The 44,994-nt window shown below is 70.1% G+C and carries 36 protein-coding genes; 20 read left to right on the top strand and 16 right to left on the bottom strand.

What is annotated here, in order from left to right:
- Nucleotides 1-146: 146 nt before the first annotated feature.
- The 3 genes from ACFVYF_RS07660 to ACFVYF_RS07650 form a co-directional block, all read right to left on the bottom strand.
- On the bottom strand, nt 147-1,028 hold the full coding sequence (locus ACFVYF_RS07660; protein WP_389452358.1) for a phospholipid scramblase-related protein: 882 nt from the start codon (nt 1,026-1,028) through the stop codon (nt 147-149).
- Between the two features lie 52 nt (nt 1,029-1,080).
- Nucleotides 1,081-3,132 (bottom strand): phosphocholine-specific phospholipase C, encoded by a 2,052-nt coding sequence (locus tag ACFVYF_RS07655; protein WP_389452355.1) that lies wholly within the window; start codon nt 3,130-3,132, stop codon nt 1,081-1,083.
- Nucleotides 3,133-3,315: 183 nt separating this feature from the next.
- Entirely contained in the window at nt 3,316-4,131 is an 816-nt protein-coding gene (locus tag ACFVYF_RS07650) for an IclR family transcriptional regulator C-terminal domain-containing protein (protein WP_389452352.1), read from the bottom strand.
- 189 nt (nt 4,132-4,320) lie between these two features.
- Between ACFVYF_RS07650 and ACFVYF_RS07645 the strand changes: the two genes are divergently transcribed.
- The 4 genes from ACFVYF_RS07645 to ACFVYF_RS07630 all read left to right on the top strand — a co-directional run bounded on the left by ACFVYF_RS07645 (nt 4,321) and on the right by ACFVYF_RS07630 (nt 7,797).
- The gene (locus tag ACFVYF_RS07645; RefSeq protein ID WP_389452349.1) at nt 4,321-5,283 is read left to right on the top strand and encodes an ABC transporter substrate-binding protein; all 963 of its coding nucleotides are present in this window, start codon (nt 4,321-4,323) and stop codon (nt 5,281-5,283) included.
- Nucleotides 5,280-6,062: an ABC transporter permease gene (locus ACFVYF_RS07640; RefSeq protein WP_389452347.1), complete on the top strand. Its 783-nt coding sequence runs from the start codon at nt 5,280-5,282 to the stop codon at nt 6,060-6,062. Before ACFVYF_RS07645 ends, ACFVYF_RS07640 begins: the two co-directional genes overlap by 4 nt.
- A gap of 104 nt (nt 6,063-6,166) precedes the next feature.
- Complete coding sequence (locus ACFVYF_RS07635) at nt 6,167-6,970, top strand: ABC transporter permease (RefSeq protein ID WP_389453567.1); 804 nt, start codon at nt 6,167-6,169, stop codon at nt 6,968-6,970.
- A gap of 20 nt (nt 6,971-6,990) precedes the next feature.
- Entirely contained in the window at nt 6,991-7,797 is an 807-nt protein-coding gene (locus ACFVYF_RS07630) for an ABC transporter ATP-binding protein (RefSeq protein ID WP_389452344.1), read from the top strand.
- On the opposite strand, the gene ACFVYF_RS07625 is transcribed toward ACFVYF_RS07630, so the two are convergent.
- The 7 genes from ACFVYF_RS07625 to ACFVYF_RS07595 all read right to left on the bottom strand — a co-directional run bounded on the left by ACFVYF_RS07625 (nt 7,769) and on the right by ACFVYF_RS07595 (nt 17,373).
- Nucleotides 7,769-9,934 (bottom strand): discoidin domain-containing protein, encoded by a 2,166-nt coding sequence (locus tag ACFVYF_RS07625; RefSeq protein WP_389452341.1) that lies wholly within the window; start codon nt 9,932-9,934, stop codon nt 7,769-7,771. The two genes, ACFVYF_RS07630 and ACFVYF_RS07625, sit on opposite strands and share 29 nt — an antisense overlap.
- 68 nt (nt 9,935-10,002) lie before the next feature.
- Nucleotides 10,003-11,613, bottom strand: coding sequence for a glycoside hydrolase family 13 protein (locus tag ACFVYF_RS07620; protein WP_389452338.1), 1,611 nt, complete (start codon nt 11,611-11,613; stop codon nt 10,003-10,005).
- 54 nt (nt 11,614-11,667) lie between these two features.
- Nucleotides 11,668-12,543 carry a carbohydrate ABC transporter permease gene (locus tag ACFVYF_RS07615; RefSeq protein WP_389452336.1) on the bottom strand — a complete coding sequence of 292 codons (876 nt, stop codon included), beginning with the start codon at nt 12,541-12,543 and terminating at the stop codon, nt 11,668-11,670.
- Entirely contained in the window at nt 12,540-13,508 is a 969-nt protein-coding gene (locus tag ACFVYF_RS07610) for a carbohydrate ABC transporter permease (protein ID WP_389452333.1), read from the bottom strand. Before ACFVYF_RS07610 ends, ACFVYF_RS07615 begins: the two co-directional genes overlap by 4 nt.
- An 8-nt stretch (nt 13,509-13,516) precedes the next feature.
- Nucleotides 13,517-14,869, bottom strand: coding sequence for an ABC transporter substrate-binding protein (locus tag ACFVYF_RS07605; RefSeq protein ID WP_389452330.1), 1,353 nt, complete (start codon nt 14,867-14,869; stop codon nt 13,517-13,519).
- Nucleotides 14,870-15,431: 562 nt separating this feature from the next.
- On the bottom strand, nt 15,432-16,430 hold the full coding sequence (locus tag ACFVYF_RS07600; protein ID WP_389452327.1) for a LacI family DNA-binding transcriptional regulator: 999 nt from the start codon (nt 16,428-16,430) through the stop codon (nt 15,432-15,434).
- Between the two features lie 286 nt (nt 16,431-16,716).
- Entirely contained in the window at nt 16,717-17,373 is a 657-nt protein-coding gene (locus ACFVYF_RS07595; protein ID WP_389452324.1) for a hypothetical protein, read from the bottom strand.
- A gap of 221 nt (nt 17,374-17,594) precedes the next feature.
- On the opposite strand from ACFVYF_RS07595, the gene ACFVYF_RS07590 reads away from it, so the two are divergent.
- Genes ACFVYF_RS07590 through ACFVYF_RS07580 form a run of 3 tightly spaced genes read left to right on the top strand, consistent with a single transcriptional unit; the run spans nt 17,595 to nt 20,043 of the window.
- Complete coding sequence (locus tag ACFVYF_RS07590; RefSeq protein ID WP_389452321.1) at nt 17,595-18,251, top strand: helix-turn-helix domain-containing protein; 657 nt, start codon at nt 17,595-17,597, stop codon at nt 18,249-18,251.
- A 32-nt stretch (nt 18,252-18,283) separates the two neighbouring features.
- Nucleotides 18,284-18,814 (top strand): toxin-antitoxin system, toxin component, encoded by a 531-nt coding sequence (locus ACFVYF_RS07585; protein WP_389453564.1) that lies wholly within the window; start codon nt 18,284-18,286, stop codon nt 18,812-18,814.
- 23 nt (nt 18,815-18,837) lie between these two features.
- Nucleotides 18,838-20,043: an MAB_1171c family putative transporter gene (locus tag ACFVYF_RS07580; RefSeq protein WP_389452318.1), complete on the top strand. Its 1,206-nt coding sequence runs from the start codon at nt 18,838-18,840 to the stop codon at nt 20,041-20,043.
- A 32-nt stretch (nt 20,044-20,075) separates the two neighbouring features.
- Here the strand turns inward: ACFVYF_RS07580 and ACFVYF_RS07575 are convergent, their stop codons facing one another.
- Nucleotides 20,076-21,119, bottom strand: coding sequence for an alpha/beta fold hydrolase (locus ACFVYF_RS07575; protein ID WP_389452315.1), 1,044 nt, complete (start codon nt 21,117-21,119; stop codon nt 20,076-20,078).
- Between the two features lie 319 nt (nt 21,120-21,438).
- On the opposite strand from ACFVYF_RS07575, the gene ACFVYF_RS07570 reads away from it, so the two are divergent.
- Nucleotides 21,439-21,669, top strand: coding sequence for a hypothetical protein (locus ACFVYF_RS07570; protein WP_389452308.1), 231 nt, complete (start codon nt 21,439-21,441; stop codon nt 21,667-21,669).
- Between the two features lie 80 nt (nt 21,670-21,749).
- Here the strand turns inward: ACFVYF_RS07570 and ACFVYF_RS07565 are convergent, their stop codons facing one another.
- Together ACFVYF_RS07565 and ACFVYF_RS07560 are read right to left on the bottom strand one after the other, a co-directional pair.
- Complete coding sequence (locus tag ACFVYF_RS07565) at nt 21,750-22,439, bottom strand: 4'-phosphopantetheinyl transferase (RefSeq protein ID WP_389452304.1); 690 nt, start codon at nt 22,437-22,439, stop codon at nt 21,750-21,752.
- Complete coding sequence (locus tag ACFVYF_RS07560) at nt 22,387-23,295, bottom strand: metallophosphoesterase family protein (RefSeq protein ID WP_389452301.1); 909 nt, start codon at nt 23,293-23,295, stop codon at nt 22,387-22,389. The genes ACFVYF_RS07565 and ACFVYF_RS07560 overlap by 53 nt, the downstream gene beginning before the upstream one ends.
- A gap of 286 nt (nt 23,296-23,581) precedes the next feature.
- Between ACFVYF_RS07560 and ACFVYF_RS07555 the strand changes: the two genes are divergently transcribed.
- Entirely contained in the window at nt 23,582-24,784 is a 1,203-nt protein-coding gene (locus tag ACFVYF_RS07555; protein ID WP_389452298.1) for an ATP-grasp domain-containing protein, read from the top strand.
- 136 nt (nt 24,785-24,920) lie between these two features.
- Complete coding sequence (locus tag ACFVYF_RS07550) at nt 24,921-26,606, top strand: carbohydrate binding domain-containing protein (protein WP_389452295.1); 1,686 nt, start codon at nt 24,921-24,923, stop codon at nt 26,604-26,606.
- A 61-nt stretch (nt 26,607-26,667) separates the two neighbouring features.
- Here ACFVYF_RS07550 and ACFVYF_RS07545 read toward each other — a convergent pair whose 3' ends face one another.
- On the bottom strand, nt 26,668-28,035 hold the full coding sequence (locus ACFVYF_RS07545) for a 6-phospho-beta-glucosidase (protein WP_389452292.1): 1,368 nt from the start codon (nt 28,033-28,035) through the stop codon (nt 26,668-26,670).
- A complete protein-coding gene (locus ACFVYF_RS07540; protein ID WP_389452289.1) occupies nt 28,032-28,673 on the bottom strand; it encodes a DeoR/GlpR family DNA-binding transcription regulator in 642 nt (213 codons plus the stop codon). The genes ACFVYF_RS07545 and ACFVYF_RS07540 overlap by 4 nt, the downstream gene beginning before the upstream one ends.
- Before the next feature lie 184 nt (nt 28,674-28,857).
- Here ACFVYF_RS07540 and ACFVYF_RS07535 point away from each other — a divergent pair, with 184 nt between their 5' ends.
- Both ACFVYF_RS07535 and ACFVYF_RS07530 read left to right on the top strand, forming a co-directional pair.
- Nucleotides 28,858-30,108: an Ig-like domain-containing protein gene (locus ACFVYF_RS07535; protein WP_389453561.1), complete on the top strand. Its 1,251-nt coding sequence runs from the start codon at nt 28,858-28,860 to the stop codon at nt 30,106-30,108.
- 217 nt (nt 30,109-30,325) lie between these two features.
- Nucleotides 30,326-31,735: a glycoside hydrolase family 16 protein gene (locus tag ACFVYF_RS07530; RefSeq protein WP_389452286.1), complete on the top strand. Its 1,410-nt coding sequence runs from the start codon at nt 30,326-30,328 to the stop codon at nt 31,733-31,735.
- 61 nt (nt 31,736-31,796) lie between these two features.
- Here ACFVYF_RS07530 and ACFVYF_RS07525 read toward each other — a convergent pair whose 3' ends face one another.
- Complete coding sequence (locus ACFVYF_RS07525; protein ID WP_389452283.1) at nt 31,797-32,696, bottom strand: AraC family transcriptional regulator; 900 nt, start codon at nt 32,694-32,696, stop codon at nt 31,797-31,799.
- 146 nt (nt 32,697-32,842) lie between these two features.
- Here ACFVYF_RS07525 and tkt point away from each other — a divergent pair, with 146 nt between their 5' ends.
- From tkt to ACFVYF_RS07485, 8 genes are all read left to right on the top strand, one after another.
- Complete coding sequence (tkt, locus tag ACFVYF_RS07520; RefSeq protein ID WP_389452281.1) at nt 32,843-34,918, top strand: transketolase; 2,076 nt, start codon at nt 32,843-32,845, stop codon at nt 34,916-34,918.
- A gap of 19 nt (nt 34,919-34,937) precedes the next feature.
- Nucleotides 34,938-36,083, top strand: coding sequence for a transaldolase (gene tal, locus ACFVYF_RS07515; RefSeq protein ID WP_389452278.1), 1,146 nt, complete (start codon nt 34,938-34,940; stop codon nt 36,081-36,083).
- Nucleotides 36,080-37,855 (top strand): glucose-6-phosphate dehydrogenase, encoded by a 1,776-nt coding sequence (gene zwf / locus ACFVYF_RS07510; RefSeq protein ID WP_389452275.1) that lies wholly within the window; start codon nt 36,080-36,082, stop codon nt 37,853-37,855. The genes tal and zwf overlap by 4 nt, the downstream gene beginning before the upstream one ends.
- Complete coding sequence (gene opcA / locus ACFVYF_RS07505; RefSeq protein WP_389452273.1) at nt 37,852-38,787, top strand: glucose-6-phosphate dehydrogenase assembly protein OpcA; 936 nt, start codon at nt 37,852-37,854, stop codon at nt 38,785-38,787. Before zwf ends, opcA begins: the two co-directional genes overlap by 4 nt.
- The gene (gene pgi / locus ACFVYF_RS07500) at nt 38,780-40,429 is read left to right on the top strand and encodes a glucose-6-phosphate isomerase (RefSeq protein ID WP_389452270.1); all 1,650 of its coding nucleotides are present in this window, start codon (nt 38,780-38,782) and stop codon (nt 40,427-40,429) included. The genes opcA and pgi overlap by 8 nt, the downstream gene beginning before the upstream one ends.
- 6 nt (nt 40,430-40,435) lie before the next feature.
- The gene (gnd, locus tag ACFVYF_RS07495; protein ID WP_389452267.1) at nt 40,436-41,314 is read left to right on the top strand and encodes a phosphogluconate dehydrogenase (NAD(+)-dependent, decarboxylating); all 879 of its coding nucleotides are present in this window, start codon (nt 40,436-40,438) and stop codon (nt 41,312-41,314) included.
- 7 nt (nt 41,315-41,321) lie between these two features.
- Nucleotides 41,322-41,930, top strand: coding sequence for a histidine phosphatase family protein (locus tag ACFVYF_RS07490; RefSeq protein ID WP_389452264.1), 609 nt, complete (start codon nt 41,322-41,324; stop codon nt 41,928-41,930).
- Nucleotides 41,931-42,264: 334 nt separating this feature from the next.
- A complete protein-coding gene (locus tag ACFVYF_RS07485; RefSeq protein WP_389452261.1) occupies nt 42,265-44,883 on the top strand; it encodes a TIM-barrel domain-containing protein in 2,619 nt (872 codons plus the stop codon).
- Nucleotides 44,884-44,994: the final 111 nt, after the last annotated feature.

The raw sequence follows: 44,994 nt of genomic DNA, 5'->3' as shown, positions 1-44,994 counted from the left end.
GGGGGCCCCCCGCTAGTACAACACACCCCGCCCTCCCCGCCCCCCGGGCGCGCCCCCCCGGGCGGGCGCCCCCCACGCCCACACCGGACCGGGGGGGGGGGCCCCCCCCCCCCCCCCCCCCCTTCCGTACGCCGGTGTGCTCCGCGTCAGCCCAGCCCGCGGGAGTCCTGCTTCAGCGCCGTGTCGACCGTCAGGGCGGTCGCCACGACCAGGCTCAGCAGGGGCTCGGGGAGCTGGTAGTGGATCTGCAGGACGTAGTTGTCCGCCGTCGTGAACATCGTCTTCGCGAGGCCTTCCCAGGTCTTGGTGATCCGGGCGACCTCGTTGTCGGCGTGGTCGACGATCGCGAAGTTCCAGGCGCGCCAGTTCTCCGCCTTGATCGCACCGATCTGCTGACCGTTGGCGTTGATCGCGAAGTTGATCTTCCCGATCATGTTCTGCTGCACGATCTCGCCGACGGGCTGTCCGTCCGGACGCGCCACGAGCACCCGCGACTTCATGAACTTGCGGGGGCGCGTCAGCAGCAGCTGCGGCTGGCCGTACGCGTCCCGGATCTCCAGCTTGTGGGTCATGAACTGGTCGATGCTGGAGACGAACCGGAGGATCTTCTTCAGCGCGTTCTGGCCGACCTGGACGACCGAACCGAGCTGGTTGCCCTGCTGGTCCATGACCTTGTACTCGTTGGTCACCTCGATCAGCTTGGCCTTCTGGTTCACCACCAGCACCGGCTCGGTGAACAGCGTGCCGCCACCGGCAGCGCCGCCCGCGACCCCGGCCTCCTGCTGCACCTGACGCTGCACGCGCGGGTCGGGGCCCGCGGCGGGCTGCTGCCCGTAGGCCTGCTGCGGCTGCTGGGCGGGCTGCTGCGGGATCGGCGGGGCCTGCTGCGGTACCTGTTGCGCGGCCTGGGCCTGCTGGTCCGCATTCGTGTGGTCGGTCCACTGCGAGCCGTCCCAGTAACGCAGCGTCTGGGCCGCCCCGTGCGGATCCGGGTACCAACCTGCAGGAGTGTTCGAATGCGTGGTCACCGGGGCACACTACCTCGGGCCGACCCGAAAGCAACCAGCGTCCGGGTAACCATCAGACCGTCATGATGGCCGGATCGCTCACGCCCGTCCGGCCGTTCTCGACATGTCCGGCGAACCGGCGCAGGAACGTGCGGTCGGCGTCGGAGACGACGCTCAGGTCGTACCAGCGCTTGCTCGCCTTCAGGTCGACCGTGTGCTTCACGGTCGCGCCGGCCCGCACCTTGAACGACCGCGATGTGCCGCCATAGGCGTTGCTGAGCCTGAGACTCACCGTGCCCGGGCCCTTGTTGGTGAAGGTGAGCTCCACGTTGTCGCCCACGTACCGGGCGGTGACCTCGGGTCCCGCCGCCTTGCCGGGGCCCTTGAAGGTGCGCAGGAAGCCGTTCGGGCCGTGCACCGTCAGGTCGTAGGAGCCGCCGGAGTAGGCCGGGTTCCAGGTGTCCGAGACGGTCTTGCCGGCCTCGGTGGTGTAGGTCCAGGGGCCGTCGGTGCGGTTGCCGGACGTGACGAGGAAGGCCGCGCCCGCGGAGGCGCCCGAAGCGAAGGCCAGCGTGAACTTGCCGGCCGCCGCGTCCGCCGAACCGTCCACCACGGGCGCGTACTTGAGCGGACGGGCCGGGCGCGAGCCGCGCTCCTGCTTGGGCAGGGCCGGGTTCGCGGGCGGGGTGGGCACGTAGTCGGGGTGCCGGTCGTGGTCCGGCGGCCGGTAGCCGTCGGTGTCGGGCAGCGCGACCGGCTGGGTGTCCTTGCGGGCGAAGTCGAACGCGGAGCTCAGGTCGCCGGTGATCGCGCGCCGCCAGGGCGAGATGTTGGGCTCGTGCACCCCGAAGCGGCGCTCCATGAAGCGGATGACCGAGGTGTGGTCGAGCGTCTCGGAGCAGACGTAACCGCCCTTGCTCCAGGGCGAGACGACGAGCATCGGCACGCGCTGGCCGAGACCGTAGGGCCCGGCGGCATGGCTCGCGTCGCCCTGGTAGAGGTCCGGGCCGACATCGACCGTGGACTTGCCCTGGGCGGCGGACTGCGGCGGGTACGGCGGCACGAGGTGGTCGAAGAAGCCGTCGTTCTCGTCGTACGTGATGAACAGGGCCGTCTTCCCCCAGACCGCCGGGTCCGAGGTGAGCGCGTCCAGCACCTGGGAGATGTACCAGGCGCCGTAGTTGGCGGGCCAGTTCGGGTGCTCCGTGAACGCCTCGGGCGCCACGATCCAGGAGATCTTCGGCAGCTTCCCGCCCTGCACATCGGCCTTCAGCTGGTCGAAGAAGCCCTCGCCCTTGCGGGCGTCCGTGCCGGTGCGGGCCTTGTCGTACAGCGGGTCGCCGGGCTTGGCGTTGCGGTACTTGTCGAAGTAGAGCAGGGAGTTGTCGCCGTAGTTGCCGCGGTACGCGTCGGGGATCCAGCCCCAGGAGCCGTTCGCGTCCAGGCCGTCACCGACGTCCTGGTAGATCTTCCAGGAGACGCCGGCCGCTTCGAGGCGCTCGGGGTACGTCGTCCAGTCGTAGCCGGCCTCCTCGTTGCCGAGGACCGGGCCGCCGCCCTTGCCGTCGTTGCCGGTGTAGCCCGTCCACATGTAGTAGCGGTTCGGGTCCGTGGAGCCGATGAACGAACAGTGGTACGCGTCGCAGATGGTGAAGGAGTCGGCGAGGGCGTAGTGGAACGGGATGTCCTCGCGCGTCAGGTAGGCCATCGTGGTCGACGACTTGGCGGGCACCCATTTGTCGTACTTGCCCTTGTTGAAAGCGGTGTGTCCGTCGCTCCAGCCGTGCGGGAGGTCCTGGATGAACTGCAGCCCCAGGTCGTCGGCCTCCGGGCGGAAGGGCAGCACGTCCTTGGTGCCGTCGGACTGGTACCAGACCGACTTGCCGCCCGATGTGGTGGCCGGACGCGGGTCACCGAAGCCGCGGACTCCCCGCAGGGAGCCGAAGTAGTGATCGAAGGAACGGTTCTCCTGCATCAGGACGACGATGTGCTCGACGTCGTCGATCGTGCCGCTGCGATGGCCCGCCGGTATCGAGGCGGCCTTGGCGATGCTGTCGGACAGCGCGGTGAACGCCGCGGTGCCGCCGGCGAGTTGAAGGAATCGGCGCCGATTCACTTGGGGCATGGGTGAGTGACCTCTTGTCGTGACGGGCCTCGGGTGGCCGGATACTGATGGAACGTGCGCGAAAGGAGTGTTCCAAGAGCACCAAACGTCAGGGAAGGGTCTTGTGGCATCCACGTGAAAGTCGGTGGTACATGAGGCCAACGTTTTCGGGCGGAATGTCGGCGGACCTCGCCCGCGGGACGCTCACCTCTGTTTCGCGCTGCCGTGGGACGCGGCGCGTGCCGGACCCGTGACCCGCAGGTCGGCCTCGATACGGGCGACGGTCGCCAGCAGATGGGGCAGCAGATCACGGCGTACGGACTCGACCGAGTTGCGGCTCGCGTGCACCGGGATGTTCACGGCGGCGACCACCTCGCCGTCCCGGTCGCGCACCGGGGCGGCGACCGAGCGCAGCCCCTCCTCCAGCTCCTGGTCGACGATGGCGTAGCCCTGACGCCGTACCCGGCGCAGCTCGGCCCTGAGCTGGTCGGGCGAGACGATCGTGCGGGCCGTCAGACGGCGCGGTTCGGCGCGGGCGAGCCGCGCGTCGATCTCCTCGTCGCCCAGATGCGCGAGGATCACCCGGCCCACGGAGGTCACCTGGGCCGGGAAGCGGGTGCCGACCGTGATGGTCGCGGTCATGATCCGCCGGGTCGGGACCCGCGCCACGTACACGATGTCGTCGCCGTCCAGGACGCAGAGCGAGGACGACTCCCGCACCTGGGCGACGAGTTGCTCCAGATGCGGCTCGGCGATGTCGGGCAGCGTGAAGCTGGAGAGGTAGGAGAAGCCGAGTTCGAGGACTCGGGGAGTGAGCCGGAACAGCCGGCCGTCGGTGTGCACATAGCCGAGGTCCACCAGCGTCAGCAGGAACCGGCGGGCCGCCGCCCGGGTCAGCTCGCAGGACCGGGCCACATCGCTGAGGGTGAGCGAGGGGTGTTCACCGTCGAAGGCGCGAATGACGGCGAGGCCGCGCTCGAAGGACCGGACGAAGTACGGATCGCGGAGTTCAGCAGGCATCGTCGCCTCCACCAGGACGCACGGGGGTGCGCTCTGCGCACGCTAAGAGCACACTTCGACAACTGTCAACGACCTTGCGGGCCAAGGGCATTGACCCCCAAGGGCCATGCGCTCTACGTTCCCGCTGAGCACACCTGTGCGGTCTGCGCACAACCAGTCGGAGTACCAGAGGTCTCAACAGGGGGAACCATGCGTCGTCTGCTCATCGGCCTCGCGGCCGGAGCCGTCTTAGCCGCCGCGACGGCCTGCGGTTCGTCGGACTCCGGGGGATCGGGCACGGCGTCCGGCGGTACCACGACCGTGAAGGTCGGGGTCATTCCCATCGTCGATGTCGCGCCCGTCTATCTCGGCCAGAAGAAGGGCTTCTACAGCAAACGAGGTCTCAAGCTGTCGCTGACGACCGCGCAGGGCGGCGCGGCAATCGTGCCGGGCGTGGTCAGCGGCCAGTTCCAGTTCGGCTTCTCCAACGTGACCTCGCTGATGGTGGCGCAGTCCAAGAACGTGCCCGTCAAGGCGGTGGCCAACGGAGTCGCGTCGACCGGCAAGGACGGCGCCGACTTCGGCGGGATCGTGGTGAAGAAGGGCAGCGCGATCAAGTCGCCCAAGGATCTGGTCGGCAAGAAGGTCGCGGTCAACACCGTCAAGAACATCGGTGACACCTCGGTGCGCGAGTCGGTCCGCAGAGACGGCGGGGACGGCACCAAGGTGAAGTTCGTCGAGCTCGCCTTCGACCAGATGCCCGCCGCGCTCGACGGCGGCCAGGTCGACGCGGCCTGGGTGGTCGAGCCCTCGCTGGCCACGGTCAAGGCAGCGGGCGGCAAGGTCATCGCCTCCAACTACGTCGATGTGGCACCGGACTTGACCGTAGCCATGTACTTCGCGTCCACGCAGTACACGCAGAAGAACCCGGACGTGGTGAAGAAGTTCCGGGAGGCGACCGAGGAGTCGCTGGCCTACGCCGACAGCCACCCGGACGAGGTGCGCGACATCCTCAGCACGTACACGAAGATCCCCGAGGCCACCCTGCAGCAGATGATCCTGCCCAAGTGGCCCGCCAAGCCGAACCGTGTGTCGATCGCGACGCTGGCCAAGCTCGGCGAGCGGGACGGCCTCTTCAAGGAGATGCCGGATCTGGACAAGCTGCTGCCGTGAGCGGGCCGGTCCTCACGAACGCCGCGCTCGGGACGGCCGGGCTCGCGGGCTTCCTCGCACTGGGCGAGGTGGTCCCGCGGCTCGGCCTCGTCTCCGAGGACTACTTCCCGCCGACCAGCCGCATCGTTCGCGCGCTGGTCACCGAGCTGGGCGACGGGGCGTTCTGGACCGCGCTCGGCGACACCCTGACCGGCTGGGCGCTGGGCCTGGCGATCGCCGTCGGCGCGGGTCTCGTCGTCGGCGTGCTCGTCTCGGTCGTGCCGTATCTGCGGGAGGTGACCGCCTCGACGATCGAGTTCCTGCGCCCCATCCCCTCGGTCGCCCTGATCCCCCTCGCCGTCCTGCTCTACGGCAGCGGACTGCGCTCCGTGCTCCTGCTCGTCGTGTACGCCTCCTTCTGGCAGATCCTCATCCAGGTCCTGTACGGCGTCCAGGACGTGGACCCGGTCGCCGAGGAGACCGCCCGCTCGTACGGGCTCGGCACCGGGGCGCGGATCCGCCATGTGCTGTGGCCCAGCGCCCTGCCGTACGTCATGACGGGCGTGCGGTTGGCCGCCGCGGTGGCCCTGGTCCTCGCGGTGACCGCCGAACTCGTCATCGGCGCACCGGGGTTGGGCGCGCGTATCGCGGTCGCGCAGTCCTCGCAGGCGGTCCCGGACATGTACGCGCTGGTGGTGGTCACCGGTCTGCTCGGGCTGCTGATCAACGTGGGCGCCCGCACGGTGGAGCGCCGGGCGCTGGCCTGGCACCAGTCGGTGCGCGGGGAGGTGGTGGCGTGAAGAGCGACCGCCCGCCCGGGGCGCTGCGGCGGGACCGACCGCCTCCGGAGGCCGCGGACGGAGTGAAGCAGCTCCCGCCGTCCCGACGCACCGCCGGTGAGGCCGTGCGGCGCGCCCTCCTCGGGACTGCCTTCGTGACCGGACTGCCCGCGCTGCTCGTCCTGGTCTGGTGGCTGGCGTCCGACGACAGCGTCAACCCCTACTGGCCGCCGCTGCGGACGATCCTGACCACGTTCCCGGACGTGTGGACGGGCGACCGGCTGCGCGCCGACGTGCTGCCCAGCCTGCTGCGGCTGCTGGCCGGCTTTGCGTCGGCGGCCGTGGTGGGCGTGGCCCTCGGTACGGTCATCGGCTCGTACCGGCGGGTGCGGGCCGTCTGCGAACCGGTCCTCGAATTCCTGCGGGCGGTGCCGCCCCCCGTCCTCGTCCCGGTCGTCATGCTCTTCGCCGGGATCGGCGACACGATGAAGATCGCCGTGATCGCGAGCGGTTGTGTCTGGCCGGTCCTGCTCAACACGGTCGAGGGCGTGCGGGCACTCGACTCCGTGATGTCCGAGACGGCGCGCTCCTACGGCATCACGGGCGCGGCCCGGCTGCGGAGCGTGGTGCTGCCCGCGGCGAGCCCGCAGATCTTCGCCGGCCTGCGCCAGGCGCTGTCCCTCGGCCTCATCCTGATGGTCATCAGCGAGATGTTCGCGGCCAGCAACGGCATCGGCTTCACCATCGTGCAGTTCCAGCGGGGGTTCGCGATCCCGGACATGTGGACCGGGATCCTCGTCCTCGGGCTGCTCGGCTTTGTGCTGTCGGTCGTCTTCCAGCTGGTCGAGCGCCGGGTACTGGGCTGGTACCACGGCGTCCGCGCGGCACCCCTCTCACGGCCCGGCGCACGCCGCCGGCGGTCCCCGTGAAGCTCACGAAAGGGCGGTCCATGCTCGACGTACGTGGTCTGCGGAAGGTGTACGAGGGGTCCGGGCGCCGTGTCGAGGCGGTGCGGGACCTCACCTTCACCCTCGACGCGGGCGAACTCGTCTGTCTGGTCGGCCCGTCGGGCTGCGGCAAGACCACCCTGCTGAAGTGCCTGGGCGGCCTGCTCACCCCCACGTCCGGGGAGGTCCTGCTCGGGGGCCGGCCGGTCACCGGGCCGCCGCCGGGCATGGCGTTCGTGTTCCAGGAGTACGGGCGCAGCCTGTTCCCCTGGATGCGGGTCGGCGAGAACGTGGAACTGCCGCTCAAGCAGAAGCAGTTGACCAGGGCGCGGCGCCGGGAGCTGGTCGCCGACGCGCTGGAGTCGGTCGGCCTCGCGGACGCGGCCGGGGCGTATCCCTGGCAGCTGTCCGGCGGCATGCAGCAGCGGGTCGCGATCGCCCGCGCGCTGGCGTACGAGCCGGACGTACTGCTGATGGACGAACCGTTCGCCGCGGTCGACGCGCAGACGCGGGCCGATCTGGAGGACCTGGTGCGCGGGCTGTGGCGGGAGCGCGGGATCACGATCCTGTTCGTCACGCACGACATCGACGAGGCCGTCTATCTCGGCCAGCGGGTGCTGATCCTCTCCTCCTCCCCCACCGTCGTACAGGAGCAGCTGAAGATCGATCTGCCCGACGAGCGGGACCAGTTGCACACGCGGGTCGCCCCGCGCTTCGCCGAGCTGCGGACCCGTGTGTACGAGCAGATCCAGGCGGCGAAGCGCGGGGCGGCAACCGAGCTCAGGAAAGGTACGCCTCCACCTCACTGAGCTGGGCCGCGGGCCAGCCGGTGTTGGCGGTGACGTTGAGCCTCAGATACCGCACGTTCGTACCGCTGGGCAGGTTCACGGTGACCGAGTTCCCGGTGGCCGGGTCGAAGCGGTAGCCCTGCGAGGCGACGACCGTCGAGTACGCGGAGCCGTCCGTGCTGCCGAGGACGGACAGGGTCTGCGTACGGGCCTGCCAGGCCGCGGCGGGCGGCAGCTTCAGCACGACCCGGCGGGCCGCCCGGGCCGACCCGAGGTCGACCGTCCAGGTCTGCGGGAAGGCGTTGTTGGACGACTCCCAGTAGGTGTTGACGTCCCCGTCGACCGCCTTGCCGGGCGTGTAGGCGTCGACGGATCCACTGGCGGTGGCGCTGTGGCCCTTGGCGAGATTGGTGGACGGGTCGGGCGCCGGGTTGCCGGAGCCGGGCTGCGGCCAGGCCGAGCAGTTCGACCAGGTGCTGTCCCAGCCCGTGTTGCCGCCGCCGTTCGTGAGCGTGAACGTGCCGCTCGGGTAGGGGCAGTTGTAGACGCCGGCCGCGCCCACGCCGGTGGCCCGGACGTTGCTGAACTTGACCATGCCCTGCGTCTCGGCCTGGACGACGACCGTGCCGACCTTGTCGACGGTGGCGCCGTTCACGTTCACATTGCTCGTGGCGTAGCCGTGCCCGCCGCCCGACACGAACTCGAAGGCGCTGTACGGGCTGTCCGTGACGGTGGTGTTGGTGATGTTCACCGTGGCGTTGATCGCGCTGTCGTAGGAGTCGACGCGCAACGCCCCCATCGGATGGTTCCAGTTGGGGTTGACCGCACCGGCCCGCACGACGGTGTTGCCGTCGACGGTGATGGTGCCGGCCAGCGGTGAGAAGGGGTCCATGAACTTCTGGTTGGAGATCGCGATACCGCTGCCGAGGGCGTTGGTGTCGGAGACCAGGTTGTTCTTCACCCCGATGTCGGTGCCGCCGTAGATCGCGATGCCGTTGGCGAGGTTCGGCTGCGAGATCGTGTTGTTCTCGAAGCTGCTGTTGGTGTCGGGCGAGTTGAGCGACCACATGGCGAGCGAGTCGTCGCCCTGGTTGCGCAGGAAGTTGTTGCGCACGCGGACACCGTGCGCGTTCCCGTTCAGGTTGAGGCCGTCGGCTGTGGTGTCGAGGATTCGGTTGTTCTCGACGACAAGGTTGTCATTGTTCCCGGTCAGCCACAGGCCGACCTTGAGGTGCTGGATCCACATGCCGGAGACGGTCGAGTTCGGGCCCAGCGAGCCGTTGACGAAGTTGTCCGGGTTGGAGTCCACGCGCTCGGTGACCTCGCCGATGACCGCGAAGTCCTTGAGGTGGACGCTGCCGGATGAGCTGGTCTGGTCGATGAAGCGCGAGGTGCGCACGACGGAGTACCAGCTGCCGGCGCCCTGGAGGGTGACGTTCTGGACGCCGTTGAGGGAGGACGTGATCCGGTAGTCGCCCGGTGGGATCCAGACGACGCCTCCTTGTGCGGCGGAGATCGCGGACCGGAACGCCTGCGTCGAGTCGCCCTGGCCGGTGGGGTCGGCCCCCTTGTCGGTGACCGAGACGGCCCCCGCGGGCTTGGCGGCGGCCGCGGCCACCTGCTCGAAGTCGGCCACGTCCACGGTGACTTGGGTGGACGTCGCCTGGAAGGCGACCTTGTCACCCGCCTGCACGTTCTGGCCAAGGAGCAGCCGCGCGTTGTCGAAGAGGTGGTGGGTCTTGGCTCCCGCGATCCAGGAGGTGTCGACGTAGGAGTACTTGGAAGTGACGGCCAGCGTCTTGGACAGCTTGGTCCCGTTGACGTACACGTCGAGCGAACCGGACTGGCCGTCGGGGACGCTGTACGCGACGTTCACCGCGTTGGCCGCGCGCGGCACGGTGAACTCGACGCGCTGGCCCGCGCTCAGCCGTACGGCCTGACGTCCGGAGGCCTCGGAGGCGAGGGTGCCCTGGGTGTAGTCGGGGCCGATCTTCGTGCCCGTGGTGGTGGCGCCCTCGGCCTCGACCGAGGTGAAGGGCAGGGTCGCGCCCGCGGCCGTCGCCGCGGAGTGGGCCGGGGTGACGCTGAGCATGCCCGCCGAGAGCGCGACGGCCACCGCGGCCGCCGCACCTGGCATGCGCCTGACAGTTCTGGACATGTGCTGATCCCTTTCATCGTGGGGGGGTTGCCGGGATAGCGGGGTGGTTCGACGGCCTGGCTGCGGGGTCAGGCACGCAGCCAGGCCGCCGTGTCCTGGGGAAGGCGCCCCTGGTCGTCCAGGGGGCCGCTGGTGAGCAGCAGCGCACGGTGCGCGGGGAGCTCGGCCGGGGTGCCGGACAGGTTGACCACACAGCGCAGGCCGTCGGTGCGCTGGAAGGCGAGCACGCCCTCGGGTGCGGGCAGCCAGCCGAGCGGGCCGTCGCCGAATCCGGGCTCGGTGCGGCGGATGCGCAGGGCCTCCCGGTACAGGCGCAGCATCGAGCGGGGGTCCGCGCTCTGGCGGTCGGCCGCGTACGCGGGCCAGCCGGCGGGCTGCGGAAGCCAGGGCTCGCCGCCGAAGCCGGCGTAGGGCGCGTCGCCCGTCCACGGCAGCGGGACACGGCAGCCGTCCCGTCCGGGATCGGTGCCACCGGAGCGGAAGTGCATCGGGTCCTGGATCCGGTCGCGCGGGATCTCCGCCTCGGGCAGGCCGAGTTCCTCGCCCTGGTAGACGTAGACGGCTCCGGGCAGGGCCAGCGACAGCAGGGCGGCGGCACGGGCGCGGCGGGTGCCGAGGGCGAGGTCCTCCGGGGTGCCGAACGCCTTGGTCGCGAAGTCGAAGCCGGTGTCCTCGCGGCCGTAGCGGGTGACCGTGCGGGTCACGTCGTGGTTGCACAGCACCCAGGTGGCGGGCGCGCCGACCGGGGCGTGCTCGGCGAGCGTCTCGTCGATCGACGTCCGCAGCCGGGTGGCGTCCCAGGGGCAGGACAGGAAGGAGAAGTTGAAGGCGGTGTGCAGTTCGTCGGGGCGCAGATAGCGGGCGAAGCGCTCCGTGTCGGGGAGCCAGACCTCGCCCACGAAGATGCCGTCGTACTCGTCGGCGACCGCGCGCCAGGAGCGGTAGATGTCGTGGAGCTCGTCGCGGTCGACGTACGGATGCGGGTCGCGGCCCTCGACGAAGTCGGGCAGGTCCGGGTCCTTGACGGGCAGCGCGGCCGAGTCGATACGGACGCCGGCCACACCCCGTTCGAACCAGAACCGCAGGACGTCCTCGTGCTCCTGACGGACCGCCGGGTGCGCCCAGTTGAGGTCGGGCTGCTCGGGGGTGAAGAGATGGAGGTACCACTCCCCGTCGGGCAGCCGGGTCCAGACCGGCTCGGGCGAGCCCGCGAACTGCGACCGCCAGTCGTTGGGCGGGAGTTCGCCGTGCTCGCCACGGCCGGGGCGGAAGTGGAACAGCTCCCGCTCGGGACTGCCGGGTCCGGCCACCAGCGCCGCGCGGAACCAGGCGTGCTGGTCGGACACGTGGTTGGGCACGATGTCGACGAGGGTGCGGATGCCCAGTTCCCGTGCCTCGACGATGAGCTTCTCCGCCTCGGCGAGCGTCCCGAAGGCCGGGTCGATGGTCCGGTAGTCGGCCACGTCGTAGCCGCCGTCGGCCAGCGGGGAGAGGTACCAGGGGTTGAACCACAGGGCGTCCACGCCCAGTTCGGCGAGGTACGGAAGCTTGGCGCGGACGCCCGCGAGATCGCCGGTGCCGTCGCCGTCACCGTCCGCGAAACTGCGGACGTACACCTGGTAGATGACGGCGGAGCGCCACCACTCGGACTGATTCCGGGCAGGGAGGGGCTGGCCCACGGTGCGTTGCCTTTCGTTCGAGGGGGGTCAAGGGGCGCCGGAGGGGGCTGCGGCTCAGCCCTTCGTGCTGCCCGCGCTGATCCCCGCGATGATGTGCCGCTGGAACACCAGGAACATCAGGACCATCGGGATGCTGGCGATCACCATCGAGGCGATGAGCACGGTCAGCGGGATGTTCTGCGACAGCTGGACGAGCGCCACGCTGATGGGCTGCTTGTCGGTGTCGGAGAAGACCATCAGCGGCCAGAGGAAGTCCTGCCAGACGGCGACCAGGGCGAAGATCGAGACGACTCCCAGGACCGGCCGGGACATCGGCAGCACGATCGACCAGAGGGTGCGCAGCCGGCCGGCGCCGTCGATCTCGGCGGCCTCCAGGACATCGCGCGGGATCTGGTCGAAGAACCGCTTGAGCAGATAGAGGTTGAAGGCGTTGGCCACCGCGGGCAGCCAGATGCCGAGCGGGTCGTTCAGCAGGCTGGTGTGGATCAGCGGCAGATCGGCGACGGTCAGGTACTTCGGTACGACCAGGGCCTGGGCCGGCACCATCAGTGTGGCGAGGATGCCACCGAGGATCACCTTGCCGAAGGCGGGCCTCAGTTTGGACAGGGCGTAGGCCGCGGCCGTGCAGAAGACCAGCTGGAGGATCCACGCGCCCGCGGCCTGCACCACCGTGTTCCACAGGTGGGTGGGCAGGTCCATCAGGTCCCAGGCGTCGGTGTAGCCGCTGAGACTCCAGTGCTCGGGAACGAGGGTCGGAGGTGTGCGCGTGACCTCGTCCGGCGACTTCATCGCGCCGGTCACCATCCAGTAGACCGGGAAGAGGAAGGCGAGTGCGAAGAGCAGGACGACGCCGGTGAAGACGGTCCAGTAGAGGGCCTTGCCGCGGGGGCGGGCGAGAGTGAGGGGCGAAACCAGCGTGCGGGTACTCACGAGTCCTCTCCTCCGGAACGGGTCAGCCGCAGATAGAGCGCGGAGAAGGCGCTGAGCAGGACGAGCAGCATCACGCTGAGCGCGCAGGCGCCGCCGAAGTCGTTGTAGAGGAAGGCGTACTTGTAGATCAGGTAGAGCACGGTGACGGTCGCGTTCTCGGGACCGCCGCCGGTGATCACGAAGGGCTCCGTGAAGACCTGCATCGTGGCGATGATCTGCAGCAGCATCAGCATGAGGATGATGAAGCGGGTCTGCGGGATCGTCACATGGCGGATGCGCTGCCAGATGCTCGCGCCGTCCAGCTCGGCCGCCTCGTACAGCTCACCGGGGATGCCCTGCAGCGCGGCGAGGTAGATGAGGACGGTGCCGCCGAGGTTGGCCCAGGTGGCGACGATGACGAGCGAGACGAGCGCGGTGTCGGCGCCGTTGGACCAGTTCGAGGTCGGCAGGTGCGCGAAGCGCAGCGCCTCGTTGGCGAGGCCCGCCCCGGGATCGTAGAACCACTTCCACAGCAGGGCGCTGACCACCGGCGGGATCATCACCGGCAGGTACACCACGACCCTGAAGAAGGCCTTCGCGTGCCGCAGTTCGTTGAGCACCAGCGCCATCAGGAACGGCACGGCGAAGCCGATGAGCAGGGCGATGAGCGTGAAGGTCAGGGTGTTGCGCCAGGCCGCGGTGAACTCCGGGTCGTGGAAGACGCGGGTGAAGTTGGCCGTACCGACCCACTCCCCGCCGGACCCGGGCGTGTACTTCTGGAAGGCGATCACGACCGCGCGGATAGCCGGATACCAGGAGAACAGCGCGAAGCAGAGCAGGCCGCCGGTCAGGAAGGCGTACGCACGCAGCTGGTCGGCCAGGCGCCGGCGCAACGGACTCCCCGTCCGGCGCCCGGCCGACCGCGGCCCCTCCGGCACGCCGACGGCGGCCGGAGGGAGTGCTGCGGGCTTCGATGCGGTCTTCATGAACGGTGTCAGCCCCGGGCCAGAATGGAGTCGATCTTGCCGGACGCGTCCTTCAGCAGCTTGTCGATGTCGGCGTCCTTCTTGGTGAGCACGGCGGAGACGGCGCCGTCGAGGACCGAGTAGATCTGCTGGGCCTGCGGCGGCTCGATCTTCATGTCCAGGTTCTGGTTGCCGTCCAGGAAGGCCTGGTAGTTCTCCACCGGCACGTTGGCGTTGGCCTTCTTGACCTGCTGGTCCTTGGCGTCGGCCGCGCCGGTGAAGAGCCGGGGCTCGGGCAGGCCCACGGGCGCGTCGTTCTTCTTGGCGCGGGCGTAGTCGCCGAGGAAGCCGTCACCGGGCGTCAGGAACATGCTGTCGAGCCACATGAGGCCGGCCTTGATCTGCGCCGGGGTGGCCTTCTTGTTGAACATGTAGCCGTCGCCGCCGATGAGCGTGCCCTTGCCGCCGGGCATCGGGGCCAGCGCCAGGTCCTTGTAGTTGCCGCCCTTCTCCTTGACGAGGATCGGGATGTTGTCGGGCGCGGAGAGGTACATGCCGAGCTTCCCGGAGCCCATCATCTGCTGGACGTCGTTCAGGATGAGGAGCTGCTTGCTGCCCATGGAGTTGTCGGTCCAGCGCATGTCCTTGAGGTTCTGCAGGACCGCCTTGCCCTCGGCGGTGTCGACGGTGGCCTTCTTCCCGTCCTCGCTGACCACGTTGCCGCCCTGCGAGTACAGCTCGGCGGTGAAGTGCCAGCCGCCCTGGTTCTGCGCGCTGTAGTCGGCGTAGCCGACGGTGCCGTTGCCGAGCGCGGCTATCTTCTTGGCCGCGGCGCGGAGTTCCTCCCAGGTGGCCGGGGGCTTCTCGGGGTCGAGGCCGGCCTTCTCGAAGAGCTTCTTGTTGTAGATCAGCCCCATCGAGTAGCCGGTGCGCGGGATCCCGTAGATCTTGCCGTCGACGGTGTAGATGTCGCGCAGCTGCTGCTGGATGGTGCTGTAGCTCTTCAGGTCCTTCACGTACGGCGTGAGGTCGGCGGCCTGGTTGATGTCGACGACGTGCTTGGCATCCGTGAAGTACGTGTAGAAGACGTCCTCCATCTGACCGCCGGCGAGCTTCGCGTCGAACGTCTTGGGGTCCTGACAGGGGAACCCGTCATGCGGGACGACGTCGATGTCCGGGTTCTGCTTCTCGAAGGCCTTGACGTCGGCCTCGAAGAACGAACGGTCGACCTTGGCGCTCTTGGGCGGTTCGCAGTTGACCGTGATGCGGGTCTTGCCACCCGCCTTGCCGTCGTCGCCCGACCCGCACGCGGAGACGGCGGTGAGCGCAAGGGCGGATGCCATGAGCGTGGTGCAGGTACGGCGGAACCCGGGACTTCTCATCGGTGGACCCCTCTTGGGCAGGCGCAGGGAAGGCCCACGGCGGCACACCGGGTGGTGCGACGACCGTGTCTGGCGCCGCACACTCAAGCACCGGGGACAGCTGTCCGCAAGATGTCGCGCAGAATCCGTAATTATTTGACAGCGGATTGGATCTCAGCGGTGCGCACTTGCGCGATGGAGCCCGAAGCGGCGAGACGTTTGCGCTGGTGACCGGATCCCGTTGCAGTGCGCTTTCGCGCGGGGCCGGAGCCGGGGGCGCGGCGCGCGGACGGGCGGCGTCCGCCCGGCAGCGACGGGCCCTCGGGCAGCCACGTCCGAGAAGGGCCTCGCGCGATGCGCAGGGACCCGGGAGCGATTCGACCGGGCCGTGCGACCGGGCTCGCCCACGGCTGCGCACCGGCCCGGTGCGCGGGCCGGCCACCGGGGTCGACAGCGGGGCGCCCGGGGCGGGACGCGGGCTCGACGGCGGGGCACCCGGGCGGGGCGCGGGGCAGGGCTCAGGGGCGGCGCGCTCGCGCGGGCCGCGGGGGCTCGACGACCGAGCCCGGGGGGACGTGGCGGCTCAGGCGCGGGGCGCCTGCGCGGTCGAGCCCCGGACCACCAGCTCCGGCTCGAACAACAGCTCTTCGGCCGGTACGGCGCTGCCGCCGATCTGGGCGTTCAGCAGCTCGACGGCCGCTCGCCCCATCGCCTCGATGGGCTGGCGGACGGTGGTCAGCGGGGGCTCGGTGCAGTTCATGAACGCGGAGTCGTCGTAACCGACGACCGACACGTCGGACGGGACGGCGAGTCCCTTGCGGCGGGCGGCGCGCACGGCCCCGAGGGCGAGTGGGTCGCTGGCGCAGATGATGCCGGTCACCCCGCGGTCCAGCAGCCGGGTGGTGGCCGCCTGGCCGCCCTCCAGGGAGAACATGGCCCGGGCGACGTGCTCCTCGGGCAGATCGGCGCCGAAGGCCCGGGCCGCGGCGAGTTTGCGCTGGGAGGGCATGTGGTCGGCGGGGCCGAGCACCAGCCCGATCCGTTCGTGCCCCAGGGAGGCCAGGTGCCGCCACGCCTGCTCGACGGCGACGGCGTCGTCGCACGAGACGCCCGGGAAGCCCAGGTGCTCGATGGACGCGTTGACCAGGACTACCGGAATCTTGCGGTCCGCGAGCTGCCGGTAGTGGTCGTGCGGAGCGTCGGCCTGGGCGTACAGACCGCCCGCGAAGACCACTCCGGAGACCTGCTGCTGGAGCAGCAGCTCCACGTAGTCCGCCTCGGAGACGCCGCCCTTGGTCTGGGTGCACAGCACCGGAGTCAGCCCGAGCTGCGCGAGCGCGCCGCCGATCACTTCGGCGAACGCGGGGAAGATCGGATTCTGCAGTTCCGGCAGTACCAGGCCGACGAGACGGGCACGTTCGCCGCGCAGCTGTGTGGGCCGCTCGTAGCCGAGGACGTCGAGGGCGGAGAGCACCGACTGCCGGGTGGCATCGGAGACTCCCGGCTTGCCGTTGAGCACCCGGCTGACCGTGGCCTCGCTGACCCCGACCTTCTTCGCCACCTGAGCAAGTCGTCGCGTCATGACCGCAAGAATAGCGCAAGCGATGCAAACCGCTTGCGCAATCGTCGGACTACTTGTCGTGCGATCCGGCGGGCCTGTCAGGGAAGCCTCCCGCACGTGTCCCTACCGGGGCGAGGGCGGACGCAGCCGCCGTCACGGGACCACTCGGCCCAGCGGTGGGCCTCGGCGGGCCTCGGCGGCGGACCGTAGGTGGTGGCACCCGGGCATCACCCGGGAGCCGCCGACGGCGGGAGCACAGCACCGACGAACGACGAGAGGGGACGAACAGGGGCTCCGGGGACGGGAGTTACACGACCCTGAGATGCGCGGTGCCGTGTCGGGGGACACGGGTCCTGCGCGGCGCGGGTGTCGCCTTGCGCGGCTCGCGCAGCACCAGCGTCATCCGCGTATAACCCATGTTCTGCAGGGTGTTGGGGGTCTCCCCGACGATCCGGCAGTCCGTGCGGCCCCAGCGCGGGTCGGGGTGCACGAGAGGGCGGACGGCGCCGTCGTGCTCCACGGCGTCCGCTCCGACGGCGCGGATCCAGTGCGGCAGCCCGTGCCGGTAGGCGGCTTCCATGATCGGATCCTGGGCGATGTCCCGGCGGATCGACTGCAGACCGCGGTCCTGCCCGTGCCGCTCCAGTGAGGCCGCGAAGTGGGCGAGCATCGGCAGGCACCAACTCGACTCGTGATCACCGAGGATCATGCCCGCGTCCGGATGGAACAGGACGAACCGGAGGAAGTTGTCGCCCGGCATGGCGGTCGGATGGGGGCCGACTCCGCGGAAAAGTGTCTCGAACGCGGGGTTGGACAGGACGACGTCCCAGCGATGGTCGAACACGACCGAAGGGAAAGGGAGGGCCTCGAGAAGTGCGGCGTAGTCCTGGAGATACGCCTGCGCTTCGAGACTCTCGGGAACGGGCCGCGGCTGAGACCGCTGCCCTCCTGCCTGGTACGCCATCGGGAGGTCACCCCTCTTGCCTATGCGGCCTTCACGCGGCGCCTTGATCCTGCTGCCCGTTGAGGAGGCGTGTCAACTATCGTGGCATTCGCCGCCTGTTGACGGCTGAATCTCGCCACAGTTGTGGCGAGACCTGGATGTGGGTTCGAACAAGCGGATAGTCTCCGGATGGTTCCTGAGCATCTTGTGAATTACCTGAGAGAGACGTAGGAGATCTGTCAGTGACGGATGGCTTCGAGGTTCCGGGCGCCACGGCGACGGTTCTGCTGCCGGCCGTCGTGGCCCGGGTCACCGCTCTCGCAGACCGGCTCGGTGTGCAGCAGGGCGAGGTCTTCGACGTCCACCGGCTCTCGGCCGAGTCCGGCGTCCCCGATCCGGTGGTCAGGGCCCTGTTGAGCGGCCGGCCCGCCGGCGAGCCCGATCTGCAGACGCGCTTTCTGCAGCGCTTCGACCTCCTGCGCCGCACCCGGCTCAAGCCCAACGGACGCAGATACACGCAGCAGGAGATAGCCGACGGCGCGGGAATGTCGCGTCAACAGGCGGGCGCCCTCATCAACGGCGACCGGCGCCCCACCATGGAGCACTGCGACGCGATCCAGCGGTTCTTCCGCGTCCATGCCGGCTTCCTCACGGCCGAGGACCCCGAGGCGCTCGCGGGCGCTCTCCAGCGCTGCGAGCAGGAACTCCTCCAACAGCTCGCCGACCGCGAGCGCGCGGCCGCCCTGGCCGCCGACGACCCGCTGGAGCGGCTGCTGCAGGACCACGGCGTCCGCGGGATCGCCTGGCGGGCCGCCCAGCTGCCCACCGACCAGCACCGGGACAAGGTCGCGGAATGGCTGGACATGCTCCTGGAAAGCGTCAAGCGGCCCGAGTCGTGATCCGGGGGAGAACTGTGGGCATCGGCAAGGACATGCGCCGCCTGTGCGGTGAACTGGTCGCGGAACTCTCGCTCCCGGCGCCGGCGGAACCCGCCGATCTGTACACCGCTCTGTGCGGCGCCATGAGCAGGCGCCGCGGACGCCCTGTGCAGTACCGTACGGCCGCGTTCCCGCCCGGCACCGCCAGCGGGCTGTGGCTCGACATGGCCGACCAGGACCTCGTCGTCATCGAGCAACGCACCGCCCCCGACCACCAGTTGGTCATCCTCGGACACGAGCTGTGGCACATGAAGGCAGGGCACTGCAGCCATCACGTCGAGGGCGCGGCCGTCGCGGCCCGGCTCCTCAGCGACGACGCGGACCTTCAGGCGACGGTACTGAAGGTGGCGGCGCGCACCCGGTTCGACCTCCGCGACGAGAAGGAGGCCGAAAGCTTCGGCCTGCTGCTCGCCAGCAAGTGCCGTACGTGGCTGGCCGGTTCGGCGCTGCGCGGGCCCGTTCGGCGGGACGGCCTGGCGGGCCGGATCGAGGCGTCCCTGGGCTATCGCGGTCCGCAGGGCTGACCGCCCGGGAGACGCCGACGACGATGGACGGACCCAGCTACTACATCCCGGCCGCCACCATGGGCGTGGCCCTCGCCTTCAAGGCGCCCGCCCTCCTGCGCGGCTGGCGCGATCCGCTGCTGCGGTCCGTGGGCGTCCTGCTGGCCCTGGCCGCGCTGGTGTTCTTCTTCGCGGCCCCGCCGACGATCACCGAGGTCAACGACCTCACCGGGATCCCCAATGTCTCGGCACCGCTGGTCTACTGCCTGTTGAGCGCCTTCAGCGGCTCCTGTCTCGTCCTCATCGTGTACTGGCGCGGCGGCCCGCCCGAGGTGACCCGCCGGATCACCCGGCGCTGGATCGCCGGATACAGCCTGGTGAGCGTCACGCTGATCGTGCTCTTCGCCCTCGGCGACACTCCCCGGGAGCGGCTGCGGGACCTCGACACCTACTACGCCAACACACCGTTCATCCGAGAGATGATCGTGCTCTATCTCGTCGCCCTCACCGTCTCGGGCGTAGCGATGAACGTGATGTGCTGGCGCTGGGCGCTTCAGGTGAGCGGCTGGCTGCGTGCCGGGCTGCTCACGATCGCCGTCGGCTTCCTCTTCAACATCCCTTACGCGGCCGCCAAGTTGACGGCCGTGGCCGCGCGCTGGAACGGCGGCGACCTGGACGGCCTGAGCACCAATGTGGCACCTGTACTGGCCTCCGCGGGCGCCCAGTTCACCGCGCTCGGCTTCTGTCTTCCGCTCGCCTGCCGGCGTCTCGGGGACAGCTGGCACACCTGGTCGACGTACCGCAGGCTCGGGCCGCTGTGGCGCGAGCTGCGTTCGGTCTCCGTGCACCAGGACCGCGGGGTGCGGATCTCCTGGTGGTCGTCCGCCGAACTCCTGGTGACCCAGCGGGAGTCCGACATCCACGACGGCCTGCTGGGCCTGAACCCCTACTTCGACGCGGAGGTGCGCTCACGTGCCTACGCCGCGGCCGTCGCGGCGGGCACGGATCCCGCGCAGGCGCACGCCGAGGCCGACGCGGCGATGGTGACGGCGGCAGTGCGGGCCAGGGCCGCCGACCCGGACGGCGAAGTCATCAGCTCGGCCGCGGCCGCGGAGCCGTCCGCGCCCACCGACGGCCCGCGCGATCTCGTGCGGATGTCCCTCGCCCTGCGGCGGTCGCCGGTCGTCGCGGCCGCCCGCGAAGGGGCCACGGCGCCCTCGCCGGCCGACCGCGGGCAGCGGGCGTACTGACCCGGGCCGCCCGGGTCGGGGGCCCGCGGCCGTCAGGTCGCGCTGCGTTCGCTCGCCTCCCGCAGGTCGCGTTCCGCCGCACGGCTGCGCGCCGTGTCGGGCTGCCCGGCGGCGCTGCCGGGCCGGCCGGCACGCAGGAGTCCGCGCCAGTGCTCACGGCTCCAGTCGGCCGGGTCGGTGGTGCTGGTGAACTCCTCGACGACGGAGACGAAGCGGCTCGGGTCACTGTGGAAGGGGAAGTGTCCCGCGCCCTCGAAGATCTCCAGACGGCTGCCCGGCATCGCCTCGTGCGCGCCGTACGCGTGCCGTACCGGCACCACGCTGTCCCGGTCGCCCCACAGCAGCATCGTCGGCATGCCCTCGGTCAGATAGCAGCGGTCGAGCATCGTCACCGCCTGTCCGCGCCAGTCGACCACAGCGCGCAGCGTGCGGATGAACGCGCTGCGGGAGTTCGTGTCGGGCAGCGCGTCCACGAGCGTGAGCAACTCCGGTGCGTCCTGCCCCAGGTCGGTGTCGAGGAGCCGCATGACCCGTGCGAACAGGCCCACTTGGAACCGCATGCCGGGCAACCGCAGTGTGGAGAGCATGAGATGCGCCCCCGGCAGGGAGACCGCCCGCAGTACGGGGTTGACCTCGCGGCCGACGCCGCCCGCGCTGACCAGGATGAGCCGCTCGGTGCGCTCGGGGAACTGGTACGCGAACTGCATGGCGACCCCGCCGCCGAGCGAGTGCCCGACGAGGGTGGCGGACTCGACGCCGAGGGTGGTGAGCAGATCACGCACCCCGTTCGCGTACGCGGCCACCGAGTAGTCGGCCCGCGGCCTGTCCGAGGCGCCGTGGCCGAGCAGATCGGGCGCGATGACGGTGTGGCTGCGGGCGAGGTCGGGGATCAGCTCCGCCCAGGTCGCCGACGAGTCGCCGATGCCGTGGATCAGGACGAGCGGCGGGCCCTCCCCCGCCATGCGGTAGGCGCGCCGGTAGCCGTGCACGACACGGAACCGCAGTCGCAGTTCCCCGTCGCCCACCGGGCGCAGCCGTCCGCTGCGCCGCGGACGCCGAGGCGGTACGTCGGTCACGGTCTCGCCTCCTGATCCAGGCCGCGCAAGCGGTGGTTCCCCACCTTTCACTCCAGCGTAGGGCCCTTGTCCCACCAGGGATTTCCGGGAGGTTTCGCCTCCGCTAAGCGGGCGCAGAGCCGCGCCGGCGCCCCGCCCGAGCGAAGTCGGGAATGGGGGAGAAACCGGATTGTCAGTGGTGGACGGCAAGCTGGAGTCGTACCACCGGTGCGCCGGGGGCGGAAGCGCTGTTGGCCGCTGCCGCGCCGGGGGTGTCCGCAGCGCACGAACGGTCACGACACGTACCGCTTCGACAAGCCGACCAGGGGAGAGCCGACCGATGCCGACCGCCGTACTGACCGATCACGAACGCGCCGCCGTCCAGGCCTATCTGCGTCTGCTCCGCACCGTACGAGCGGCGTTCGACGGTCCGCCGGACGGCCACCGGCCACCCGTGGTGCCGCCCGCCGCCCTGGCGGAGGCGGAGCGGGCCCTGGCGGCGGCCGGCCTCGCGGGCAACGAGGAGGCGTTCTTCCGCCTGCTGCACGACTGGTGCCCCGACCCCGGCTGACTGTCTGCGGATGGTGGGCCCGACGGGCCGGTGCTCGCCCTGGCCGGCCCGCGACCCACCGCGTGATCCGCGGGACGGGCTCAGGGGTGCGGCACGCTGACCGCCGTCGCCAGCAGCCCCCGCTGCACGGTCCAGCGTCCGTCGAAGGCCCGGACGCGTTCGTGGCCCAACAGCGGGCCGGGGACGAGGAGTTCGGCGCGGAAGCGGCCCGACGGGGCCGTGCTCCCGGACGCCGGGTCCCTCGAGATGGAGATGTCCGCCTCGGAGAAGTCCAGCCACTTCTCCGTGAGCGGGAACCACGCCTTGTAGACGGACTCCTTGGCGCTGAAGAGCAGCCTGTCCCAGTGGACTTCGGGGGTGTCGGCGCTCAGCCGGCGCAGGCGCTCCAGCTCCGCGGGCAGGGCGATGGAGGCGAGGACGCCGTCCGGGAGCCGGAGATGGGGCTCGGCGTCGATGCCGAGGGAGGCCAGGTCGGCGGCGCGGACCAGTGCGGCGGCGCAGTAGCCCTCGCAGTGCGTCATGCTGCCGACCACACCCTCCGGCCACAGGGGCGCTCCGCGCTCCCCGGTGAGGACGGCCTGCGGGGCCACGCCGAGCTTCTCCATGGCGCGCCGGGCACAGGCGCGCGCCGCGGTGAACTCGCGACGCCGCTTCTCCACGGCACGCGCGATCAGCGCCTCTTCCCCGGGGTACAGCGTGGCGCGCCCGGTCTCGTCGTCACCGTGTGTCTCCACGGCCACGACCGGATCCGGGAGCAGTTCCTCGATCACCTGCTCCGACCTCCATCGGCAGAATGCGGCGCAGCGTGCCGGGCGGTCCCGGTCGCTTGCTCCACTCGCGGGGGTAGCCCACGGACACCTCTTCGAAGCGGACGCCCTCGTGCCAGGTGGTCCGCGGGATGTGGAGATGTCCGTAGACCATGACCTCGGCGCGGAATCTGCGGTGCCAGTCGGCGGTCAGCCGGGTGCCGCACCACATCGCGAACTCGGGGTAGCGCAGGATGTCGGTGGGGTGCCGGTCCAGCGGGTAGTGGTTGACCAGCACTGTCGGCAGGTCTTCGGGCAGTTCGGCGAGCCGGCGCTCGGTCTCGGCGATCCGGGCCCGGCACCAGGCGTCGCGGCTGGGGTAGGGATCGGGGTGCAGGACGTGCTCGTCGGTGCAGACGATGCCGGTCGATTCCGCGTAGGCCAGGCCCTGGGCCTTGGTCGCGCACCCCGGCGGCAGGAACGAGTAGTCGTACAGCAGGAACAGGGGTGCCACGACCGCGGGACCGCCCGGCCCGTTCCACACCGGGTAGGGGTCCTCCGGGGTGAGCACGCCGAGGTCGCGGCAGAGGGCGACCAGATGCTCGTAGCGGGCGGTGCCGCGCAGGGTGACGGGGTCCTTCGGGTGCGTCCACAGCTCATGGTTGCCGGGGGCCCAGATCACCTTGCTGAAGCGGCCGGCGAGTGTGCCGAGGGCCCAGCGGATGTCGGCCACGGTCTCCGCGACGTCTCCGGCGACCAGCAGCCAGTCGCCGTCGGACGTGGGGCGCATGGCCTCGACGAGGGCGCGGTTCTCGGCGTATCCGATGTGCAGGTCGCTGATGGCCAGCAGCTGTCCCGGACGGTCGGCCGTCGACTCCACTCCCGCCCCCTCCGCGAACCCGAATGGGAACACAAGAACACATCTGCCCTGCCCCGGACAAGGGCCGTCCGACCGGGCACGGCGTCGCCGTGGCGCGCACCCGCGTCCACATCCGGGGAATCCGTAACACGCCCGTAGCGTCACAGGTGCCCCGCGCCCCCTATGATCGCCCCAACACAGCTGTCACGAGCCGTCCCACGGCGTACGGCGGCTCGGTGTACCTCCCTCCCCCCTGGCCGGGCACGGCCTGCTCCGCTGTGCCCGGAATCTGTGAAAGGCGGCCTGCATGGGCTCTCGCGTACGCGTCTGGCTCAACCGCACGTACGCGGAGAACGTGTTCTTCATGGATCAGCTGCGGTGCAATCCGCACGACCGGCCCGTCGAGATCCACGCCACGCACGGCGACGCCGACTCCCCCATCCTGGCCGCGGCCGACATCGCCGCGCTGGAGCCGGAGGGTCTCTCCCCGGCGGCTTACGTCGAGTACGCGCTGGACCAGTGCGCGCGGCATGGCATCGATGTCTTCGTCCCCGTCCTCTACCAGGCGGCGATCGTGGCGCACCGCGCCGAGTTCGCCGCGCTGGGTACGGCTCTGCTCGCGCCGCCCGCCGAGGCCGTGGCCGTCTTCCACGACAAGGTGACGGCGTACGAGGCGCTCCAGGCGCAGGGCATTCCGGTGCCGCCGTGGTGGCGGGTGCGGACGGCGGAGGAGCTGCTGACCGCGGTCGAGGCGCTGGAGGAGGCCGGCCACAAGGCGTGCTTCAAGCCGGCGGCGGGCGCGGGCGGGGTGGGCTTCCGCATCATCACGCGCGACCCTTTCTCCCTCTCGCATCTCAACGGGTTCCCGAGCCCCTACATGCCACTCGATCTGGTGATGGAGGCGGTGCGGCAGGCCGAGCGGCCCGTCGACTGGCTGGTGATGCCGCGTCTGGAGCAGCCGGAGGTGTCCGTCGACTGCCTCACCGGGCCCGACGGCCGGGTGCGGATGGCGGTGGGCCGCACCAAGAACGGGCGGCGCCGCGGCTTCACGCTGCATCCCTCCTGGATCGATCCGGCGCGCCGGATCGCGGAGGCGTTCGAGCTGCACTATCTGACGAACATTCAGTTCCGGATGTACGGGGACGAGCCCGTTCTCATGGACGTCAACACCCGGCCCGCGGGCGGGCTGCACCAGCTCGCGCTGTGCGGGATCAACGCCCCTTGGGCGGCCGTACGGTTGGCACTCGGCGAGGACCCGGGCGAGCTGGTTCCGTCGCGTCTCGCGCACGACTACACCGTGGTCGCGGGCCCCCGTCCGCTGCGCCCGGTGTCGCTGCCGCAGCAGCGCACGGAGACCCCGGCCCCGACCCTCCCGGCCGTGCCCGCCCAGGCCACCGCCGCACTCGCCCCGGACGCGGAGGCCGCTCCGAGGCCGGTCGCGGAACCCGCCGCCGGGCCCGTCACGGCCCCCGTCACCGCGAGCGCTCCCGCCGCCATCGCACCCGCATAGCCGCTTTCCCCACACCGTCGGAACTACCGGTCTGGACCAATCCGCGCACAGTGTCTTGACAGCCACATTGGTCCATACCAACTTGGTTGCGCACCTCCAGCACTCCCGAACACCCCCATTTCACCAGGGAGATCGCGTGCGCATCACACCTTTCCGACGCTCCAGACGCACTTTCCTCGCCCTGCTCGGCTCCGCCGCTCTGGCTCTGGCCGGGGCGGTCGCCCTGCCCGGCACGGCCCAAGCGGCCAACATCCTGTCCAACCCCGGCCTCGAATCGGGCAGCCTCTCCCCCTGGACCTGCACGGGGAACCTGGGCTCGGTCGTCTCCAGTCCCGTGCACGGCGGCACCAAAGCCCTTGCGGGAGCCGCGAGTTCGAGTGACAACGCCAAATGCAGCCAGACCGTGTCGGTCCAGCCGAACACCACCTACAGCCTCTCGGGCTGGGTACGCGGCAGCTATGTGTACCTCGGCGTGGACGGCGGAGCCTCCACGTGGACGACCTCCACCTCGACGTACAGCCAGCTGACCGTGTCCTTCACGACCGGTGCCTCGCAGACCAGCGCCACGATCTACACCCATGGCTGGTACGGGCAGGGCACCTACTACGCGGACGACATCAGCCTGGACGGTCCCGGCGGCGGTGGCTCGGACAGCCAGGCCCCGACGGCGCCGGCGAGTCTGCGCTCCACCGCCAAGACCTCGTCGAGCGTGTCGCTGGCGTGGAACGCCTCGACGGACAACGTCGGCGTCACCGCGTACGACATCTACAGCGGCTCGAACCAGGTGCTGAGCGTCTCGGGCACGAGCGCGACGGTCAGCGGGCTCTCCCCCAGCACGGCCTACACCTTCACGGTGAAGGCGCGCGACGCGGCCGGGAACACCTCGGGCGCCTCCAACGCGCTGAGTGTGACGACCGACGCGGGCACCGGCGGGGGCACCGGCTTCAAGCAGGCCGCGCCCTACCTCTACCTCGGCTGGGGCGATCCGCCGAGCGCGACGTCGGTGATGAGCTCGACCGGCATCAAGTGGTACACCATGGCGTTCATGCTCGACTCCGGCGGCTGCAACCCCGCCTGGGACGGCAGCCGGCCACTGACCGGCGGCAACGACCAGAGTGTCATCAACTCGATCCGGTCGGCGGGCGGTGACATCGTCCCGTCGTTCGGTGGCTGGTCCGGCAGCAAGCTCGGCGCCAACTGCTCCTCCGCGAGCGCGCTGACCGCGGCGCTGCAGAAGGTGATCGACGCCTACGGCCTCAAGGCGATCGACATGGACATCGAGAACACCGACGAGTTCGAGAACGCCGCGGTCCAGGACCGCATCCTGACCGCGCTGAAGACGGTCAAGACGAACAACCCGGGCCTGCGCACGATCGTCACCTTCGGCACCTCGACGACCGGCCCGACGTCCTGGGGCAACCGGCTCATCGAGCAGTCCAAGGCGCTCAACGCCAACATCGACGTCTTCACGATCATGCCGTTCGACTTCGGTGGCGGCTCCGACATGTACGGCAACACGGTGGGCGCCTCCGAAGGTCTCAAGACCAAGCTCAAGTCGACCTTCGGCTGGGACGACGCGACGGCCTACGCGCACATCGGCATCTCCGGGATGAACGGTCTCAGCGACCAGCAGGAGAACACCACTCCGGCGATCTGGACGCAGATCCGTGACTGGTCGAACTCGCACCACATCGCCCGGCTCGCCTTCTGGTCCGTCAACCGCGACCGGCCCTGCCCCGGTGGCGGCGTGGTGAGCAACTGCTCGGGGATCAGCCAGAACAACTGGCAGTTCACGTCCATCACGGCCGGGTTCACCGGCTGACGCTCCAGGGTGGGAGGGCCCGGCCGTCGGCGACGGCCGGGCCCTCTCACCTGGGCGATCGTCACGGTGCCGTCGGCGAGGTGGACGAGCGCCTCTTGAGATACCCGAGGCCGGGGTGGACGGCCGTGTAGCCGTCGAGCAGTCTGCGCGCCACATTGACCGAGTCCACGAGCGGGTGCAGGGCGAAGGCCTTCACCGCGGTCGTACGGGAACCGCTCTCGGCCGCGGCGAGGACCTCCCGTTCCACGCCCTTGACGGCGCACACGAGACCGGTGGCGTGGTCCGGCAGCGGGTCGACGGTGACGGGGTGCGCGCCGTTGGCGTCGACCAGGCACGGCACTTCGATGACGGCCTCCGCGTCGAGCACCGAAAGGGTGCCGCGGTTGCGGACGTTGAGGATCAGGGTGGTGCGCTCGTCGCGGGCGATGGCCCGCATCAGGGCGAGGGCGACCTTCTCGTATCCGCCGGACAGGTCGTCCGCGTCGCGTTCGCCGGCGCCGGCCGCGTCCCGGTTCTCCGCCATGTACGTGGCCTCGCGTTCGGCGCGTGTACGGTCCCAGGCGGTCAGGGCGGCGGCGTCCGGGCGCTTCATCTCGTCGTAGAAACGGGCCTGTTGGTCGCGCAGGAAGGCACCCCGGGTCTTGTCGGCCTGCTGGTAGGCCCGTACCGTCTCGCGGTTGAAGTAGTAGTAGTGCAGGTACTCGTTCGGGACCGCGCCCAGGGACCGCAGCCACTCGGTGCCGAAGAGCTTGCCCTCCTCGAAGGAGCCGAGCAGTTCGGGGTCGGCGAGCAGGCGCGGGAGTTCGTCCCGGCCCGCGACGCGCAGGCCCCGTACCCAGCCGAGGTGGTTGAGACCGACGTAGTCGATCCAGGCCTCGCGGGGATCGGCGCCGAGCACCCGGGCGATGCGGCGGCCGAGGCCGACCGGTGAGTCGCAGATGCCGATCACCCGGTCGCCGAGATGGCGGGACATGGCCTCGGTGACCAGCCCGGCGGGGTTGGTGAAGTTGATGACCCAGGCGTCCGGGGCGAGACGGGCCACGCGCCGCGCGATGTCGACGGCGACGGGGACCGTGCGCAGGCCGTACGCGATGCCGCCGGCGCCGACCGTCTCCTGGCCGAGGACACCCTCGTCGAGGGCGACCCGCTCGTCCGCGGCACGGCCTTCGAGACCGCCGACACGGATCGCGGAGAAGACGAAGTCGGCGCCGCGCAGAGCGTCGTCGAGGTCGGTGGTGACACTCACCCCGGGTGCGTCCGGATCGCCGGCGGCCTGCTCGGCGAGGACGCGGGCCACGGCCGACAGGCGTCCCGCGTCCAGGTCGTGCAGCACGACCTGGGTGACGCGGCCCTCGGCGCGGTCCCCGAGGAGCGCCCCGTACACGAGCGGCACCCGGAACCCGCCGCCACCCAGAATCGTCAGCTTCACGCCGCTCCTGCCTTTCCTGGCTCTCCTGCCACGACCACTTGCACGCCCGCTTCCTCCAGGGAGGACCGCGTCACCGCGTCCACCGGCGCGTTCGTCACCACTGCATCCAGCTCGTCCGGGCCGCACACCTTCGCCATGCCCGTCCCGGGGAACTTGGCCCGGTCGGCGAGCAGGACCACCCGCTCCCCTGCCTCGATCATGGCGCGCTTGACCGGTACCTCGACGACGGTCGTGTCCATCACCTGCCCGCCGGGCCGCACTCCGCTGGTGCCGAGGAAGAGCCGGTCGGCGTGCAGCTGCCGGGCCGGCCGGAAGGCGGTGGTGCCGATGTCGAGGAGGACCGACTGACCGTCCTCGACCAGGGATGCGGCCCGGGCCGCTATGGCGTCCTTCTCGGGCACGTGCATCTCGGCGACCTCGGCGAAGGGCTGGTCGCCCTCGTCCACGACCGCGCCGCCGTGCACCCGCGTCAGCAGACCGTCCTCCTCCAGCTTCACCAGGTCACGGCGGACCGTGGCCGGGCTCACGCCGAGCTGTTCGCAGAGGTCGCTCACGGCCGCGGGACCGCCGGAGCGCAGGGCCCGCAGGATGAGTTGACGTCGTCGCTCTGCCGGCACGCCGTGAACAGTACTCGTCATATCCCATCGCTTCTACGCACAGTTCTGCTCGACTCATGCGGTAGTGGACGTGAGCGAGCGCGTCGGCCTTCTCTCAGCGCGTCCTCACGGGAATCTCAGGAACGACCCCCTGGATTCACAGGATCAACCCATGAAAGGGGCGCAGGATGCACCAGCACTGATGGTCATCCAGGAAAGGCATGCTGTGGGCGTCCCCGAGATATCGAACCGGTCCGAACAGCAGATGTGGTCCCGGCGCGGGGTGCTCGCCGTCCTCGGTGCGGTGCCGGCCGGTGTCCTGACGGCGTGCAGTGGACCGGCGGACGCCTCGGAGACGAAGAGCGCCACCGGCGGGACGGACCCGACACCGTCCGGGACAGCAAAGTCCCAGGTCAAGGCGCCGACCATCACCGTCACCCCGGCGGACGGCACGAAGGGGGCCGACTTCGCGAAGCCGGTCGAGGTGACCGTGGCCGACGGCACGCTCTCGTCCGTCGACATCACCGGCGACGACGGCTCCACCCTGACCGGTTCCTTCAATGACGCCCGTACGCGATGGACGTCCGGAAGAAACCCGTACTCGGACACCGCCTACTCGGTCACAGTGAAGGCACAGGACGCCGGGAAATACACGGCGGAGTTCTCCACGAAAGCACCCGGGGCAACTTTCGTGGGCTATTTCACGCCCGAGGCGAATTCGACGTCCGGTGTCGGCATGCCCGTGTCGATCAATTTCACCCGGGCGGTCAAGGACCGGGCCGCCGTCCAGAAGGCGATCACGGTGACGGCCGAGCCCGCGGTCGACGTGGTCGGCCACTGGTTCAGCGACACCCGGCTGGACTTCCGGCCCGAGCAGTACTGGGCGGCCGGCACGAAGATCACGCTGAGCCTGCGCCTCAGGGACGTCGAGGGCACGGACGGCGTCTACGGCACGCAGTCCAAGGACGTGGTCTTCCACATCGGCCGCGAGCAGATCAGCACGGTCGACCTCGCGAAGAAGACGATGACCGTACGGCGGGACGGCAAGGACCTGGCCACCTATCCCGTCACCGGAGGCGACGCCGACCACACCACCTGGGCCGGGATCATGGTGATCAGCGAACGGTTCAAGGAGACCCGGATGGAGTCCTCGACCGTGGGACTCGGCGACGAGTACGACATCCCGGACGTGCCGCACGCCCAGCGTCTGACCACCTCCGGCACCTTCATCCACGGCAACTACTGGGCCGCCGCCTCCGTCTTCGGCACCACCAACGCCAGTCACGGCTGCATCGGACTGCGGGACAGCCAGGGCGCGAACGACAACTCCACGCCGGGCTACGCGTTCTACAAGAGCTCGATGCTCGGAGACGTGGTCGTGGTGAAGAACTCGGGCGACGGCACGGTCGCCCCGTCCAACGGCCTCAACGGGTGGAACCTGTCGTGGTCCGACTGGCAGGCGGGCAGCGCCCTCTAGGGACCTCCCCCGCACCCAACTCCCCTTACTTCGCGCGGTACTTCTTTCACGGCGTGAACTCTCGAACGACCAAGAGGCTTTCTCGGCTTCACCTCTTGACGACCGGAGTGACGGAGAGCACATTGTCGGCGCAGCCGCTGTTGAGAGCGCTCTCACTTGTGCTGAGAGCGCTCTCATCCTCACCCGCGCACTCACTCCGTACCCGAAGAGGCACACCATGAGTGAACCGTCCGGCACACCGGCCACACCAGGCAGACGCCGCCCCCTACGGCGGGTGCTCATCGCCGTGTTCAGCACCCTCAGCCTCGCGGCAGCCGCGGCCACGGCCGTCACCCTGCCCGCCGACGCCTCCGCTCCCCCGCCGCCCACCGGCTGGTCCCAGGTCTTCCTCGACGACTTCAACGGCGCCGCCGGAGCCGGTGTCAACACCACCAACTGGCGCTACACGACGGGCACGAGCTATCCGGGCGGACCCGCCAACTTCGGTACCGGCGAAGTCGAGACGATGACCTCCAGCACCGACAACGTCTCGCTCGACGGGGCAGGGAACCTCCGGATCACCCCGCGGCGCGACGCGGCGGGCAACTGGACCTCCGGCCGGGTCGAGACCAACCGCGCCGACTTCCAGCCGCCCGCCGGCGGCACACTGCGCGTCGAGGCCCGGATCCAGATGCCGAACGTCACCGGCGCCGCCGCCAAGGGCTACTGGCCCGCTTTCTGGATGCTGGGCGCCCCTTACCGCGGCAACTGGTGGAACTGGCCCGGCGTCGGCGAACTCGACATCCTGGAGAACGTCCAGGGCATCAACAACGAGTGGGCCACGATGCACTGCGGCACCAGCCCGGGCGGCCCCTGCAACGAGAAGTCCGGCATCGGCGGGCAGCGGGCCTGTACGGGCACGACCTGTCAGGCCGGCTTCCACACCTACGCCGTCGAGTGGGACAGGTCGACGAGCGTCCAGGAGATGCGCTTCTCTCTCGACGGCGTCAACTTCCACACGGTCAGGCAGAGTCAGGTCGACGCCACGACCTGGACCAACGCCACCAACCACGGCTACTTCATCATCCTGAACGTGGCGATGGGCGGCGAGTTCCCGGCCGCCTTCGGCGGTGGCCCGGACGGCGGCACGGCCCCCGGCCACCCACTGGTGGTCGACTACGTCCAGGTCCTCCAGTCGACGAGCGGCGGCGGCACGACCCCGCCCCCGTCCGGCAACCGTGACGCCTACAGCGCGGTCCAGGCCGAGTCGTACGACGACCAGGGCGGCGTGAGCACCGAGTCGACCACCGACTCGGGCGGCGGCCAGGACATCAGCGCGCTCGGCAACGGCGACTGGGCCCTCTACAAGGGCGTCGACTTCGGTTCCTCGGCGGCGCGTCAGTTCCGCGGGCGCGTGGCGAGCGGCGCGGCGGGCGGCGTCAGCGGTCTGGTCGAGGTGCGCCTGGACAGCCGTACCAGCGCCCCCGTCGGCAGTTTCGCGCTCGGCAACACCGGCGGCTGGCAGAGCTGGCGGACGGTCCCGGCGAACGTCTCCGGTGTCACCGGCACCCACGACGTCTATCTGACCTTCTCCAGCGGACAGCCGGCGGACTTCGTGAACGTCAACTGGTTCGACTTCGGTCACTGACGGTCCGCCTTCGGATCACCGGCGGAGAACGAGAAGGGGCGGGCTCCAAAAGCCCGCCCCTTCAGCGCAGTTCGGCCCGGAACTGCGCCGGAGCCGTGTCCGTGTGCTGGTGGAAGAACTTGGAGAAGTTGGCCGCGTCGGGAAAGCCGACCGCGGCGCCGACGCGGCCGATGGGCATCTCCGTGTGCGCCAGCAGCCGCTTGGCCTCCAGGATCACCCGCTTGTCGATGAAGCCCTTCGGGGTCTCTCCGGTCGCCGCGCGCACCGCGCGGACCAGGGTGCGGCGGGAGTAACCGAGCGCGTCGGCATAGGCGCTGACGCTGTGGTTGGTGGCGAAGTCCTTCTCGACCGCGTCCCGGAACCGGGTGAAGGTGGTGCCGGCCTGCTCGTGCGCCGCCTCGGCGGAGCTCGCCGCGAGGTGCGCCAGCCGCAGCAGGAACGCGGTCAGCGAGTGCCGCAGCACCGAGGTGTGCAGGCTGAGCGGCAGGGTGGTCGTGTCGACGTACTCGCGCTCCAGTTGGGCCAGGGAGTGTTCGAGCGCGGCCAGCCGGGGAGCGTCCGGGCGCAGCAGCGGGGGCCGGTCGTAGCGGTAGAGGCCGGTCGCCTCGACCGTGGCGCGGGGCAGAAAACCCGGTTGCATGGTCAGGACGGTCCCGCGGTACCCGGTGTCATGGGAGAAGCGGTGCACCTGGCCGGGGCGGATCCAGAGCAGGTCGCCCGCGGAGGCCTCGTACTCGGCGAAGTCGATCATGTGTCTGACGGGACCTTCGTGGAACAGCATCACGACGTGGAAGTCGATCCGGTGCACCCGGTCCAGGGGTGCGTCCGCGTGCCAGGTGCGGCCGGTGCCCATCGGGCCGATCTGCATACCGACACCGGAGACGCTCAGGTCGACGGGGAAGGGGAAGGTCCTGATGCCGTCCTGCGCCCCGGCGCCGTCTTGGGGTGTTCTGTCCGCCATGTCCTTCTCGTGTCGACTCGGTCCCGCACTCGCTGTCCCACTTTCACCGAAGGCTGACACAGGGGCACCTTCCCCGGCAAAAGTCAGACTTTTAAGTTTGAACGCATCCGAGCAGTTACCCCGCTCCCATCGAGGACTTCTTGAAGATGAGCACGCAAATATTCGACAGCTTCGAGTGGACCGATCTCGACCGGCGTGCCGTCGACACCGCCCGCCTTCTGGCGGCCGATGCCGTACAGCAGGTCGGAAACGGGCACCCGGGGACCGCGATGAGCCTGGCCCCGGCCGCGTACACCCTCTTTCAGAAGGTGATGCGGCATGACCCGGCCGACCCCGAGTGGACCGGTCGTGACCGCTTCGTCCTGTCGCCCGGCCACACCTCGCTGACCCTCTACACCCAGCTCTTCCTGTCGGGCTATGAACTCGGCCTCGACGATCTGAAGGCGTTCCGCACGCACGGCTCGAAGACCCCGGGTCACCCCGAGTACGGGCACACCGCGGGTGTCGAGACCACGACCGGACCGCTCGGCCAGGGCGTCGCGAACGCCGTCGGCATGGCGATGGCCGCCCGCTACGAGCGCGGCCTCTTCGACCCACAGACCCCGCAGGGCGAGTCCCCCTTCGACCACACCATCTGGGCGATCGTCTCGGACGGCGATCTGCAGGAGGGCATCTCCGCCGAGGCCTCGTCCCTCGCCGGCCACCAGCGGCTCGGCAACCTCGTCTTCCTCTACGACGACAACCACATCTCCATCGAGGGCGACACCGCCACGGCCTTCTCCGAGGACGTCCTCAAGCGGTACGAGGCGTACGGCTGGCACGTCCAGCGGATCACGCCCGCCGACGACGGCGACATCGACGTCCACGCGCTGCACTCCGCGCTGCGGGCGGCGCAGGCCGAGACCGGCCGCCCCTCGATCATCGCGATGCGCACGATCATCGCCTGGCCGGCCCCGAACGCGCGGAACACCGAGGCCTCCCACGGCTCGGCCCTCGGCGCCGACGAGGTCGCGGCCACCAAGCGCGTCCTCGGTTTCGACCCGGAGCAGTCCTTCCAGGTGGCGCCCGAGGTGCTCGCCCACACCCGTGCGGCCCTCGACCGGGGCGCCGAGACCCACGCCGGCTGGGACAAGCGGATCGCCGAGTGGCGCCTCGCTGAGCCCGAGCGCGCCCGGCTCTTCGACCGTGTCGTCGCCGGCCAGCTGCCCGAGGGCTGGGAGAGCGCGCTGCCCGTCTTCGAGGCGGGCACGTCCGTCGCCACGCGAGCCGCGTCCGGCAAGGTGCTCCAGGCGCTCGGCGATGTGCTCCCCGAGCTGTGGGGCGGCTCCGCCGACCTGGCCGGCTCGAACAACACCACGATCGACAAGAACTCCTCGTTCCTGCCGGCCGGCAACCCGCTCCCGGAGGCCGACCCGTACGGGCGTACCGTCCACTTCGGCATCCGCGAGCACTCGATGGCCGCCGAGATGAACGGCATCGCGCTGCACGGCAACACCCGCATCTACGGCGGCACCTTCCTGGTGTTCTCCGACTACATGCGCAACGCCGTACGCCTCTCCGCGCTGATGCAGCTCCCCGTGACCTACGTCTGGACGCACGACTCGATCGGCCTCGGCGAGGACGGCCCGACCCACCAGCCGGTCGAGCACCTGGCCTCACTGCGCGCCATCCCCGGCCTCAACGTCGTCCGCCCCGCCGACGCCAACGAGACCGCGATCGCCTGGGCCGAGATCCTCAAGCGGCACGCCACCAACCCGGCCCCGCACGGCCTGGCCCTGACCCGTCAGGGCGTGCCGGCGTACGAGGCCAACCCGGAGGCGGCGAAGGGCGGTTACGTCCTGCGCGACTCCTCGACGGGGACCCCCGACGTGATCCTCATCGCCACCGGCTCCGAGGTGCAGCTCGCCGTCGGCGCGCGTGAGCGGCTGGAGGCCGAGGGTGTCGGTACCCGCGTGGTGTCGATGCCGTCCGTGGAGTGGTTCGAGGAGCAGTCGCCGGAGTACCGCGCGAGCGTGCTTCCGCCGTCCGTGAAGGCCCGCGTGGCGGTCGAGGCGGGCATCGGCCTGACCTGGTACCGGTACGTCGGTGACGCCGGACGCATCGTGTCGCTGGAGCACTTCGGCGCCTCCGCCGACGCCAGGACCCTCTTCGCCGAATTCGGCTTCACCGCCGAGAACGTCGCCGCCGCCGCGCGGGAATCTCTTGCCGCAGCCCGCGGTTGATCCGAGCGCACCAAGGAAGATGATCACTGTGACCGAAGCAACCGCGACCGCGGTACCCCTCAAGCGCCTTTCCGACGAAGGCGTCTCCATCTGGCTGGACGACCTCTCGCGCAAGCGGATCACGTCCGGCAACCTCGCCGGACTCGTCGAGCACCAGCACGTGGTGGGCGTCACCACCAACCCCTCGATCTTCCAGGCCGCCATCGGTTCCGGAGAGGGCTACGAGGAGCAGCTGGCCGACCTCGCCGTACGCGGCGTCACCGTCGAAGAAGCCGTCCGCATGATGACCACCGCCGACGTCCGCGCCGCGGCCGACATCCTGCGGCCGGTGTACGACAGGACCGGCGGCCGTGACGGGCGGGTGTCGATCGAGGTCGACCCGCGCCTCGCCCACCGCACCGAGGCCACCGTCGCCGAGGCCAAGCAGCTCGCCTGGCTGGTGAACCGCCCGAACGTGATGATCAAGATCCCCGCGACGAAGGCCGGCCTCCCGGCGATCACCGAGGTCATCGGCCTCGGCATCAGCGTCAACGTCACGCTGATCTTCTCGCTGGAGCGTTACCGCGAGGTCATGGACGCCTATCTGGCGGGCCTGGAGAAGGCGCAGGCCGCGGGCATCGACCTGGCCGGCATCCACTCCGTCGCCTCCTTCTTCGTCTCCCGCGTCGACAGCGAGATCGACAAGCGGCTGGCGAAGGCCGGCACCGACGAGGCCCTCGCGCTCAAGGGCAGGGCGGCCCTCGCCAACGCCCGGCTCGCGTACGAGGCGTACGAAGAGGTCTTCGCCTCCGCCCGCTGGACCGCGCTCGCCCCGTCCGGCGCCCACAAGCAGCGCCCCCTGTGGGCCTCGACGGGCGTGAAGGACCCCGCCTACAAGGACACGCTCTACGTCGACGAGCTGGTCGCGCCGGGCACGGTCAACACCATGCCGGAGGGGACCCTCAAGGCCACCGGCGACCACGGTGACATCCACGGCGACACGGTGACCGGCGGCTACGCCCAGGCCCGCGCCGACCTCGCGGCCGTCGAGCGGCTCGGGATCTCCTACGAGGAGGTCGTGAAGCAGCTGGAGGACGAGGGCGTCTCGAAGTTCGAGGTCGCGTGGCAGGACCTGCTGGAGGCCGTCGCCACCTCGCTGAGCAGCAAGGGAGTTGAGGGGGAATGAGCGGCACGCCTGCGCGGAAGACCCCGGTGGCGCAAGACGAGGCGTCGTCGCCGACGGCCGGCGCCGCCGGCGGGAACCCGGAATCCGGAGCCGCTGCCGGGAACCCGGAGTCCGGCGCCGAGTCGCCGAAGGCCACGGCCGGGACGCCGTCCGCCGCGGCGGAGGACCCGGCAGCCGCTGCCGGAAACCCCGCAGCCGGCGCCGAGTCGGCGCAGCGGGCCCTCGTCGAGGCCCTCGGGCTCGACGGGACCGACTGGGAGAACCCGCTGCGTGACCCCCAGGACCGCCGGCTTCCCCGGATCGCGGGCCCCTCGGGTCTCGTCATCTTCGGCGTCACCGGCGATCTGTCCCGCAAGAAGCTGATGCCGGCCGTCTACGACCTCGCCAACCGCGGCCTGTTGCCGCCGGGCTTCTCACTGCTCGGGTTCGCCCGGCGCGAGTGGGAGGACCAGGACTTCGCGCAGGTGGTGCACGACTCGGTGCGCGAGCACGCCAGGACCGAGTTCCGCGAGGAGGTCTGGCAGCAGCTCGCCGAGGGCATGCGCTTCATCCCCGGTGACTTCGACGACGACACCGCGTTCAAGCAACTGCGCGCGGCGGTCGACGAGTTGGACTCCTCACGCGGTACGAGCGGCAACTACGCCTTCTACCTCTCCGTACCGCCCAAGTTCTTCCCGAAGGTCGTCCAGCAGCTCAAGCGGCACGGGCTGGCGGACGCTCCCGAGGGTTCCTGGCGGCGCGCGGTCATCGAGAAGCCGTTCGGCCACGACCTGGCGAGCGCGCGTGAGCTGAACGCGATCGTGCACGAGGTGTTCCACCCGGACCAGGTGTTCCGCATCGACCACTACCTCGGCAAGGAGACCGTCCAGAACATCCTGGCGCTGCGCTTCGCCAACCAGATGTACGAGCCCGTCTGGAACCGCAGCTACGTCGACCACGTGCAGATCACGATGGCCGAGGACATCGGGATCGGCGGCCGCGCGGGGTACTACGACGGCATCGGCTCGGCCCGTGACGTCATCCAGAACCACCTCCTCCAGCTGATGGCGCTGACCGCCATGGAGGAGCCGGCCGCCTTCGACGCCGAGTCGCTGCTCACCGAGAAGCTGAAGGTCCTCAGGGCCGTGAAGCTGCCGGAGAACCTGGGCGAGCACACCGTGCGCGGGCAGTACGCGGCGAGCTGGCAGGGCGGCGAGCAGGTGCTCGGCTATCTCCAGGAGGACGGCATCGACCCGCGGTCGACGACCGACACCTACGCGGCGGTGAAGCTCCAGGTCGACAACCGCCGTTGGGCGGGCGTCCCCTTCTACCTCAGGACCGGCAAGCGGCTCGGCCGTCGGGTGACGGAGATCGCGGTGGTCTTCCAGCGCGCGCCCCACTCGCCCTTCGACTCCACCGCCACCGAGGAGCTCGGCGCCAACGCGATCGTCATCCGCGTCCAGCCCGACGAGGGCATGACGGTGCGCTTCGGTTCGAAGGTCCCGGGTACGTCGATGGAGATCCGGGACGTCACGATGGACTTCGCGTACGGCGAGTCGTTCACCGAGTCCAGCCCGGAGGCGTACGAACGGCTGATCCTGGATGTCCTGCTCGGCGACGCCAATCTCTTCCCCCGTCACCAGGAGGTGGAAGAGTCCTGGAAGATCCTCGACCCGATCGAGGGCTACTGGGACACCCACGGCAAGCCCGCGCAGTACGCCTCGGGCACCTGGGGACCCGGGGAAGCCGACGAGATGCTCGCACGAGACGGACGGAGCTGGCGCAGGCCATGAAGATCGACCTGAGCGACACCACGGCAAGCAAGATCAACAAGGCCCTTGTGCAGGGCCGCCGCGCCATCGGCACGCCTGCCGTGGGCATGGTCCTGACGATGGTCATCGTGACCGACGAGGAGAACGCGTACGACTCGATCAAGGCGGCCGAGGAGGCCTCGCGGGAGCACCCCTCGCGCACCCTGGTCGTCATCAAGCGGCACGCCAGGACCCCGCGCGACCGCACCAACTCGCACCTGGACGCCGAGGTCCGGGTGGGCGCCGACGCCGGCACCGGCGAGACGATCGTGCTGCGCATGTACGGCGAGGTGTCCGACCATGCCGACTCCGTGGTCCTGCCGCTGCTGCTGCCCGACGCGCCGGTCGTCGTCTGGTGGCCGGTGGACGCGCCCGAGGTCCCGGTCAAGGACCCGCTGGGCGCCCTCGCGGCCCGCCGGATCACCGACATGTACGCGGTCGAGACACCGCTCGCCGCACTGACGGCCCGGGCCCGCGCGTACGCGCCCGGCGACACCGACCTGGCGTGGACCCGGCTGACCCCGTGGCGCTCGATGCTGGCCGCCGCCCTCGACCAGGCCCGTACGAAGGTGACCTCGGCCGCCGTCGAGAGCGAGGCCGAGAACCCGAGCGCCGAACTCCTCGCCCGCTGGCTGGAGGCCCGGCTGGAGGTCAAGGTCGAGCGCGTCGTCAGCGCGGGGCCCGTCGTCACCGCCGTCCGGCTCGGCACCGGGAACGGCGAGATCCGCATCGACCGCCCCGAGGGCCCGCTGGCCACCCTGTCCCTGCCCGGTCAGCCCGCCCGCACCCTCGCGCTCAAGGTGCGCAGCACCTCGGAACTGATCGCCGAGGAACTGCGCCGCCTCGACGCGGACGAGATGTACGCCGTAGCCCTGCGGGGCCAGGGCACCAAGGAGAACCCCAGCCATGTCTGACTCCCCCAAGCTCACCCACCGCCCGGAGTGGACGGCACTGGAGGACCACCGCGCCCAGGAGCTGCTCCAGCCGCAGCTGCGTGAGCTGTTCGCCACGGACCCCGGGCGCGCGGAACGCTACGTCGCACGCGTCGGCGATCTGCACGTCGACTACTCCAAGCACCTGATCACGGACGAGACCCTCGCCCTGCTCCAGGAACTCGCCACGGCCACCGGTGTGTTCGAGTTGCGGGACGCGATGTTCCGGGGCGAGAAGATCAATGTGACCGAGGGCCGGGCGGTGCTGCACACGGCGTTGCGGGCGCCGCGTGGCGCGGTGGTCGAGGTGGACGGCGAGAACGTGGTGCCGGCGGTGCACGCGGTGCTGGACAAGATGGCCGGCTTCGCACAGCGGGTCCGTTCGGGTGAGTGGACCGGTCACACGGGCAAGCGCATCAAGAACGTGGTCAACATCGGTATCGGTGGGTCGGATCTCGGGCCGGCGATGGCGTACGAGGCGTTGAAGGCGTTCACGGACCGTTCGCTGACGCTGCGTTTCGTGTCGAACGTGGACGGCGCCGATCTCCACGAGGCCCTCGGCGGCCTGGATCCGGCCGAGACGCTGTTCATCATCGCGTCCAAGACGTTCACCACGATCGAGACCATCACCAACGCCACCTCGGCGCGGACCTGGTTGCTGGCCGGGCTCGGCGGCGAGGACAAGGCGGTCGCGAAGCACTTCGTGGCGTTGTCGACGAACGCCGAGAAGGTGTCGGACTTCGGTATCGACACGGCGAACATGTTCGAGTTCTGGGACTGGGTCGGCGGGCGTTATTCCTACGACTCGGCGATCGGCCTGTCGTTGATGATCGCGATTGGTCCGGACCGGTTCCGGGAGATGCTCGACGGGTTCCATCTCGTCGACGAGCACTTCCGTAGCGCCCCGGCCGAGTCCAATGTGCCGTTGCTGCTGGGGTTGTTGGGTGTCTGGTACGGCAACTTCCATGATGCGCAGTCGCATGCGGTGCTGCCGTACTCGCACTACCTGTCGAAGTTCACCGCCTACTTGCAGCAGCTGGACATGGAGTCCAACGGCAAGTCGGTGGACCGGGACGGCGAGCGGGTGGAGTGGGAGACCGGTCCGGTGGTGTGGGGCACGCCCGGTACCAACGGCCAGCACGCGTACTACCAACTCATCCACCAGGGTACGAAGTTGATCCCGGCCGACTTCATCGGCTTCGCCGAGCCGGTCGCCGGGCTGAGTGACGAACTCACAGCTCAGCACGACCTGCTGATGGCGAACTTCTTCGCGCAGACGCAGGCCCTGGCCTTCGGCAAGACACCCGACGAGGTGCGTGCCGAAGGGGTGCCCGAGGACCTGGTCCCGCACAAGACGTTCAAGGGCAACCACCCCACCACGACCATCCTCGCGCGCGAGCTGACCCCTTCGGTCCTCGGCCAGCTGATCGCGCTGTACGAGCACAAGGTGTTCGTCCAGGGCGCGATCTGGAACATCGACTCCTTCGACCAGTGGGGCGTCGAACTCGGCAAGGTCCTCGCAAAGCGCATCGAACCCGCCCTCACCGAAGGCACCGACGTGCCCGGTCTCGACCCCTCCACCGCCGCCCTCGTGGCCGCCTACCGCACTCTCCGGAAGAAGTGAACTGACATGCAGCTCGGACTCATCGGCCTCGGCAAGATGGGCGGCAACATGCGCGAGCGGATACGCCGCGCCGGCCACACCGTCATCGGCTACGACCGCAACGCCGACCTCGCCGACGTACACAGCATCGGCGAGCTCGTCGAGAAGCTCGAAAGCCCGCGCGTGGTGTGGGTCATGGTGCCCGCGGGCGGCCCGACCCAGTCGGTCGTCGACGAGCTGGGTGACCTGCTGGAGCCCGGCGACACGGTGGTCGACGGCGGCAACTCCCGCTGGACGGACGACGAGAAGCACGCCGAGGAGCTGGCGGCGAAGGGCATCGGCTTCGTCGACGCGGGTGTCTCCGGCGGCGTGTGGGGCCTCAAGAACGGCTACGCCCTGATGGTCGGCGGCGACGCGGAGAACATCGCGAAGGTGCAGCCCGTCTTCGACGCGCTGAAGCCCGAGGGCGACTTCGGGTTCGTGCACGCGGGCAAGGTCGGCGCGGGCCACTTCTCCAAGATGGTCCACAACGGCATCGAGTACGCCATGATGCAGGCCTATGCCGAGGGCTGGGAGCTGCTGGAGAAGGTCGACTCCGTCACCGACGTGCGCGAGGTCTTCCGCTCCTGGCAGGAGGGCACGGTCATCCGCTCCTGGCTGCTCGACCTCGCCGTCAACGCCCTCGACGGCGACGAGCACCTGGACAAGCTGCGCGGCTACGCGGAGGACTCGGGCGAAGGCCGCTGGACCGTCGAGGCGGCCATCGACAACTCCGTGCCCCTGCCCGCGATCACCGCGTCGCTCTTCGCCCGGTTCGCCTCCCGCCAGGACGACTCGCCGCAGATGAAGATGATCGCGGCGCTGCGCAACCAGTTCGGCGGGCACGCCGTCGAGTCGGCGAAGTAGGCGAGCCGTGGGCGACCTCCTGTTGGTCCGCCACGGCGAGACCGAGTGGAGCGTGTCGGGACAGCACACCAGCTGGACCGACCTGCCCCTCACCCGGCGCGGCGAGGAACAGGCCATGTCCCTCGCCCCGCTGCTCGCCGGCCGGACCTTCGCCCTCGCGCTCACCAGCCCACTGCACCGCGCGATCCGGACCGCGGAACTCGCGGGCCTGGCCGGGGCCGTGCCGGATCCCGAGCTGCACGAGTGGGACTACGGCGGGTACGAAGGCGTCACGACCGTCGACATCCATCGCACCCGGCCCGACTGGTACCTGTGGGACGACGGGGTGCCGCCCGGGCCGGCCGGCCATCCGGGCGAGTCCCCCGCCGAGGTGGGACAGCGCGCCGACCGCGTGCTGAAGCACGCCGGTACGGCGCTGGACGACGGGGACGTGGTCCTCGTCGGACACGCCCACTTCCTGCGCGCGCTGACGGCCCGCTATCTGGGGCTTCCCGCCGCGGACGGACGCCTGTTCCAGCTCGCGACGGGCACGGTCAGCCGGCTCTCCACCGAGCACGGCCGTCCCGTGATCGCCGAATGGAACGCCGGCGGAGGCGCCGCGGCCGTCGGCCCGTGACCCCTCGGGGACCGGAGACATAGACCCGTGATCGCCCCCGGGACCGGAAGCGGGACGTGACGAAGCGGTCGGCGCTAAGGGGCCGGGCTCCACTGGAGCCCGGCCCCTTAGTCATGTCAACTGCCTTGCGCCGAGCGTCTGTCCGGCCGCACAGGCGTCGGCCCGCCAGAGCCCCGATGACGGTCTCCCGGAGCGGCGGCGCCCGCCTTTCCGTCGAGCTCCATTGACATGAACCTGCGCGAACGGCCACTCTCTCTGCTTGAACATGCACGATCCGACGCTGTTTCGAGCACCTGCAAACACCACACTGCCGGTTTGAGTGGAGATGCGTACCGTGCGAAGACTCCGACACCGTTCCTGGGCCATGGCGGGGCTCGCCACCGCCCTGGCCGTCACCGTGCTCAGCGCCCCGGCCGGGCCGGCGCTCGCGGCGACCCCGCCCAGCGCCGTTCTCGACGCCACCCACAAGAGCGTCACCTGGCAGAGTCCCGTCTACCCGAAGGGCACGTCCGGCGGCACCGAGACCTGTCCCGCCGCCGCCGACGACCCGGACAACAGGACCTGCGACCGCTTCGACGTGAACGTCTCGGTGCCCGAGGGGTATTGGGCCGACAACCCCGAGGGCGGCGTACCGATCTCGATCGAGTGGCAGAAGCCCACCGACGACTTCGATCTGTACGTCTACGACGACGCGGGCAAGCAGGTCGCCTCCAGCGCGGGCACCGCCGACCCGGAGGCCACGCTGATCCCGAACGCGTCGGGGACCTACCACGTGCTGGTCGTGCCGTACGACGTGCACGACAACGCGTACACCGGGAAGGCGTATCTCCCGGAGACCACCGACGCGGGTGACCTCACCTCCTTCAGCGGCGGCGACGGCAGCTACACCATCGCCGCCGGACAGCTGAAAGCGCGGGCCGACTTCCTGACGGATGGTCAACTCCGGTTGCAGGCAGACCCGTCCGGGTCGCTCGACGACCCGGCCGGCACCGCCATCGTCCGCAAACAGCCGGCCCTGCAGAAGCACACCACGTCCTTCGACGCGGGCTCGTACTACGGCATCCGCTCCCCCGGCGCCGTGCTGCGCGTGTACAAGAAACCGCTGCGCTTCGGCCTCTACAAGGCGGACAACCGCACGCGGGTCTGGCAGGAGGACAAGCCGCTGCGCTGGTCCACCAGCGGGATGCGGCAGTCTCTCGCGCGCGGCGCGGACGAGCAGTTCTTCGGCGGCGGGGAGCAGAACGGCAGCTTCTCGCACCGCGACCGGACGATGTACGTGGCGAACAGCTTCGACTGGAACGAGGGCGGCTACAACAACTCGCAGCCCTTCTACCTCTCCAGCGCGGGCTACGGCGTCTTCCGCAACACCTTCGCGCCCGGTGTCTACGACTTCGGCGCACCGGTCAGGACCGGACAGCAGGAACGCCGCCTGGACGCCTACTACTTCACCGGTGACGCGAAGCAGGTGATCGGCAAGTACACCGCGCTGGTGGGCAAGCCGTTCATGCCGCCGGTGTACGGCCTCGAACCGGGCGACTCCGACTGCTATCTGCACAACGCCAACCGCGGTGAACGGCACACCCTCGACGCGCTGAAGGTCGCCGACGGATACACCGAGCACGACATGCCGCTGGGCTGGATGCTCGTCAACGACGGCTACGGCTGCGGTTACGAGAACCTGGAGCAGACCGCCAAGGGTCTCCAGGACCACCACGCGCAGCTCGGCCTGTGGACCCAGGACGGCATCGACAAGCTCGCCGACCAGGTGAAGGCCGGCCAGCGCGTCGCCAAACTGGACGTCGCCTGGGTCGGCAACGGCTATCGCTTCGCCCTGGACGCCTGCGACAAGGCCAAGGCGGGGATCGAGGAGAACAGCGACGCGCGCGGTTTCGTCTGGCTGCCGGTGTCCTGGGCGGGCGCCCAGCGCTGCGGCGTCCTGTGGAGCGGCGACCAGAAGCTGTCGTGGGACTACATCCGCTGGCAGATCCCGACGTACGCCGGGGCCACCATGTCCGGCATCGCCTACAACACGGGTGACGTGGGCTCGATCTACCGCCACGACCCCGAGATGTACGCCCGCGACCTCCAGTGGAAGGCGTTCCTGCCCGCCATCATGACGATGGACGGCTGGGCGTCGGACATCAGAACCGGGAAGCCGGCCGACCAGCAGCCCTGGCTGGACGGCGAGCCGTACACGTCCGTCAACCGCAAGTACCTCCAGCTCAAGGAGCGCCTGCTCCCCTACATGTACACACTGTCGGCCGAGGCGGCGAAGACGGGCGTGGGCGCGGTCCGGCCGCTGTGGCTGGAGTACCCGGACGACCCCAACACCCTTGGTGCGCAGGCGAAGTACGAGTTCCTCACGGGATCCGACTTCCTGGTCGCACCGGTCTACGAGGACTCCGACACCCGTGACGGCATCTATCTGCCGAAGGGCACCTGGACCGACTACTGGACGGGCCGCATCTACCAGGGACCGACCACGGTCAACGGCTACCACGCGCCCCTCGACACCCTTCCCCTCTTCGTGAAGAGCGGTGCGATCGTCCCCATGTGGCCGAAGGGGACGACCAGTTGGCAGACCCGCGACCGGCACGAGCTCGACTGGGACCTGTACCCGAAGGGCGACAGCAGCTACACGCTGTACGAGGACGACGGGGTGACCCGCAAGTTCGCCGAGGGCGCGTCGGCCGCGCAGCGCGTGTCCATGAGTGCGGCGAAGGGGTCGACCGAGGTCAACGTCGGTGCGAGCAAGGGCAGTTACCGGGACAAGCCCGGGGCGCGCGCGTACCGCTTCACCGTGCACGGTGAGTCCGCTCCGCGACAGGTGCTCCTGAACGGGCGGCCACTGCCGGCTTCGGCCTGGTCGTACGACACGGACACCAGGGTCACGACGGTCAGGACACCGAGCCTGACGCTCGACCGGGCGTTCCGCCTGCGGCTCGTGCGGTAGGCCGGGGTGGGGGGGGGGGGGGGGGCCCGCCCCCCCCCAAGGAGCTGACGAGCAAAATAATCACCCCCCCCCCCCCCACCCCACAAAGAAACAAAAACCCCCCCCCGCCGA

This window comes from Streptomyces sp. NPDC058274 (genome assembly GCF_042881375.1).
Taxonomy (GTDB): domain Bacteria; phylum Actinomycetota; class Actinomycetes; order Streptomycetales; family Streptomycetaceae; genus Streptomyces.
The sequence above is the reverse complement of the archived record's forward strand: the minus strand, read 5'-3'. Positions and strand labels throughout refer to the sequence as shown.

Coding starts and splice junctions, on each gene's coding strand:
- ACFVYF_RS07580 (WP_389452318.1), top strand. CDS start 18,838: ATGGACGGACCCAGCTACTACATCCCGGCCGCCACCATGGGCGTGGCC.
- ACFVYF_RS07595 (WP_389452324.1), bottom strand. CDS start 17,373: ATGGCGTACCAGGCAGGAGGGCAGCGGTCTCAGCCGCGGCCCGTTCCC.
- pgi (WP_389452270.1), top strand. CDS start 38,780: ATGTCTGACTCCCCCAAGCTCACCCACCGCCCGGAGTGGACGGCACTG.
- ACFVYF_RS07600 (WP_389452327.1), bottom strand. CDS start 16,430: ATGACGCGACGACTTGCTCAGGTGGCGAAGAAGGTCGGGGTCAGCGAG.
- ACFVYF_RS07630 (WP_389452344.1), top strand. CDS start 6,991: ATGCTCGACGTACGTGGTCTGCGGAAGGTGTACGAGGGGTCCGGGCGC.
- ACFVYF_RS07605 (WP_389452330.1), bottom strand. CDS start 14,869: ATGAGAAGTCCCGGGTTCCGCCGTACCTGCACCACGCTCATGGCATCC.
- opcA (WP_389452273.1), top strand. CDS start 37,852: ATGAAGATCGACCTGAGCGACACCACGGCAAGCAAGATCAACAAGGCC.
- ACFVYF_RS07540 (WP_389452289.1), bottom strand. CDS start 28,673: ATGACGAGTACTGTTCACGGCGTGCCGGCAGAGCGACGACGTCAACTC.
- ACFVYF_RS07650 (WP_389452352.1), bottom strand. CDS start 4,131: ATGCCTGCTGAACTCCGCGATCCGTACTTCGTCCGGTCCTTCGAGCGC.
- tal (WP_389452278.1), top strand. CDS start 34,938: ATGATCACTGTGACCGAAGCAACCGCGACCGCGGTACCCCTCAAGCGC.
- ACFVYF_RS07610 (WP_389452333.1), bottom strand. CDS start 13,508: ATGAAGACCGCATCGAAGCCCGCAGCACTCCCTCCGGCCGCCGTCGGC.
- tkt (WP_389452281.1), top strand. CDS start 32,843: ATGAGCACGCAAATATTCGACAGCTTCGAGTGGACCGATCTCGACCGG.
- ACFVYF_RS07555 (WP_389452298.1), top strand. CDS start 23,582: ATGGGCTCTCGCGTACGCGTCTGGCTCAACCGCACGTACGCGGAGAAC.
- ACFVYF_RS07625 (WP_389452341.1), bottom strand. CDS start 9,934: ATGTCCAGAACTGTCAGGCGCATGCCAGGTGCGGCGGCCGCGGTGGCC.
- gnd (WP_389452267.1), top strand. CDS start 40,436: ATGCAGCTCGGACTCATCGGCCTCGGCAAGATGGGCGGCAACATGCGC.
- ACFVYF_RS07585 (WP_389453564.1), top strand. CDS start 18,284: ATGCGCCGCCTGTGCGGTGAACTGGTCGCGGAACTCTCGCTCCCGGCG.
- ACFVYF_RS07525 (WP_389452283.1), bottom strand. CDS start 32,696: ATGGCGGACAGAACACCCCAAGACGGCGCCGGGGCGCAGGACGGCATC.
- ACFVYF_RS07645 (WP_389452349.1), top strand. CDS start 4,321: ATGCGTCGTCTGCTCATCGGCCTCGCGGCCGGAGCCGTCTTAGCCGCC.
- ACFVYF_RS07655 (WP_389452355.1), bottom strand. CDS start 3,132: ATGCCCCAAGTGAATCGGCGCCGATTCCTTCAACTCGCCGGCGGCACC.
- zwf (WP_389452275.1), top strand. CDS start 36,080: ATGAGCGGCACGCCTGCGCGGAAGACCCCGGTGGCGCAAGACGAGGCG.
- ACFVYF_RS07530 (WP_389452286.1), top strand. CDS start 30,326: ATGAGTGAACCGTCCGGCACACCGGCCACACCAGGCAGACGCCGCCCC.
- ACFVYF_RS07570 (WP_389452308.1), top strand. CDS start 21,439: ATGCCGACCGCCGTACTGACCGATCACGAACGCGCCGCCGTCCAGGCC.